Source organism: Yersinia enterocolitica (genome assembly GCA_002082245.2).
In the GTDB taxonomy this organism is placed as follows: Bacteria; Pseudomonadota; Gammaproteobacteria; order Enterobacterales; family Enterobacteriaceae; genus Yersinia; species Yersinia enterocolitica_E.
Genome location: NBTC02000002.1, coordinates 3,114,257 through 3,171,927, shown reverse-complemented (window position 1 = coordinate 3,171,927; position 57,671 = coordinate 3,114,257). Strand labels below are relative to the sequence as shown.

Here is a 57,671-nt window from a genome sequence, read left to right as displayed (position 1 = left end):
ACGGAATTTCATATTTGTGATGCAAATATAATTTACAAAAAACAGCAGCCAAATTTATGTAATTCAGTTAAGAGAGATTAATATTTAAGCGGAATTTGTATGGGTTACGAGCATTTATCAGTGACAGATATTCGATATAAGTTAATGCCAATCGATAGTTAACAAATGCCTAAATAGGCTTAATTTAGAGATTATCAGGCTATTTTCCATTTCATTTCCTACACTGATAAAGGGAGTCCTACACGTTCGGATACTGTGTCGAACGAACAACGTATCGAGCATAGTCAGAAAGCGGACGATAGGGGGTGTTTTTTGAGGCCCTGGGGGTGTTTGTATCGGCTAGAGTAAGCGATGGCACAGAGGTTCAGGTGATTGACCCAATGTGTGAGATATCGCTGGGAGGATAATTATGATCAGTACCGTCGCGCTTTTTTGGGCTTTATGTGTGGTATGTGTGATTAATATGGCACGTTATTATTCATCTCTGCGTGCTTTGTTAGTGGTATTACGTGGCTGCGACCCGTTGCTGTATCAATATGTTGATGGTGGTGGCTTTTTTACCTCCCACGGTCAGCCGAGCAAACAAATTAGATTAGTGGGTTACATCTTCGCCCAACGTTATCTTGATCACCACGATCCTGAGTTTATTCGCCGCTGTGAGAGGCTACGTGGGCAATTTATACTGACCAGTGCATTATGTGGATTGGTAGTGGTCAGTCTGGTGGGTTTAATGTTGTGGTATTAGTATGAATTATTGGCAGAGAAGCCTTTAAAAAGGCGACCTGATAAGGCCGCCTTTTTTATTTACCGTAACCGTTCAATATGTTTACTGCCCGGTCTTATCACAGTGCTAGGTTGAGGCGCACTATGATAGTAATACGTTTCGCTGGGTTTAAATGAATCTTAGAGCCACCCAGTACAACCCACCGGAAAGAAGAATAGATATTGGTAAGGTTAATACCCACGCCAACATAATGTTCTTCACCGTTTTACTCTGAACACCACCGCCATCAACCAACATGGTCCCGGCAACTGCGGAAGAGAGCACTTGCGTTGTCGATACTGGCATACCGGTATAACTCGCAATACCGATGGAAACCGCCGCAGTCATCTGGGCAGAAACCCCTTGCGCGTAAGTCATGCCTTTCTTACCGATTTTCTCACCGATGGTGACTGCCACACGTTTCCAGCCAATCATGGTACCCAAAGAGAGGGCCAGAGCGACGGCAACGATGATCCAGGTCGGTGCATATTCCACAGTTTCCAACAAATCTGTACGCAGATTATTGAGGAAACGGCGGTCTTCAGCACTGGTTTCAGGCAGTTTGGCAACAGTCCCTGCGGTTTCGGCAACACACATCAGCAAGCGACGCATATGGCTGCGTTGATCAACCGTCAGATCGTCATAGCTTTGCAGATTAGCCAGCAACGTTTGGGCATGATCAATGGCAATCATGGCGCGTGAGCTATCACAATGGAACTGTGCCGGTGTATTCGGCAATGTTTCTGGTGCAGGTACCAGCGGTTTCAGCGCGACAGCATGAGGTAACACCTCAACATGTTGCTGATAATATTGTTGCAGATGGGTCACTGCATCGCGGGTGCGGGCAATATCATAACCGGTTGCATTCATATTCACGACGAACCCAGCCGGAGCCACGCCGATTAATACCAGCATGATCAAGCCAATCCCTTTCTGACCATCGTTAGCGCCATGAGAGAAACTCACACCGATAGCCGATAGAATCAGCGCAGTACGGGTCCAGAAGGGCGGTTTACGTTTACCGTCTTTCTTTTCACGTTCAGCAGGTGTCAGGTGAATACGTTGCTGTTTCTTGGACCCGTTCCAGTAACGACGTAGCAGGAACACCATCAAACCGGCAATAACCAGACCCACAATTGGGGATAAGATTAATGACAGGAAGATTTGAATCATCTTAGGAACGTTCAGTGCATCTACAACAGATGTACTGGTCATTAATGCATTGGTTAAACCAATACCGATGATTGCACCAATTAGCGTATGAGAGCTGGAAGCCGGGATACCGAAATACCAAGTGCCCAAATTCCAGATAATCGCCGCCAGTAGCATAGAGAAGACCATAGCCAACCCATGCGCCGAACTGACGTTTAACAGCAGATCAGTAGGCAATAAGTGAACGATAGCATAAGCCACGCTCAAACCGCCCAGCATCACGCCGAGGAAGTTAAACACCCCTGCCATCACAACAGCAACCTGTGAACGCATGGCACGGGTATAGATTACGGTCGCGACCGCATTGGCTGTATCATGAAAACCATTGATGGCTTCGTAAAACAGCACGAACAACAAAGCAAGAACTAACATTAGGCCGGTATGGAAATCCAGGCCAGCGAAAAGATGTAGCATAAGCGTTACGCCAGTTTGTGGACATGAACGCGGCGCATTATCAGTGACAATGGGGGGTGGGGAAAAGGAAAATATGACCTTTTTTTGACATGACCGCAGACGAATTCGTCTTATTGAGCAACATATGCATGTTATATCAGCAGGTTACTTAGTTTTACTGTATGAGACATTTTCTTACTATAGCGATATTCCTGCGAGCGACTTACAATCTCCCGCCGCCAATTTGTCGGTTGAATGCGCTAAATAATATAATAATCAGCCAAAAGCGGGCAATTTTGCAGCGATGATGATTTTACTCAGTGAGGCCAAGTGTGGAACAGTTTGATGTGGTAGTGATAGGTGCAGGTGCTGCGGGGCTATTTTGTGCCGCTCAGGCTGGACAAGCCGGATGTCGGGTGTTGTTGGTCGATAACGGCAAAAAGGCGGGGCGCAAAATACTGATGTCTGGTGGTGGCCGCTGTAATTTTACCAATCTCTTTGCAGAGCCTGCCGCGTATCTGTCACAGAATCCTCACTTCTGTAAATCTGCCTTGGCGCGTTATACCCAATGGGATTTCATCGATCTGATGAATCGCTATGGCATTGCCTGGCATGAGAAAGCGCTAGGGCAGTTGTTCTGCGATGACTCTGCTCAGCAGGTGGTTGAACTATTACTGAAAGAGTGTGAGCTGGGGCAAGTCACGATTCGGTTGCGTAGCGATGTTTTGTCGGTTGAAAAAAGCGGCACCGGTTTCGTATTACAAATTAATAATTTGGAAGTGAGCACTAACTCACTTGTCGTCGCCTCTGGCGGACTCTCTATGCCCGGACTTGGTGCTTCACCGTTCGGCTATAAGTTGGCAGAACAGTTTGGCTTGAAAGTCCTCCCTACCCGTGCGGCATTAGTCCCGTTCACCTTGCACAAACCGCTGCTGGAGCACCTGCAAACATTATCTGGGGTTTCCGTGCCTGCGGTGGTCACCGCCGAAAATGGCGTTAGCTTCCGTGAGAGTATTTTGTTTACTCACCGTGGGCTTTCTGGCCCAGCAATTTTACAACTTTCAAGCTATTGGCAGGCTGGTGAGTATGTGAGCATTAACTTACTTCCTGATACTGATTTAGATGATTTTCTAAACAGTGAGCGAAAAAACCACCCTAATCAGACACTGAAAAATACTCTGGCTCAACGGTTACCTAAGCGGCTGGTGGAGTGCCTTCAGACCTTGGAGCAACTGCCAGACGTTACCCTGAAGCAATTAAACGCGCCGCAGCAGGCCGCGTTAGTCGCCAATCTTCAACAATGGCGAGTGCAGCCCAATGGCACCGAGGGCTACCGTACTGCTGAGGTCACTCTTGGTGGTGTTGACACCCAAGAGCTCTCCTCTAAGACAATGGAGGCCCATAAAGTGCCTGGAATGTACTTTATTGGTGAGGTTGTTGATGTCACTGGCTGGTTGGGTGGCTATAACTTCCAATGGGCCTGGAGCTCTGCCTGGGCCTGTGCGCAGGCATTGGCGGTGTGCAGCAAAAATAAAGTTTGTACACTAAAAATTAAGTTCGTACATTGCCATAAATAAAGTTTGTACATTGTTCTATACTTCACTCAGTAGCCAACGCTGGGAGTGAGCATCTTGAGCAAAAAAAGGCAGCTAGAAACGCAGGCTGATTTTCAGCGAGCTCTTAAAAATCGCTATGGCTTGGGTGAAGGGAACAGTTACAAACCTTGGCTTCGAGTTCAGGATGTATCCTCTTACGGTAACAGTGCCAAGATTCGAGGTATCAAGACGAATAGAGAACATCACACACTTTCCGAGCATGAAACCTGTTTTTTCTACATCGCCGAATTCTGTGATTCGGTCATTGATATTAGAGAACAATTCCCCCTCCTTCCGATAGGCCTCTCGCTAAAAATCGCTAAAACACTTGGTATTGAGCATCCTAAAATACCAAATACCTCAAGTTATAACGTTATGTCGACGGATTTTGTACTTACGATCCAACGTGATGGGCTCATATCTTATGATGCTGTATCTGTTAAGCCAATAAATAAATTATCCGATAAGCGCACTGCGGAAAAGCTCGAGATAGAACGATTATGGTGGCAGCTACAGGGAATCCCATTCCATTTGTTTGTTGCTACAGAGCAAAACCGTACACAATCTCAAAATATCGAATGGGCAACATGGCCATTGCGGCATGGCGTTCTATTAGCTGATTCCTTACTTGATGAAGCTGTATTATTAATGGCAAAAGGGAAATGGTTGACTGAAGAGCTTTGTCGCCAGTTCATACAAAAATTGGGGGCCGGTCGTGAAGAGGCTTTAATGATCTTGCGCATTTTAATTGGAACTAAGCGAATTGTTGTCGACTTAAATAAGATGGTTGTTGACTCAGGAATAATTGATATTAAAGATATAAAACTTTCATCATTGGAGATACGTTATGTTAGTTAGCCGGAATAGCGTTTGGGAAATAGAAGGCCTAGATGGTTTATTACCGGGTAGATATCGCGTATTGGAGTGTTATTCAGAACAAGACAGCATCATCGTTTTCCCTTTAATTAATACAAAAGAGTTACAAAAACCTATTTTAATTATCTTTTCATTTTTTCTAGAATCAATAAAGAATAATTACTGTGTTGAAAGCTATTTTCCTTTGCCTTTTTATCAATTAGTCTCCGATCAAGATATTCCTGATAGTTATCGTAAGAAACGTGACCAACGTTATGAGCTAGTGAGCGGATTATTATCTAGTCCTAATTTTCTTTGGGAGTTTAGTCTATTTGAGCGTTCTAAATTGGTGAGTACTTATGCAAAGAAAAAAGGTACTTATGTTCAGAATATTTATAGGATTCTGAATCAATACTGGCGATTTGGCCAAGATAGAAATGCTTTAATTCCTGCCTACAAAAATAGTGGTGGTGTTGGTCAAAGTAGAGTTGCTGGTGAAAAAAAAAGAGGATTCCCCGGTCGAATTTACCAAGGCTGCTTTAATGTACCTATTGGTATCAATACGACAGAATGGGATAAAAATATATTTATAAAAGGCATGAAAAAATTTGGTCTAAAAGGCCGCCATGTTCCATTGAAGCGTGTGTATGACCAGATTCTCGTAGAATTTTACCGCGAGGAAATTTGCAATGCGGAGGTAGAAAAACGACCTGCAAGACTTCCTTCGTATCCAATGTTTTGTTATTGGATAAAGAAGCTAATTCCTGAAAACCAAATCATTAGAAAACAAAATAATACAGGATACTTCGAGCGTAATAAGCGTAGTCTTATAGGGGCAGCAACGGACCATACTCTCGTACCCGGGAGTTGTTTTGAGCTAGATGCTACCGTTTTGGATGTACATATTGTTTCTGATTTTAACCGAAATCATGTGCTAGGTAGACCAACTCTTTATTGTGTTATTGATAAAGAAAGCAGAATGATAACGGGATTACATGTTTCAATGGAGTACGCATCATGGCGTGCTGGTCGCCAAGCATTGGTTAACACTTTCACATCGAAGAAAAATTATTGTGCAAGGTTTGGTATTGATATAAAAGAGGAGGATTGGCCTTGCCATCATATTCCTCAACGACTTCTTTGTGACAGGGGGGAATTTATTTGCAATAAGCCCGAAGAGCTTGCAGTTCCCTTGATCGGACATTTAAGTATTGCACCACCATATAGAGCAGATTTAAAAGGGATAGTTGAACGGCGGTTTCGTATATTAAATGAAGAATTAATTCATGAGCTGAAAGGTACGACTAGAGGACGACATTATATTAGGGGAGATAAGGATCCGAGGCAAGAGGCTATCTATACGCTTAATGAAGTGACTCAGTTATTAATTGATCAAGTTCTTGAACATAATTGCTCAATCCTGAGTCGATTAGCATCACAAACGCGACTACTTATGGAAGCTGATCTTCCCCCAACTCCGTTCAACTATTGGAATATTCATATTGATAAACATAGGCATGCATTGACAGTAGCCAATGAGGATGAAATACGTGCAAAGCTTCTTCCTATTGCGAAAGTCTCTATGACGCGATTAGGAATTCGGCTCAATGATGATATGTATTATGAGTGTGAAAGAGATGAATTTGATGGGTGGAAAGTTATCGCTAGATCATCCGGTCGATGGGGGCTTGAGGCACGCATTGATCAGGATAACTCTTCCTTTATCTATGTTCGACTTCAGCCAAACGAGGGATTTACGCGATGTGCACTTATGAGGTGCTCTAACAATCTAAAAGACCAACATATAGCTGATATATCTTATTTTAAAGATTGGAAGATGCTGGCGAATAAAAATTTCCTACCGACATCAGAATCATTGGAGCGATATGATAGAAGAAAGAAAATTGAGAAAAATGCATTAAATGAGATGTCGATTTTGCCAAAAATATCGCGCAAATCAGAGCGTATTCTTAACATGACGGAACGGCGAAACGAGGTCATTAAGACAGAAAGATCATTAGGAGGAGTTGAGCAAATACCATTTAAAAAAGGATTGATATTAGCTACTTCTGATAATAATAAAGAGAGTAATATTCTTGAAGCCGTGCCTGAAAATATAATATCGCTGATACAGCGGCAGCGAGATAAACGAAAATGAAATGCGAGCCGGCTGTTTATACAATAGCGCTCTTACCTGAACATAGGGGAAATCCACTTATTGAGGCTTTAGGTTTTAAGAAGACTGATGAAGAGCTATGGGATGGGATGGCTTATTACCCTACATGCTCATATGAAGAGCGAAAGCTCAATGCATTAGTTCGCGTAGATTACCTTTCCCGGTTAGATAACTTTCGACAAACACTTCCTGATTACATCAAATGTTTTAGGGCTATCGAAAGTGCTCTTAAGTCAGGATATTCGGCAAAAAACCCACTATCGCCCACCACAATGAATTATCTCCATTATCCCGTAGATGGGCGTCCAAATATCGAACCTAAAACCGGCTTCTTTAAGCCAAAGGGTTGTGGAGTAACATTGATCGGCGAAAGTGGTGTGGGGAAAACAACGTTACTGGAGCAGGTTCTTGGACAATTCCCTGATGTTATTATTCATTCTAATTACCAACATCAACCTTTATCTCTATTACAGGTTATTTGGCTAAAAGCAGATTGCCCATATGACTGTAGCGTACGTGAACTCTGTGAGAGTATCCTAACCATGCTGGATGAAAAACTCGGTCTAGAACCAACAATGCCGGGTCGAACCATCCCAATGTTATTCCGGCAGATTGAGGCTAAGATTAAATCTAGTTTTCTTGGCATATTGGTCATAGATGAAATGCAGAATATGACAGCACGAAAAACACGAGGTGAAGATAGATTGCTTAGGTTTATCCATAATTTAGTTAATAATTTAGGTGTGCCAGTATTATTTTGTGGTAATCCACCTTTTGATGATTTATTAAGCAAAACACTAAGAACTGCGAGGAGAGCTGAGAATGGAGGTTATTTTAAAATGCAGTTGCTTGATAATGATGAAATGTGGACGCTATTTGTAGAAGAATTATGGCAGTTACAATGGACAAACGTTGTAACACCCGTAACCAATCAATTGAGCAGTACTCTGTATGAGTTATCAGCGGGTAATATCGACTTAGCTGTAAGAATCTACAAAGAAGCACAGCGCTATATTATTGGTAGCAATGATGAAAGAATTACATCAGCATTACTTGAACATGCGGCCACAATAGCCAGTCAAGCATCTGCTCCCTCGATGTTTTTAATCCGAAGGGCTAAGCTTAGGTCTACTCAGCGCAAGAAAACTATCATAGAAAATCCGACAGAATCGATCTTATCGCCAGAATTAAGTAAAACATCAAAAACGGTACCTGGTGATATCAGTCGTCCGCAGCACCCCGAATTTTCTGAAGGTTTATTGGCGCTAATCGAAACGCAGGATCTTTCCCATAGGATTGTTGAACCAGACGTATTTCAAAGAGCTGCAGGTGAGGAAAATCCACTGAAATTACTTCAGCAAGCCGGGATATATTGTGAGGATCCGCTAGATACGTTTATGTAAAATTGGGGGAATATGAAATGTGTTTACCTGATTGTTTGCCCGATGAGTTACTGCTAAGCCGCTTGATTCGTCATGTAATGGTTTCTGGTGATAATATTCCTGCATTTACAAGAAAAACCTTTGGGTCTGAACGTTCGTCTATCCACCCTTTTCTCACTGCAGGGCTGGAGAACATGGCGAATGTGTTTGGCGAAAATCCTGAAACAATCCTCTGGGAACAAACATTAGCACCGTTATTTATGTTTTTTGAGCCCGAACATGCCAAGAAACTGTGGGAATTGATGTTAGCTAATGAAGGGGCAAAAGCATTGAGGGAAAGTCAGCTCCCTTCTTTTGGGAAGGGGTCAACATTGCATCTCAAATGGTGTTCGCTTTGTGCTAAGGAAGATTTATACCGACAAGGGGTATCTTATTGGCACCGCATACATCAGATCCCCGGAATAACGGCATGCTTTATGCACGAGGTATTATTGCAAGAGGTCACCCTTGAATGTCGTCAAAGAATTTTGTTAGATCTTTTACCGTCCCCCGATTCCCCCAGCCCTAAGGTTAGTTCCGTAGAATACAAGGTAGCCATATTCAGTGCTGAATTAGTGGAAAAGCTCACCTGTAAACATCTTGGCTATAATGTATCAAAAGCATACAGATCGAAACTGGTCAAATTGAACTTGATTACAGAAAATAACTCAGTACGTCGAAAAGAGCTGATGAGAGAATTTATTACTTATTGTGAACATTATCGTTGTGTAATAAATGCTCCGTTACCAAAAAATAGTGAGGATTATCGTTACTTAACACAGTTATTAACTCAAGGAGCTAGTTATCACCCTTTTAGGCATTTACTATTTTCAAGCTGGCTATTTGAATCATTCAGTGAATTTATTAGTGCTTCAAATAATGGCATCACTAATGCTATTCCACGTCACCTTTTCCGAAATGAATCAGATGAAGCTAAATGTATAGTTTTGCTTAAGGATGGTCTGCCACTAGAGGAAATATATCGACTGACAGGAAAAAGTCGTTGTTATTTAAAACGGCTAGCAAAGATGAATGATATTTTCATTTGTTTGAAACCACGCATTTTGACATATGGTATTCAGCAACGTATTTGTCAATTAGCTTTAGCTGGATTTCATCGTAAGCGTATCGCCTTAATGCTCGGAATTAGCATTGGATCTGTTGAACAGGTCATTTCAAGTACGCCGGGGCTGGTCAAATGGCGTAAAAAGTGCCATATGGACTCAATGCGGCGGCGTTCTCGCTATATACTTGTAACGTATTTAGATTCTCATCCTACAGCAATACGTAAAGAGATAAAGCAAGCTTGTAATGCAGCATATTTTTGGCTATATCACAATGACAATGAGTGGATGAATAACATATTACCATTAGCCGTTAAATCTATGGGGCGGATAAGAACGCAGTGACGACTTATTGATGGATCTAGAGGTGATAATATTGTATTTTATAAAAGATGAGTCTATACAAAGTTTTATATTTAGGGTTTTCATTCTCAATGGTGTTAGCGAATTTAATTCTATTATTTCCATTGATGGCTATTGGCTTGTTAAACCCAATGTTACTAAAGATTTTTCATCGCTATTTACTCGTTTTGATGATGGTCATTTATGGATGTTGATGCAAAACTCGGGTGTTGGTAGCCGAGCCTTAGGAGTCTGTGATAATCCAGCATATTTTATTGATGAGATGCGTAGCGTTTTTTATGGTATCCGAGAGAATAACAAACCAAATTGTCATATACCTATTGCTTATTGTAAACGCTGTATATCTGAATCAATAAAAGAAAATGGATTTGGATATTTAAAATATAATTGGCTATATGATAATATATGTGCTGCGCATGATACCCCACTAACTTATTTATCTGCTAGACGTCGCTCCCAAAGTTTAAAAGCCCTTTTAAAAGTGTATAGAGGTGAAAAAAACACGTTAGAGTCTTATTCTAGGCAATATCTTAAAAATAGGCATCTTATTTTTAATGGTAAAAATGAGATGGAAATAATTCTCTCCGGAATAAATGAAAAAATAAGTCGGCCATACTATATAATGCCTTGTCTAATGTATTTGTTCAATAAGATATTTTCTCATTGTAAGTATGAAGACGAAAGACATAAAAACTCCATAAGTTATGGATGTTACCATGAATTAATAAAAGATATTGATCATAATGCTTTCTTAAATAACTTAGATGTTGCAATTAAAATTTTCATGATCGGGCAAGAGAAGTTAACAAATTTTTTATATTTATATAGTGAATCAGTAAATTTTAAATTTGGTTTTAATCAATGTTATTCATTTTCAGAAGTACTTCGTAAAAAGAAAGGAGCAAATTGTTCAAAATGTATTGGATATAACAGCCATAGTACATGCCCTAAAATGTTACTGATACAACGGTTTGATTTATCTGATAAATAGCTATCAAGTTAGATATAGAAGTTCTTTTACAGATAACAGATGGTAATTATATTTTTCTAAGCATGTATTTATCTGATTTTTTATTTTCCGCCATCCATGCTAGCCAACCTTGCCTATGTGCAGCTGCATCATATAGAGCATGATGCCAAGGCCGTTTATTATTATGATATTTACATACTGCGTTGTGATAAACAGTGGAGTCTATTAAACCTCTTAAATCAAGCCACATAGGACTTAAATTATTAGGGTGTCCAATGATATTAATAACAAATTTAATATCAATGATACTATCAGCGGCAAGTATTACTGCGCGCGGTAAGTTTGCAAACCAAGCCATCAACTCATTTTTAAAACATTCCTTGGATAAGAAGTGCTCAGAAGAGAAGTTAGGCAGGACATAGTTTAATGAAAAATCAGAAAGATATTTTCTATCAACACCATGAATTTGTTTGTAAAAGTGCTTCTCCCAATTTTCTGTTATCATCCCCAAACTAAGCAGCTTAGGATCTTCTTCATTGGAATATTCTGTATCTATAAATACTCTCATTTTACCCCTATCCTTTATAATATAAATTTATTATGGATCATAATGTGGCTTAACTTTATGGGAGATATAACTCTGTTTTATCAGAATTATTTTTTATTACCAGTTTAGTTTCCATCCCATTAGCCGTGAAGTCATAAACAATAATCTCCGGATGATGAAGGTCATATGCCTGTCCAATAAATATAGATGCTGCATTAGATGCACAGACAAGAAGATGGATTCTTTCTGCATTATATTTTGATTTTAGTTGATGAAATATAGTTTGCAACTTAGCACTAAAACTCATTCCATCCTGTGGGTGTGGGATGGCACCATTTCCTAAAAATTCTGGCTTTGCATCTATATTTATAATATTTACCTTAAATTTCTCACTGAGCTGTATCGCTTTTTCTTCAATAGCTTTGGTTTTTGCAGTAAAGTTTATACAGATAATAAAGTCGCTGTTTGATTCTAGTGACTCCATACCAATTATGTTATAAAAATCTCTGACAGGCATATTTTTTGGCCACATCCAACAATTACCATCTCGATATCTTAGCATGGGTATATATTGGCCTTTATTACCTAAAATAGCACCTAACCCAATTAACGCTGGTGTTGGCCCAAATGCAAATAGTGCTGCTTTATACCCATGATGTTTTGTCTGCTGAATTATTTTTTCGGCCTCATCTTTTATTATTTGAGTAATCATCTGGCCAAAAAGTTGAGGATTTGAACGCAATAACCCCTCACAGTCAGAAAGATGGTTTAATTGTCCTTTCATGCAGAGTTTGAGGAATGAGAGACTTGAGGCTATTTCCCTTGATTCAGGTGATGCCACAACATTTGAGTTTACGGGCCATAAAATAGAATACACGGGAATTGGTTGGTAGCACAAGCCATCGAGAAGATGGGATACTTCTAACATGAAATTTTTACGTATAATCGATAGCTTTTCTGCAGTGTAATCACAAGCAGCTACTCTATCTATAAGTCTGTGATGTTTGTCGCAAAGAAGTAGTATATTTTCAGGCTCATCTGATAGTAACGATGAAAGTAGCGGAATACCTCGCTCGCCTTGTTCAGATGCGGCAACATTGTGTGCTAAATATGAAAAATTTCCGACTTGACCACTTAACATATCAATATTTAATTGCTCCCCACATCCCGGGAACATGCACCGACTGTGGCTATCACACATTACCTTCCGAATAGTTTCAGCACTAAATTTTTTACCTCTTCCTTTTACTAATCGTTCTGAATCGATACGATTGAAAAATTCTACAACTTGTGTTTTCGTTAGCTTGGAAGATTGTCCATAAGTGCATTGCCAAACATTCTGTATACATGCTAATGATTTTAAGTGTTCTTGAGTAATGCTATTTCCTTGCCAAACTCTAAGGATAATGTTTTTTCCATTTTCACTAAAAGATTCAATGATATTAATACTATCAATTATATTTAGGTTAAAACGCATAGATGATAAAACTTCATCTTTTTTCAATAAAAGAATTATAAGATTATTATTGTTTTGATCGGTTAGTAATCCGACATCATCCCATATTATATGTTTTTTTATTAAGCAAATAAATTCTGAGACTATAGACGCTTTATCAATAGGATCATTTATTGCTTGATTAAGAAAGTCCATATCATTATTTTTCATTTATCACAATCCTGTGTGTCTTTATTAAGATATGTTTTAACAAAAAATTTCCCCTGTAAATGAAAAAGAGCTATTTTCTGTGTACCTACGATGATAAAGAAAAGTTGACGATCTTTATTGCGTTCGATACAAGCTTTCCAGTCATAGTAATCAATATTTGAAGGATGAGGATCCGGTTGAGGATGGGTATGCCATGTCCCCAAATATATGAGCTTTCCCCCAGTTTGCTGAAACGCATCATCTACATTCTTCTGATGGCCTGAATCTTTTAATACAAAACTGAAGCGAGTTTGTATATCGTTTGGTTTTGGTTCCGTAACGTCTTCTATCCAATAAGTCTCACTACCATGATCTTTATTACCAATGAGTACTCCGAATGATTCATATGAGTTATCCTCTATTTGGCTATGGTGGCTCCAAATATCATTAACCTTATGTGAGATACACAATTCAAATTCGGGAGTGGTAAATATGAGTTCATTATTTTTCATTGCAGATATCGCACTCATTGTTGTAAAGCGGAGTGATCTCTAGTGAACGATTAAATACATTATAACGTTCAGTGAGGTTAAAGCCATTTTGGAGTGCTTCTGTGGCATCTCCTTTCCAGCTCACCTTTGATGAATGTTGCACTCGCTTCAATAAGTATTTGATCGCTAAATCAGCCGCGATGAGTGCCGTTTGTGTTGAGGTAATATAGGTATATGGCAGAAAAGTATCACCACAACCAGCATGGTTTCTTGTGATATCTTGATTTTTTTCAAGAAAATTTAGATTTGATGCTAATCCACGTGAAAGATCCATAGGATCAACATAGGCACAATGTAGGCACCCTTGAGTATACGAGATATCTAATATTGCATGACCCCCAACCCCATAGCCTTCAACCCAAGTATTAATTACAGCAGAGGTTATTTTGTTCTTTAGAAGAAAGTCATGAAATAATCTTTCATGTGTTGGGGCTCCAATTGCGATGACAATAATATCAAATTTTTCAAGGAAACGTTCATTGCGTAATTCTAGTAATGATTTGTTAAAGTTTTTAACACGTAACCAAGGATATTTATTTGTAAGATGCAAATTTAAGGAGATAGTTTTTAGGTGTGAAACATAATTTAAAGATAATATATGCCGATAAATATTATCCATTGAAAATTTGTCTGGGTCACTAAGAGTTATTTCACCAACACCTGAAGCTGCAAGCTTATCTGCTATTTCTCCGCCCACAGAACCACAACCAATTAGCAAAACTTTTTTGTTTTGTAATTCCTGATTAGCTCCACTACGAGGCATGAGTCGCTCTTTATTAAAAAGTGAAACGGCGACTGCTTTGAGTGTCCAAGAAGTGAGCTCTGGTTCTGACAATGGAAGTCGTTTTTTGCCCTGAGATGAATTTTTTCGCGCAAAGTGAATTCCAAACCATGTCTTTCCGGAAGGTGTTTGTGCGTTAAAAATGACCCAGAACTCTCTTTCTCGCCATTGTGTAATATTCTGGCTCAATAGTGTATAGGTTTCTGAGGACAATGATGCTAACAAGTTTAAATACCATGCCCCCAGTTCTTCCTTACTCCGAGGTGCTGGATCTACATTTGTCAGCGGTATTACATATCCTCGTCCACTTGAGCGCTCCCTACTGTTGAGCTGTCTGGCGATAGGAGAGAATACGTAATCCTCTGTCCAGTTGAAGGGAATACCAAAATAGTAAGTTGCCAGGCCCATATGAGCTTTAGGCTGAGGTTTTAGTATTTTTAGTTCTTCGACTTCTCCGCGTTCTGAGAGGCATAGGAAATGATCATCAGCACTCTCAACAATATTATACCAACCGGCCTGAAATTCTCGAATAAGTTCATATTTATTCCACTCAGGATCCTGAATAAGTTGAGTTAAGAGTTTAGTGTATCTGGTTAGAGATTCTTCGAAAGCAAGCTCTGGGCGATCATAATTCACAGATACCGAGTCTGGCACGTTGACACAAATAGTAGCCAGATCAAATTGTTCATGAACTGTAGTATGGGCTAATCTACCGTATTGAGAGGATGATTCTAGGATAAAATCGGGTAACTCAGTTAGTTCATTAATACATAAATGCAGCAATGAAAGATTATGTTCGGCAACTCTAATATTAATTCTTAGGGCATCAGCATTATTTGGGCCAAAAGAAACTGCGGATACTTCATATCCGCATGCAGTTAAGTGCTCAAGTATGTATGAATAGTTCATGCGCCTTGGGATGTTCCGACTGCTCCTGCTGAAGAAAATATAGTTTTCCCACTTGATGCTGAAGAATTAGATGACGAGCATGTCGGGAAATCCTCACCAAAAGTCTTAATAAGCTTTTCACACTGTTTCGATTCGTTATCTTCATCAATCACTTGCTGAAGAGTAGAATTAAGGGAATAAAACTTGTTTCTTAGTTGAGTGGCAGTGCTTGTACTGCTATTTTTGAAAATATCCCGATATGGATTCACCGGCAGTGTTACATGCACAGTATAGGTATCGATAGACTTGTACTTGAAGTATCCGCCGGTATTCAAGATTGACGAAATAGTGGCGCTAAGCGCTGTAATATCATCAGCAAAACCTTCATCATTAATCTTCGGTTTGAAATGTTGTTTGAGCATCACAGTTAAACCAATAGAAAAGACCTTCCGAGCAACATCTTCACTGAAATTTTCATTTCTCCAGCGTTTAACATACCGCACAAGGCGGCGGAACTGTGCAAGTTTTTCCGATTTGTAGTTGTCATAGATATCTGAGTTATTAACCCAATGTATCAATTCCTTCGGTGCTGAGCGTGACCACTCCTTGTTATCCTCACTTGAGTTCAGTTTCCCGACCGCAAGTTCATATTCACCGTTTTGATATTTCCGATAAATAGGAATATCGATATGTAAGTCTTCAGTTTTGTAATCAGCGGTGACACAGGGTTTTTTAATCTTAGCGTTTTTAAAACCACGTTTTTCAAGAATCTCTAGAACAACACGTTTGGGAATGATTGGATCATTGGGGGAGTCATCAGCATCAATAACTATGGCACGATCAATGTCAAAATCTTGCCCCTGCTGTTTAATTGTCGTCCACGTTTCTAGAGAACCTTGGATGAAATCTTCAATGACAGGATAGCCATTTTCTTTAAACACGTCTTTAATCTTGGCTGTTATGCTGTCATCTTTCGCGCGGGCATTCGCATAGGCTACATCTTTTCTACCTAACCGAATTTTATCGTCGAATGCTCTGAACTTACTCTGAATACTCATCCTGCTCTCCAAATTAACCATACGTATACAGAGGATATTTGGTGAAGGAAGTCTTTTTTCAAGGTAAGGATAAGAAATTTTTTCAATTTACTTCTGATTGTGAATTTTTATTTCTAGATACTCATCCTCCTCTATCTCTCTCATGCAATGAACAGGCGGTGAAGTGCCCACTTTATTATGAATGCAGTAATGGCGCGCACATCATGATGTCGGCTAAAGGTTCAATAAGCTAACAATATGATATAAATGTAATATATGATGAATTTCCGGCGTATAAAATTACCCGGTTTATCGGCTGCCCATGTAGGAGAGGATGATGGAACCGGAACTGTGCCATGAGATGGTCAGAATTCAGGCTGTTGCTGAGGCTATAATCAGGATTGCAAAAGATTTTGGTTCAAAACTCCCTGTCGATGAAATAGAGCTGGATCGTATGTATTATGAAGATAGTGAGGAAGTGTCCAGTCAGTGGCGACTGCCTGTTCATCGTGACTGGATTGAACTTGACTGGTGGCAGTTACGTAGAAGTCAGGCTAACCGTATTGATGTCACTATCCGGTGTCGCAGATTCTTATGTGGGCTGATGTTGGCGAGGCGATCGAGAAATCGTTTCTGCATCACGCTTCGTTACCTTGAAGGTAATCCTGCCAAGCACCCTCTTTCCGGGTATGTGCTTCCCATCGCACTGATTGTCGCGGAAAGTTTTGCGGATGCCTACAAGATCCGGCAGGTTTGTGTGAGTAGGCCAGAGAAAAGCCTAATTCCTGTTTATGTTTCCCATGGATATGAACTCAGTGCTACAGATAAAGAGCGACAGAAACGGAATTCTCAACCTCGGGCTAAACTCATATCTAAGACACTTAGCCAATAGCGTAGTGAGTGTTTTTTAATCAGGTATGTTAGAATATACAGAGATGAATATGAGGAGGCTTAGATGAGCACTAGAAAACCGACAGCTGCTAAACGCCCTGCACGGTCTTCCTCTGTCCGGAGCCGAGCCAAGGAGATTATCAGCAATGATACAATCAAATCTGAATATAACGATGTTCTGTATTTCGCGATTCAGTTTAATAAACGTCAGTACCGGACTAACGGTCAGCCTCTTTCAGACGTAGTGATAAAGACAGTCGAAACTGCATTAAAAAATTTTATTCTGGCTGGACAGGCGCGGAACATTCCTCCTCGCGTTCTTAAACGGATGGTCGCTCTATCAGGCCGCAAAGACCGTAGTTATCGTGACTGGAAACCTGATGCAGCTCTTGAACAGAGGCACAGCTTAATGGCTGGCGCCACCCGGAAAGTTAGGGCAGGCTAAGCCAACTGGTTCGTCTTCTGGTGGATTTTTCTGTACAAGTAACCATAGGCCAAATTATGCGCAAATGAAATCATGAACTTGACAAATGAAACGGCGCCTAATGTACATTTATAGTCTTTGTTATTCAAACCCCTTATAATATTTTTTCGGGAATATTATAAGGGGTTTGGTACAGAATGTTGACCTTTATTCAATCTAGAAATACCTCATCATTCACATTATATGCATGTCAGAATAGATCTGATGCTATATCTAGAGCTGAAGTAATATATATAGTGATAGCACCTCTAAGATGAAATAAATGTACTAGTTGAAAAGTTTTTCTCATCCCTTTGGCTATACTGATATATTTTTAATACATAGATTTTAATACAAAATAAAGAATCTAATGTACAAAATTAGAACCTATTGACAATAGAAGGAACTATTCATGCTTATTAACTTTATTTTGCCATATTTTTTGGCTTGCTATGCTGCGGCTTATAGTGTGCAGCAGGCACTTGAGGGATTAGGCTTTGCAAGCTCAAATTTTATAGTCTATGACAGTGTTGGCAATGCAATTAGCAGTTATTGGTCAGTATCTGAGGCTGTTTTACCTGTTACCTTATTCTTAATTTTCATACTTACTTGTATTTTTATATGTATGCTGGTCTGTGGTTGGTTATTGGGTAAACGTTACGGACTTTTTCTTATTTTCACCATTATTATATTTCCTGGTTTACTTTCTCTATTTGGTATATTCCCCAATTTTAACTGGCTTCCTAATTCATTTGTTATCTCAGGAACTGGTTATCTAGGTGGGGAAGTAGGATTGATCATTTTATTACTTATGGGTTTCTTAGTTGGATGGTGTTTTATAATTTTGTTAAACGATATTTTTGATCTAAGAGAAAATTTTCGCCAGTATTACGATATTATGCTTTTATTGACAGCCCTTGTCTCAGGGGTGTTCTGGGTTGCTGACTCAGCAAACAATGCAATTATTTCTCAACAAAATGAAGTAAATCAAAATGCGCGTAACGCAAGTGGCTATCTTTTAGCACAGGTTAATAAATATTATGAATGGTGTCGTGCGAATACTCTTGTTACTGAGTCTTGTCAATGGTCTTCTCGTGTTCAAGAAAAATTGAATGAACTAGCAAGTATGTCGTCAACTCAATTCAGTATTGATGGGCCAGATGATACATCTTCATTATATTTAACTAGTAATAGTAAAAATGGAGAAAATGAAAAATTATTAGTACGCAAACAAATAGCATCTTATAATGCTGAAATGTGTCCTGAAAAAAATATTAATAGTCGAATTGCTATTATGCATTTGCCAACAGAACTATGCCAAGAAACACCGGTTAACTATTGTTTTTCGTTTCCTAATATGGAGTCAATTACTTATCTCAGTACTAGAACTGCACTATCAAGTGAATGTGTTATTCCAACTTTGGTAACATATACAAAAATGCAAAAAAAAATGAGCGAGCAACTTTCAGATGCAGCTTTTCATAAACACTATCGTTGGATATGGTTTATTTTTTTAGCTTTTATTATTGGTGGTAAGGTGGCTAATATAATTGTCAAAATTATGAATATCGATACTAGAAGTAAAGAAGAAAAAAATAGATTAAAGAAATTTTTATTTAATTTTATTACTGCTTTGAAAAGTGTTATTTGCTACACATTAATAAAAGGACGAACTGTTTTGTTGCTTTCATATGAAAAATATTTAAAGTTATTAGATTAGTGAATAATATTTGATGTGCACGCATTTTTTAATATGTAAAGAATAAAGAGCTTATGGTGTATAAAAGGAATAATGTGACCTGTGTCACTGAAATAGCAGTTGTTAAATGGATTTATTATTAGATAGTCGACTAGTTTGTGAGATATCTTGAAAATTACTGATAGATATCATTTTTAAATGTTTTCACTGTATTATTAGACTGTACAGAAATTATTCATTTGATAGGATCCGATTAATGAGCATTCTCTCCATCCAAGGTGTTAGAAGTTACGCTACTGATCATTCCACTAATTTTGATTTGAGTAAATATGTTACATTAATATATGGGCAAAATGGTTCCGGAAAATCAACAGTATCTGGTTATTTCTATCAACCAGATCATAGAAAATATCGCGACTGTAGTGTCAATCCACCACTAGATATGAAGTACTTAGTATTTAATCAAGAATACATTGAAGAAACCTTCCATTTAAGCAATACCCAGCCAGGTATATTTACTCTTAGTAGTGAGAATGCCGACATACAAGCAGCCATTGATCTAAATGAAAAAAATGTCAGTGATAGAACTATTCAGCGTGAGCAAAATGAAGCAAAACTTGTTGATAAAATAGCTATGATATCGACAATTAAAAATGAGTGCGCTAAACAGATTTTTGATCGCTCAGCGGAGATTAGAAAAAGCAATCTTAGCTCACTCATGGTTGGTGCCAAACAACGAGATAGCTTGTATGAGAAGGTAATCAACCATCAAAAAAGCGTAGAGACCACTACTTCAGAGCTCATAAAAGAACTTGATAAATTAAATATGAGCAAGGGTAATTCACTCCAGACGTTTTCGATAGGAGAGCTACCGAAGATAGATTATAAGGAGTTAGTTTTACTTAGTACCCCGCTTATTCCTATCGGTGACAGTCAACTTTCAAGTGCGATTCAGCAATTGGGTAATATTGATTGGGTAAGCCAAGGGAAAACTTACCTTACAGGAGATATATGTCCCTTCTGTCAGAGTCAGGTAGATGGTGCGCATTTGAGATCCGAAATTGAGGCATTATTTGACGCCTCTTACTCTTCAAGTATTAGTTTATTAAATGAACTTTCACAGCGCTATGGTTTATGGAAGAATGAACTCAATCAAATCCGTATTTTTTTGAATGACTGTGAACTTGTGGATGAACATAGTAGTAGTCATATGCAATTGGTTGGGTTGGAGCAAATTTATGAAAGAAATGAGCGAAAAATAGCAAATAAATTAGTGTCACCTTCTTCAGATGAAACTCCGGAAGATGTTACACAACATATTAATTTGTTATTAGATACTATTTCATCAATTAATGAAGAAATAGTAGAGAATAATAGAAAAGCGGAAAATTTCGTACAAGAACAACAGAATTTTACGATTAAGTTGTTTAGCCATATAAAGAAAATATCCGAAAATGAAATAAATAGCCAAAACAAGCAACTTCACGAGCTCCAGATGGAAATAGAGAGGTTGAACATAGAAATAACTCAATTAGATATCGAAATTTCTGCATTTCAAAAAGATAGCACTGAAAAAGCAAGATCAGTATCCAATATTGACACCACTATATTAAATATTAATAATATGTTGGTTACATTGGGAATTACTAGTTTCACTATTACTCGATGTGAATCGGGGGGAGAAATGTATCGTCTTTCCCGTGGAAGACAAGAAAATCAAGATGATGACAATATTTTTCGTAGCCTTAGTGAGGGGGAGAAAACACTAATTGCATTTCTATATTTCCTTGAGAAATGTCGAGGAAAAGATCGAAGAGATGATATAGATACTCGAGATAAACTTATAGTTATTGATGATCCAATTTCTAGTCTGTCAAATAACTATATTTTTGAAATCGCTTCACTTATCCAACATAATATTATTAAAACAAAATTAGCTAAAAAGATAATAATATTAACTCATAATTTATTCTTCTTTCAAGAAATGATCCTTTCCTCCGGTGTTCGTGCAAGCGAAGATTCCCCACGGAATTGGGGGCTTTTACGAATATCCAAGAATGAATCTAGTGTCGTTAATTCGATAAGTCGCCATGATATCCTCAATGACTATCAAGCATTGTGGTATTCATTAAGAGAGGCCAAAGAAAGTAAAAATAATACAATAATTGTTCCTAACACGATGCGCCAGATTTTGGAATATTATTTCAGCTTCTCCTGTAAAAATGAAACCCTCTACAGGGCACTAGATGACTTAGCAAAAAAACACGGTGTCCATGGATTCAACAGTTTTTATCGTTACATCAATAGAAACTCTCATGCAGATGGTCGGAACATAAATCATCTAGAAGGTATTTCTATCGATCACTATATGCAGCTTTTTGAGGATATATTCCGTCGTACTGACGATTATGGCCATTTCGAAGCAATGATGGGAATCAAAACACAAGAAGAAGTAAAAGGTTAATTTTATACTTATAATATGGATAGTGATTCCTACTGTCCATATTATTACTCATCTCTTGTGTGTTACCACCGGCGGGCATAGTCAATTAACGATTCGGCTGTGAGCGCATGTGCATGCACACGTCTTCCCAACGACCAAAACGAAAACGTTGATACTGGCGAACCAGCACGGTTTTCTGTTTCATGACGTCTCTCCTTTACAGTACCGACAAACTGCGGCAAGTCCCTGCACACTGTGTACAAGCGAGACGACAGGTTTGGGATAGAGAACGCCCGGGGTGGTAACTAGGATATTATATTCGCTTATATATTTTAGGGCAACTTAGTTTCATGCTTATGCAATAAGCTAATTTAACCAAGTAAGAAGATTGTAACTATGTGAGAAATGATGCTTAACACGAAATCAACTATGGAGAGTTTACATGCAAAAGTTAGTGTACAAACTTTATTTTTATTAGTGTACAAACTTTATTTTTGCTACACAGGCGGTTGTTCTGGAATAATAAAGTTTGTACACCAAGCTATAGTTAGTCCATCAAGTGGGCTTGTTGCAAATAATGAGCGTCGGTGATTTTACTGATAGATGAGCGGGATAATTAAGCTAAAACCGCCTCAATATGAAAGAGCCGATTCATAAAGGCGGATCTTTCCCGCACTCGATACTCAGGTTCGTCACGGCGTAGCCAAATATCAAATTGACCTTTATTCAGTCGTCGCAATGTTTCAACTCCCTGAAGCGTTGACCCGGCAAGGTTTGGCCGTTTGAAGCCCCCGCCCGCTTTGACTAATTTTTTGATGGGGGCATATTCAATAAACCAACGGTAAATGGTAGAGCGGTGAACGGAAACCCCACGCTCTGCCAGCATATCGCTGACATTGGCATAACTCATCGGGGTTGAGCCGTACCACCGTAAGCACCACAGAATGATCTCGGGTGCAAAATGTTTTCATTTGAAATCGCTAGGGGGCCATGTGGGTTCACTGAAGAAGGGATGAATAGCCTCAGCTTTCATGGTCACTCCATTTTTTGCAACAAGCCCGTCTGAGCGTGGTGAATTATATCACTTACGTGCGACGCAAAAAATCAGCAATGAAACCCTGCAAAAATTGTTGCATGATTTAGATTTGCTGGAAGCGTTATTGATTGAGAAGGAAAGTTAATTTTTCTTCGGTCGGTCATCTTAAGTGATCCGGCTCCTCTCATATTTGGCAGGCAGTTAATATGGCTCTGCTGCGTCTTAATACAACACAACCTTTTCTTGTTATACATGCAACCATCCGCCAGTGTTGGGGCACCTCCTTGTTAATAAAACATCAAATCATTGGTTCTTATTAATATTATTAAACCTGAATAAGATGGGTTCACTAATTGTTCGGGGCTGTCTGATGCATCATAGGTAATGAAACTGCCGATCAGTGTCGAATCTAGCAATATAGATACGGTAGTTTATCGTTACTCACCTGATTCCGTGGGGGGGGGGGTAGGAAACTAACACTAAAAAATTTTCGTCACTCTACAATATCAAACGAGATTTAGGCAATATTGATTAAATCGCGAGGTTATGTGACGGTTTTTTTACTCGGCTGAGTATAATAAATTGCGTAATTTTTTTTGGACGAAATCACTAAAAACATCCTCGAGTCATGGGTTCACGCGGGCATACGCACTACCACAAACGTTCAGGATTATTGCGTGGATTAATATCCTGTTTCAGTTACTGTTTCCTTTGAGTTTGGCATTTTCACCTGCGGTTGTCGCGTCTTCTTCGTATACTTCGCAAGTCAATACGGTTACAGAGTCTTATATTTTGCAGACCGGTAAAAACATTAATACTGTCGCCAAGTTAGGGGATGAAATTGATGTTTCCGGTAAGCTGCCTTCGTTATCCATTAGTGATGAAAGTTATTCACATGCTGATATTCACATAAATAATAAGCTGGCCGGTTATGCCCAGACCGGTGCTGTCGCATTATCTAATGGCAATGCAGTAAAATCTGGTGAGCGCATGCTCAACTCAGCTGCCAACAATGAATTAAACAACTCCACGCAGCAGTTGCTGAGCCAGTTTGGTACCGCCCGGGTACAAATGAATGTTAATGAAGATTTTAAGCTGGATGGCAGTATGGTCGATGTACTGGTTCCACTTTATGATAATCAGAAATCCCTACTTTTTACCCAATTGGGTGCCCGAAATAAAGACGATCGTAACACCGTTAACGTTGGTGCTGGAGTGCGTACTTTCCAGAATAGCTGGATGTATGGGGCTAATGCGTTTTTTGATAATGATGTTACAGGCAAAAACCGGCGGGTTGGGGTAGGCGCAGAGGCTTGGACCGACTACCTGAAGTTCTCGGGTAACAGTTACTTCGGTACCACCGATTGGCATCATTCACGGGATTTTGCTGACTATAAAGAACGGCCTGCCAACGGCTATGATGTGCGGGCAGAAACTTATTTACCCTCTCATCCCCAACTTGGCGGCAAGGTCATGTATGAAAAATACCGTGGTGATGATGTGGCCTTGTTTGGCAAAGATAACCGCCAGAAAAACCCCTATGCTATTACTGCGGGTGTAAATTACACCCCTATACCATTAGTGACTATTGGGGCTGAACATCGCGCCGGTAAAGGCAGTAAAAACGACAGCAACATTAACTTCCAGCTAAATTACCGACTGGGTGAATCTTGGCAATCTCATATCAGTCCATCAGCCGTGGCAGCAACGCGCACTTTGGCGGGTAGTCGTTATGATTTAGTCGAGCGTAACAACAATATTGTGCTGAATTATCAGGAACAGAAGGTGATACAGCTGATCCTTCCGGCTATGATAAGCGGTGAGGGGGGGACAAGCGTTCCATTGAGTGCAGAGGTATCCACCCGACATGGCCTTGAGCGTATTGAGTGGGACAGTTCTGCCTTGATAGCGGCAGGAGGTTCTCTCACACCGGTATCTGCGCACGCTGTTGTAGTAGGATTACCCTCGCATCGGCTAACGCGGAGTGGTAGTAATGCCCACACGTTAAGTGCAGTGGCTCATGACATCCAAGGTAATGTGTCATTACGTGCGACAGTGCAGATCACTGTTATGCCTAGTACTGTTGCAGCAGTGAACCTGACGGCGACTGCCGATAATGAGGTTGCCAATGGCATTGCCACCAATGCGGTGAAAGCGATAGTGATGGATGCGGGCAATAACCTTGTACCGGGCCAGGTGGTGACATTTACCGCCAGCAACGGGGCGAACGTGACGACGGTGATTGGTACTACTGGCGTGGACGGGGTTGCTACGGCGACACTGACCAATATGAAGAGTGGAATAAGCGCGGTCACCGCCACGGTGAACGGCAGTAGTCAGACGGTCGACACCACTTTTGTGGCGAACAGCAGCACAGCGGAAATCACTGCAGCCAACCTGACGGCGACTGCCAATAATGAGGTTGCCAATGGCATTGCCACCAATGCGGTGAAAGCGATAGTGACGGATGCGGGTAACAACCTTGTACCGGGCCAGGTGGTGACATTTACCGCCAGCAACGGGGCGAAAGTGACGACGGTAATTGGTACTACTGGCGTGGACGGGATTGCTACGGCAACACTGACTAATACTGACTCGGGGATTAGTGTGGTCACCGCCACGGTGAACGGCAGCAGCCAGACGGTGGACACTACCTTTGTGGCGGACGGCAGCACCGCAAAAATCACCGCAGCCAAGGTGACTGCCGATAGAAGGGTGGCCAACGGCACGGCCACCAATGCGGTGGTAGTGATAGTGACGGATGCCGGTAACAATCCTGTCGCAGGCCAGGTGGTGGCATTTACCGCCAGCAACGGGGCGAAAGTGACGGCAGTCATTGGTACTACTGGCGTGGACGGGGTTGCCACGGCGACACTGACCAATATGAAGAGTGGAATAAGCGCGGTCACCGCCACGGTGAACGGCAGTAGTCAGACGGTCGACACCACTTTTGTGGCGGACGGCAGCACAGCGGAAATCACCGCAGCTAACCTAACGGCGACTACTGATAACGAGGTCGCCAATGGCAGAGCCACCAATGCGGTGAAAGCGATAGTGACGGATGCGGGTAACAACCTTGTACCGGGCCAGGTGGTGACATTTACTGCCAGCAACGGGGCGAACGTGACGACGGTGATTGGTACTACTGGCGTGGACGGGGTTGCTACGGCGACACTGACTAATACTGCGCCGGGTGTCAGTGTGGTCACCGCCACGGTGAACGGCAGCAACCAGACGGTCAGCACCACCTTTGTGGAGGATTCGATGTTTACCGGAATAGCCGTTAACGGCCATGTGTTCACTGTAAACGATGAATTTCCAAAAACAGGTTTTACCGCGGCTACCTTCATACTAAATATGAACAGAAATGCGAGCGACTTCACCTGGAGTTCCAACCAGCCAGGGGCTGTAAACGTCAATGGTGGCGGTCAAGTGAAGCTCAACAGCAAACCTACGGGGCCAGTGACCATTACGGCGACACCCAAGGATGGAGGCAGTCCACTAAGCTACACATTTGCTGTGCAGAAATGGTTTATACATAACGGTAGCACAATGGCTGTTTGGTCAGATGCTGTGGAATTCTGTAGTCTACAGCTGGCGTCTCAGCCATCACGCACTGACTTGAGTTCTACCAACTACTCATTTGGTACCCGTTTGGTGGGTTCATTGTTCGATGAATGGGGGCGAATGGATAACTACACTGGTTCCGGTTTTATCGGCACCCTCTACTGGACGGGCGACACTCCTGACCCCAGCACTGGTTACCACTACCTTGGCGACTCGATCGCGGGCGTTACCAATAGCTACAGTGACGCCGATATTCCTAGGCATGTAATGTGTCGTCGATAGAGTTTTGAGTTTTTAAATTTGGTTTTGCTTTTCTGGTATTCCCCCGCGTTTAGTGGGGGAAAGGTCAGTGGCTTTGTGGCGCTAATACTCCGTCGGGTAACATGCTATTTTTTTGATGATGTTATCGGGCTTGTTGCAAAAAATGGAGTTGTCATGAAAACTGAGGTTATTCATTCCTTCTTCAGTGAACCCACCTGGCCCCTAGCGATTTCAAATGGAAACATTTTGCTCCCGAGATCATTCTATGGTGCTTACGGTGGTACGGTTCAACCCCGATGAGTTATGCCAATATCAGCGATATGCTGGCAGAGCGTGGGGTTTCCGTTCACCGCTCTACCATTTACCGTTGGTTTATTGAATATGCCCCCATCAAAAAATTAGTCAAAGCGGGCGGGGGCTTCAAACGGCCAAACCTTGCCGGGTCAACGCTTCAGGGAGTTGAAACATTGCGACGACTGAATAAAGGTCAATTTGATATTTGGCTACGCCGTGACGAGCCTGAACGTCGAGTGCGGGAAAGATCCGCCTTTATGAATCGGCTCTTTCATATTGAGGCGGTTTTAGCTTAATTATCCCGCTCATCTATCAGTAAAATCACCGACACTCATTATTTGCAACAAGCCCCCTAGGCCAGATAAACCTGTTTCCCTGTACGATAATGACTGGGGCCACTCCCCGGATAGATGCAGATAATTTGGGTTGAAAAACGCGATAACTGCAGATTTTTCCATTTATAAATGCAGGCTGTTACAGGTAGCGAAAGTGACAGCAGTGTTCATTCAAGCCTGCTTTTTTTGAAAATCCGAGAAAATAATAACTCAAAAGTTCCCAATCACTCGATTAGTGTACAAACTTTAATATACCGAGTCGGACTTATGTACAAACTTTATTTTTCCAACACAGCGGTTATGCAGAAACAATAAAGTCTGTTCAGTGACGCTAGAATTCGAATAGACTCGATTTTAATGACATTAAAGTTTGTTTTTTAGCTTTATATCAATAAATTGGATTTATTTTCCACCATGCTAATTTGACGTGGCTAGAACGCTGATTGCAGTATTGAAGACAATATTAATTGTTTGTAGTTAGGGTTTATGGTTAGGAAGTTGGTGTAATAAGGATCACTCCAAGTGATCCTTAACTGATTAGCATTACGCCTAATGGGGGTGTTTTTTATTGTTCCCCCCCCTATATTCCCGAACAAAACTCGGAAAGGTCTACCCCGACACAGATTAACGCCTAAATCCTCCCTCGGCCGAATTTTTTAAAAGACAATAAAACATTTAGAAAGTATCTTGATTAAGGTGCTCATTATTCTGCGTTATCTATCATTAATAACATCATGATAAGAATCGTTATTCACTTCTGGAGAGATTTATGAAGGCGCTTTTACTGAAACAGTTACCACGGTGTAAAGCATTACTGGCTCTGATGGTTGTTGGAGCCTGCGCTCTGCCTCTTGGCTTCCCGACGATCAGTATGGCTGCCGCACCCACGCAGCAACAGACGCAGGTTCCCGGTTACTATCGTATGGCATTAGGTGATTTTGAAGTCACAGCCATCTATGACGGTTATGTAAAGCTGGGTACCAATCTGCTGAAGGATATCAATGAGAAAGATATCCAGACGCTGCTGTCCAGTATGTTTATTGATAGCACCAACGGGGTACAGACTGCGGTAAATGCCTTCTTGATCAATACCGGAACCAACCTAGTCTTAGTTGATGCCGGCACCGCACAATGTTTCGGGCCGACACTGGGTGCTGTGGTCGATAATATTCGTGCTGCGGGTTATCAGCCTGAGCAAATTGATACTGTATTGCTGACCCATCTACATCCCGATCATGCCTGTGGTATTAACAATCAGGGTAAAGCCGCATTCCCTAATGCTACTGTGTATGTGTCAAAAGGGGATGCCGATTTCTGGCTGAATAAAGACGTCGCCAGTAAAGCTACGCCAGAACTGCGCCCAATGTTTGAAAAATCAATGGAATCGGTTGCCCCTTATGCGGCAAACAATAAATTAAAAATTTACACTGCTGGTGACACCTTATTACCAGGCGTCAAAGTGGTGCCAACGCCGGGCCATACCCCAGGGCATACTTCATATCTTTTCACCTCAAAAGGCGACAACTTGCTGGTGTGGGGCGATATTGTACACAGTCATTCCATCCAATTTGCGCGCCCGAATGTCTCTTTAGAATTTGATACGGATAGCAAACAGGCAGTGGCCACGCGCAAAGCTATCTTTGCCACCGCCGCTAAAGACAAACTGTGGGTGGCGGGCGCTCATCTTCCGTTCCCTGGTTTGGGCCATGTCCGGGCAAATAAAGTTGGCTACACTTGGGTGCCGATAGAATACAGCCCGATGATTGAGAAGAAATAAGGCAATAACACTAAACTGACCATAGTGAAATCTATGGTCAGTCTTATTTTATCTGATCTATCATGGAGTTAGTGCGGCATGACTATCAACGCAATGCCTGAAGAATATTATAGGCAGCTTGCACGCGAACAGGATTAGGGTAATTCTTGTTAGCTAACATCACTATGCCAATATTTTCCTCTGGGATGAAGACAATATAAGCCCCAAAGCCATTGGTAGCACCGGTCTTATGCACCCAGGATGCCCGTGTTGCCGGGTGTGCTGGCAGCAATTGCTCAACTTTACGCGGTTTCAACGCGATATCATTGCCACTGTCGGCGATAACCTCCTGTGGGTTGATAGGCCAGTTATACATTTCCCATCCCAACCCCTGGAACATCTCCCCCGCCTGGAAATAGCGAGACTGAGCCGCGATGATGGCTTTCTTTAACTTATCGTTTTCGGCAGGTAGGCTGTCTGGGTCCATATTGGCCTGCATATATCTCACCATATCTTTCGTGGTGGTTTTTACCCCATAAGCTTCCTCACCCAGCATGCCCAATGTAACGCGTACTGGCTGGCCATCCTTATATCCCCATGCATAGCTTGACTGCATCGATTCAGGGACAGTGATAAAAGTATGTGTCAGTTTTAAGGGCTGGAATACATACTTTTTCATGTAGTTTTCGAAGGTTAATTGGCTTCTTTTCACCGCCAACGCCCCGAATAAACCAATACTGGCATTGGAGTAATTGCGCATCACTCCAGGCGCCCATTGTGGCTGCCATTGCTGATAATATTGCCATAATGATTTTTGGTCTGTAACCGAATCGGGCAGTTGAAGAGGTAGCCCCCCCGCAGTGTAGGTTGCCAGATGCAGCATTTTCACATCTTGCCACTGACTACCCGTTAGCTCAGGAGCATATTCCGTCACTGGATCATTAAGGTTCATAATGCCGGTTTGCATGGCATATTCCCCAGCTATTCCGGTAAAGGTCTTACTTACTGAACCGAGTTCAAACAGCGTATTCTCAGTGACTGGGATATCTGCTTTTATATCCGCTACGCCATAGTTAAAAAACTGTGGCTTTCCGTCATAAAATACAGCGACGGCCATGCCGGGGATATTCTGCTGTTCGATCAACGGCTTAAGGGTGTTATTGACGATAGCCGCAACCTGTTGCTCCGTAAGTATGGTTTGTGCCGAGGTATAAAATGGCGAAGTTGCGATAGCGGTAAAGACCAAGGTATTGATTACAGACTTTTTCAACATTAGAAAATCTTCCTTAGATTGATAAACAACAAGCAGTGTGTCTCCTTCTGCGTCGCTGATTTTGCGATGATTGACTATGGATAACAATCGATTATATTTAGTGTTTGATAATAGAAAATCTAACAGATAATCCTATGGTACGCAGTTATATTCCCCTAAATTCACTTCGCGCCTTCGAAGCCGCAGCCAGACAGTTAAGTTTTACTAAGGCTGCTATCGAATTAAACGTTACCCATGCAGCAATAAGCCAGCAGGTCAAAGCGCTGGAACAACGCCTCAATTGCCGTCTGTTTATTCGTATTTCACGCGGATTAGTGTTAACAACCGAAGGTGAGAATCTCCTACCGATCCTTAATGATTCCTTTGATCGTATCGCTGACACGCTAGACCGTTTTTCCGCTGGGGTAATGCGTGAGAAAGTCAGAGTAGGTGTGGTTGGGACCTTTGCAACCGGCTATCTCCTGCCGCGCCTGAGGGATTTTCAACAACGTTATCCACATGTGGATGTTTCACTTTCAACGCATAACAACCGTGTTGATGTGGTGGCTGAAGGGCTGGATTATGCTATTCGCTATGGCAATGGTGCCTGGCATGATACTGAGTCGCAATTTTTATGCGATGCGCCACTTGCACCTTTGTGTGCTCCCTCGTTAGCGGGATGTTTACACCAGCCTGATGACCTGCAAAAATTTACGCTGCTTCGTTCCTATCGTCGCGATGAGTGGTCGGCATGGTTTAGTGCGGCTGGAGGATGTGTCCCTTCACCTTCTCAGCAAATAATGGTGTTCGATTCGTCGGTGAGCATGCTGGAAGCGGCGCAGGCAGAGATAGGCATTGCGCTGGCTCCACCGTCTATGTTTACGCATCTGTTACTCAGAGAACGTATCATTCAGCCCTTTAGCACCACGATTAGCCTGGGTGGGTATTGGTTAACTCGGCTACAATCGCGCACAGAAACTGCCGCGATGCGGGATTTTTCTCTGTGGTTATTATCTGAGATGAAATCTGAACTCAGCCTTGGCAGACCACTAATTTAGCAACCACTGATTCTATTCAGAAACCAGTATACCAACGCTACATTTTGGCAGCGAAGAATATAGGTTTCTGTTATTTCCTCCCTCTAGCACAAATTTCCCTCAGTATTTGTGCCGAATTCAGCATGAAGAGTAAATAGACTATAACGTGGCTGGTATATAGAGAATTGCTACAGATAAAATACATGCATGACTGATAAAATTCCCACCTTAATGATGAGTAATAAAGGCGGGGATTTTACTTTGTTGTTTAAATAATTATTTATAGGTTACTTGAGTAATCGCGAAAGTTTTTCTTTAATGCAGCAAAAACATAAATTCAAAAATATTTTCCTTTGAGTGCATCCAAAATGATCACCTGAACGTCTCTATCAGAGTAATCAAACACACAACAAGGATATCAACGATGAAACTCCGCTTGCTACCTGCAATGATCGGCTTACTGGCATTCTCGGCTCTGGCTTCTGATGTCGCAGTAAAAGAGACTACATTAGGACAAGTTTATACCGACAGTAAAGGTATGACCCTGTATACCTTCGATAATGACAAGCAAGACTTGTCCAATTGCTACAAGGATTGTGCCAAGGCTTGGCCACCGTTGTTGGTAAAAGATAATGCCACTCAACTCCCTGGGCTGGATAAAATTAAACGTGCGGATGGTAGTCTGCAATGGGCACTGAACCATCGCCCACTTTATCTCTGGCATAAAGATCTACAGCCTGGGGATATTACCGGAGCGGGCTTTAAGAATATATGGTCACTTGCCCGTGCAGATAGGGCGCCGGTCAAGGTTTACACCACCGATTCCGGCAAGATTTTAGCCAATAAAGACAATATGTCGCTCTATACCTTCTCTAAAGACAGCAAAGGGATATCGGTATGCTATGAAGATTGCGCCGCAAATTGGCCGCCATTAGCAGCCCAAAAAGATGACAAAGCCAGTGCGCCGTTCAGCGTTGTTGCACGTAAAGATGGTACCTATCAGTGGGCCTATCAGGACCAGCCTTTATATTCTTGGATTAAAGATAAACAACCCGGTGATATCACGGGTGATCAGATAAAAGATGTCTGGCATCTGGTTCATCTTTAAATAACGCGTTTGAGGTTATTGTGGTCACAGCAAATGAAGAACTACAGAAACTTTTCTCTCGGGTCAAGCTGAGAGACAGGCAGGCTTTTGAAACCTTATATAGCCAAACTAATCGCAAGTTATACGGCTTGATCATGAAAATTGTGGCTGATCGAGATATTGCCGCCGAGCTATTACAAGAGGGGTATCTCAAAGTCTGGTTTGCTGCTGACCGCAGCCCAACGACTTATCCCTGGGCCTGGATGTGTCAATTAATGCGTAATCTGGCTATTGACCATGTCCGACAGCATGGCCGTCATCATCCTATTTTTGAAGAGGCAGACATGTTATCGGAAGTGGGGAAAGAAGATGAAACCGATACCGCAGCTCACCTTGCCATTTTAAATCGCTGTATTTTTTCGCTGACACAAGAAAAAAGGCAAGCGATAAGGTTGGCTTATATCCATGGTTACTCCCATGAGGAAATTGTTGAACGATTGGCGCGTCCGTTGGGCACGGTCAAATCGTGGATACGGCGCGGTCTAAAGGAGTTAAAACAATGCATGGACACTTAACTCCGGGTCGATATCGCAATTTAGTCATCCGGGAACATCTGGTGAGTCAGTATTTACTTGGCACATTATCCCCCAAAACCAGAAAACGTCTTGAATCTCTGATGGCGGAAGATGAAAGCTGGTATGAGCTGGTTATGCAGTGGCATTCACGTTTAAGTGGACTGGAACCAATGACATCAGATAAGCCCCCTTCATGGGTATGGAAAAATATTCAGACCACATTGGGACAACCAGTAAAACCGGGGTTGTGGGCATGGTTGGGGCCAAGAAAGTGGCCAACATTGTCGCTTGCTTGCGTGGCACTGTTATTGCTGTTTTCCAGCACTATGTTGTTTATGGCCAAGCCGCAAGTCGCCATGCCCAGCTATATCGCAGTTATGTCGTCCGCAGAAAAGGCCGACCACTTTGTCCTGATGGCTTACAAAGGTGACAAACCAGGGGAATCAAGTATTCGCTTGAAATGGAATGCCCGTCATCAGTCAACCGATGCAGGAATGGAAACAGCCATGTTATGGGCACGAAATAAAGATACCGGTCAGACGGTGTTATTAGGGCGATTTACTGATTTAACTGTCCCTAAATTACTCACGCCAACGGAATGGAATACTGTCAAAAACAGCAGTGAGCTTTTCATTACGGCAAATAATAATCCTGCAAGCAAGGTTCTGTTCAAAGGTACCTGTATTGAACTGTCTGCTTCAACGGTATAACGATGAGAATAGTTGATGAAAATTAGAAAGTTAATCATTGGCACACTGAGTATCATGGCATCGGCGCTGTCCTACGCCAGCGGCCAATTTCTCGATACTAATATCATCCATCAACCCAACGATGGCGTGGTTCGCGTCTATGGGCCGGGCGGACCTCACACCGCGTTGATAAAAGCCGCAGAGAGTTTTCAGCAACAGACCGGACAACGTGTGGAAATAATCTACGGGCCAGAGGAGAAATGGTCAAAAGATGCCCAGCAACGTGCTGATATTATTTTCAGTGCTTCAGAGCAATCGATGACGGCGTATCTGGAGAATTATCCTTTTGTGGCCAGCAAGGATGTTGTGCCGATGTTTATTCATCCGGCAGTGATTGCAGTAGCAAAAGGTAATCCTAAAAATATTAAGAGTTTTGAGGATCTGATCAAACAACCGGTCAAAATTGTGGTGACCGAAGGTAAAGGAACCTACAACACCTCAGGTACCGGTTTGTGGGAAGATATTGCCGGGCGTTTGGGCCGGCTGGAAGATATCAAACAAATACGGTCACATATCGTGGCCTATGAGCAGGGGAGTGGTGCTGCATTTAAGGCCTTCCAACGGTTAAAAGCAGATGCCTGGATCACCTGGAGTGACTGGCCGATTGCTAACGCGGATAAAGTCGATATGGTGACTATTGAGCCGGAAAGACGAATTTACCGCGACTTCAATATGGCAATTTCACCGAAAGCAGATATAGGTGCGGCGCAATTCATGGCTTATTTGACTACAACGGAAGGCGCTAAGTTTTTCACCAATGAAGGATGGCTGCGATAGAATTAATTGCTTTATCTGCACAATCCTTAAAAGGCATCTGTCATTATCAAGAACCAGTCCTCGGGCTGGTTTTTCTATTTTTGCGCTGGGGGTTGCGTGCCAGCCAGACTCGGCATGGCGTGGCGCATAATATCTAAAAATGCCCGTAATCTTGCTGGGTAAAAACTGGCATGGGGATAAACCAGATAGATGGGCAAAGGTAATCCGTGCCAATCGGGAGTTAGATGTACTAACCGCCCTTGTGCAAGATCTTCGCTTACCACCCACGTTGAGGCGATTCCTACCCCGACCCCCGCGAGTGCGGCATTACGTAAGGCATACAGACTGTCGGTACTCAATTGTGGCTGGATAGAAAATCGATGTATGTCACCACTCGTCTGATGATTTAGGACGACTTCATTACGGTAAAAGGAGCTTAATGCCAGCCAGCGTAAATCCTGCAATTGGTCAGGATGTAGCGGTAGCGGCTTATCATTGAGCAATTCAGGCGCGGCGACGACAATACGCGGCACCTCGGCCAGCAGAATCGCAATCACCGAAGGATCGGTGACGGCTCCAACTTGAATGGCGCAATCAATACCTTCCACGATGAAATCCGGGCGGCGATCATTTAGCATCCATTCCACAGACATTTTCGGATAACGGCCTAAATAGTCTTTAAGCGGTTTGATTAATTGATCTTGCCCGAACGCGTGCGGCACTAAAACTCGCAGTACTCCTCTGGGCTCGTCCGTGGCCCCGCGCAGGTCATCCTCCATCCTATGCCAGTTTTCAACCAGTGCTTTAGCATGGGAATAGCAGCGTTCGCCATCGTCGGTGAGCTTCATAACATGCGTAGTGCGCTGCAATAATTTCAGACCAAGCAGGTGTTCCAGTGTCTGTAACCGCCGGCTAATCGTCGGCTGGCTTGTACCCAGGCGTACTGCTGCTGCCGATAAACTACCAGCCTCAACGATGCGGATAAATGTCTGCATTAACTCTATACGATCAATGCCAGTCAAACCGAGTTCTATCATACGTTAAGCGTATAACAGTTTTACTCTTTAGGCGACTACCAACACATGTCTACTCAGGCAAGAATACTGACTCAATATCATTATAGGTAGCCGCCATGTCAGCCATTCAAACCATACCAAGTACTTTAGATAGTCCTGAGAAAACCCTTTCCGGCCGGACAGTTCTTATGTTGGCAACCGGCGCTGGGCTTAGCGTTGCCTCAATTTATTATAGTCAGCCATTATTGGGGGTTATGGGTACCGACCTGCATGCCAGTGTAGGTACGGTTGGTATGGTGCCGACACTGACACAGATTGGTTATGCTTTAGGTATCTTGTTGCTCGCCCCGCTAGGTGATCGCCACGATCGTCGGATTGTTATTTTATTGAAAGGTCTTTTGCTTACCGCAGCGTTGCTGTGCAGTGGTTTTATCTCTGGTATCAATGGGTTGTTAGTCACCAGCTTTGTGGTCGGGATTGCCGCAACCATGGCACAGGACATTGTTCCTGCATCAGCGACGTTGGCTTCAGCAGCACAACGGGGCAAGACCGTCGGAACTGTAATGACGGGCTTATTGCTGGGGATTCTACTGTCGCGGGTGCTGAGTGGTTTTGTCGCCGAATATTTTAGTTGGCGGGTGCTGTATATCGGTGCGGCGCTGTCAGTTATTTTTATAACGCTGGTGATATGGCGCGGTTTACCTCGGGTTCCCGCCGCTTCAACACTGAGTTATCCAGCACTACTTATGTCGATGATTCACTTGTGGCTTCAGTTTAAAACCTTGCGCCGTGCGGCGCTATCACAAGGGTTGTTATCGGTCGGATTCAGTGCTTTTTGGTCAACACTAGCAGTGATGTTACAAGATACTTATCATCTTGGTAGTGCTGTTGCCGGTGCGTTTGGCCTTGCCGGTGCCGCAGGTGCTTTGGCGGCCCCTCTTGCTGGAGCATTGGCGGATCGCCGTGGACCACATAGGGTTACTTTGATTGGTGCAAGTGTGGCAACCCTCTCATTTGCAGCGTTATTTCTTCTGCCGCTATTGCCACTTCAATACCAGATTGGGCTTATGGTCATCAGCGCGATTGGTTTTGATTTCGGCGTTCAGGCGACACTGATAGCACACCAAACCATTATTTACAGCCTGGAACCTGCAGCTCGTAGCCGGCTCAATGCCTTGTTATTTACCGGTGTGTTTGTTGGGATGGCGGTTGGTTCAGCTTTAGGCAGCCTGATGCTGGAAAAAATGGGATGGACTGCTGTAGTTAGTCTGATTACCCTCGCGGGTGCAGCTAGCCTGGTCGTACGCTGGAGCAATCGTAGCGCCAGGTAGCCGTGATTCTGCTCATAATGAGCAGAGAGGATAGTAATTTTGCCAATATAGTTAGCATGTCGGGATGTCTAAGAAAACAGGCACCCCGAGCCGATGTCTTGAGTTCCGTTTTAAAGTGTTAAGCCCAATAGTCAGTTATCAGCCCCAATATCAGTAGGGCTGATTAGCTTTGTAAATAAGCCATGCTCTGGCGAATTTCTCTTTCTATATCAGCTTCAGACCAAATATTTAGTTGTGACGAAAACGGTTCAAAAGCATAAATTCCCTGATAACCCATACGTTCAAGATTTGCGACTTGTTGCTTACTGTTCAACTTATCTTGCTCGCTGAGCATAATGCGGTCTTCATCAGTCAGTGTGGATTTCAACCTGTTCTCTTCGACGCCGGAAAGGTGTACTAAGCCAATTATATTAACGTCAATATGTGCATCAAACTCGGCCTGAACGATATCACTCAGGTAGTAATGGAAAGTATCCAACACCATTTGGTAGGGGGCAGCCGATGTGCGGATCAGTGATTGTGTTACCAGATGAGAACGCAATGAACTGATTCCAAAGCCTAAAGGCTCAACTAATCCAGTGACTTGATATTTCTTAAACAGGGGGGCAAGTAGCCGCAGTGCATCCAGGGTGTCATACTCTTTTTGCTCGGCTGAACGTTTGTCACTGGCACTACAATTCGGGCACAGAATGACTCCGTGACAGTTGATATCCCGTGCCAACTTGAGCATGTTTTCCGATTCTTGTAGTAGCTCGCCTCGCTGCTCTGGCAGATTGAAATATTGCAATGCATTGATAGTAACAATCTCAATTTGATGTTCATCAGCCAGTGCATTGAGTTGGGCCGTGCTTAGCTCGTCAGTCACTTTTCCACCGGGCATATCATCGCGTAGCTCAACCTTATTTAAGCCACATTTCTTAACCAGACGGAAAAAATTCTCAATACTGAGATTCGGGGCGATTTTGCGATTAATACAGAAACGATCTTGCGCGATGGACATGGTGCTCTGCTCCTGCTGTGATAAATGCTATACATAGCTCAAAATAAGAACATTTATTTCATTTTAATTAAATAACGAAAAATTAATTTTTAGATGTAGTTCAAAAATTAAGCTAAAAAAGCGATTCAGCTTTCATTAAGAACCAATGAAATCGAGCTATTGCCGTTGTTTTTTTAACCTTAACAATTTATTTATCGCAAAAGAACGAGATTTTTTAGCCTTTTTGGCACGTTGCGTGGGCTATCTGGCTTTTTTGATGGTGGTGTTAAAGCCTTGCAGGAACTTGCGATACATCGCACAAAACAAAATTTCTAAAAGAAGTCATTTGAAACTTTTTTTTCAATGGAATAGAGTCTGCATGTCGGCTGGTTTTTCGCCTCTCTGGTGGCAGGTCGCCTTGCTGGCTATTTTGGTCCCACCACAAGATAGCCTTTACTGATTGAGCGTATGGTCCGTTAGGAATGAGTGTCAGGTTAAAGCCACTTTGAGCGAACCTTGCGGTAGCAGCTATTGAGAAGAGGGTTAGACATGAAAATCGTGAGTAACTTTATTGGCGGGAAGAATTCCCTGAGTTCCAGCAATCAGACTGCCGAGATTCATAATCCAGCCACCGGTAAAGTCGAAAGCCAGGTTACGCAAAGTACTGCCGAGGAAGTTAATCAGGCTATCGGCGTGGCTCATCAAGCATTTGCCGATTGGTCACGGACTACCCCACTGCGTCGCGCCCGTATTATGTTTAACTTTAAAGCACTGATTGAGCAACATCGTGATGAGTTGGCTGAGTTGATTGTCCGTGAGCACGGCAAGGTTTATTCCGATGCGTTGGGTGAGATCACCCGTGGGCTGGAAGTCGTCGAGTTTGCCTGTGGCATTCCACATCTCTTGAAAGGTGAATATTCCGCAGATGTTGGTACGGGGGTGGATTGTTTTTCCATGATGCAGCCGTTAGGTGTGGTCGCAGGTATAACACCGTTTAACTTTCCTGCTATGGTCCCGATGTGGATGTTCCCCGTTGCCTTAACTTGCGGCAATACCTTTATCCTGAAGCCACCGGCATTAGACCCGTCAGCCTCTGTTCGTCTGGCGGAATTGTTGACTGAAGCTGGGTTACCGGATGGTGTATTCAATGTTATTCACTGTTCAAATGAGAGTGCAGCCCAACTCTGCACTGACCCACGAATTCAGGCCGTCAGTTTTGTTGGATCTTCTACCGTAGCTGAACATATTTATACTACTGCCAGTGCACACGGTAAGCGCGTACAAGCATTTGGTGCTGCTAAAAATCAGGCAATTATCATGCCTGATGCTGATTTGGATGCCACAGTAAATGCATTGATGGGTGGTGCATTTGGTTCGGCGGGTGAACGTTGTATGGCTTTGCCGATTGCGGTTGTCGTGGGTGATGACACCGCGGACAAATTAATTGAGAAGTTAAAACCACTCATCACTCACTTGCGAGTCGGCCCTGGCTTGCAGCAAAGTGGTGAAGAAAATGAGATGGGGCCGCTAATCTCAGCCACCCATCAGAAAAAAGTGCTCGGTTATATCGATCAAGGTGTGAAAGAGGGCGCAACGTTAGTCACCGATGGCCGCAATTATAAAGTTGCAGGTTATGAGCAGGGATATTATGTAGGCGGCACTCTGTTTGACCATGTCACGCCACAGATGAAAATCTATCGGGAAGAGATTTTTGGGCCGGTACTGGGTATTGTCAGAGTCCCTGATTACCAAACAGCCATTGATACAGTTAATAGCCATGAGTTTGGCAACGGCAGCGCTATTTTTACCAGTAGCGGCCATTATGCGCGGCTATTTGTGCATGAAGTTCAGGCCGGAATGGTTGGCGTCAATGTTCCAGTACCTGTCCCAATGGCATTCCATAGCTTTGGTGGCTGGAAGCGCTCGGTATTCGGTGCGTTAAATGTTCACGGTACCGATGGCGTGCGTTTTTACACCCGGATGAAAACAACCACTGCCCGTTGGCCTACCGGCCAGCAAACGGTTTCAGAGTACAGTATGCCAACACTTGGCTAATGCTATCAGTGGGTGTGCCTTGGGTTAATTTCAGTGTTAACAGGAGAGCTATTATGTCTTCACTGCTTGCCAAATGTCAGTTACCGGATGCGGATGGACGTATTCAACACATTTCACCGCAAAATGCGGGTTGGCGTTTTGTTGGATTTGATGTCTATCGTCTTACTGCGGGTAAAGCATTAGTTCTGGACAGTGGTGACAATGAACTCTGTCTGGTATTGGTTGCTGGTGTTGCTTCAGTTTCAACTCTGCACGCTGAATACCCACATATTGGTAAACGTATGAGTCCGTTCGAACGAACACCGCCTTATTCTGTTTATGTCCCACATCATGATCATGTGAAAGTGGTGGCAGAAACTGACTTGGAATTGGCGGTATGCCGTGCCCCTGCACAGGGGCATTTGCCTTCCCGCCTGATTACGCCGGCTGATGTCGGGGTCGAACGGCGCGGTAAGGGGCGCAACCAGCGGTTAGTGCATAATATTCTGCCTGACAGTGAGCCTGCGGACAGTTTGTTGGTGGTAGAGGTCTACACAGACGAAGGGAACACCAGCTCATATCCAAGTCATAAACACGATCAGGAAAATTCTACCGACGAAACTTATCTTGAAGAAACCTATTATCACCGGTTGAACCCTGAACAGGGTTTCTGTATGCAGCGTGTTTATACTGACGACCGTTCACTGGATGAGTGTATGCCTGTTTATAACCGTGATGTGGTGAAAGTCCCCAAAGGTTATCACCCGGTGGCAACGTTAGCAGGCTACGACAACTATTATTTGAATGTGATGGCAGGGCCGGTACGGTTATGGAAATTTACCTGGGAGAAAGACCACGCATGGATCAACAGCGATAACTATCCGGTTAATAACAGCTAACTTACTCTGGCTAAAGCATATAATAATGGGGTAGGAGGAATCCTACCCATTCTAGGTGTGAGCAGAAATGACGAAAAACGAACAGAGTCTCCTATTGGAGTGTTTACTCTTTCGCGTTATTCAGTGCCAGTGAAACTGCCAATGTTTGTGCCAGACACATAGAGGCTACTTGCGAACGGAAACCGTCAACTTGAGCTTCTCGCACGACAAAACACACATCGCTAAAAGCCGCTAATGGGCTGACCTGGCTATCTGTAATCGCAATCTGCTGTGCACCACTCTTCGCCCCTAATTCCACCAGTTCTAACGCCTCTTGCGCATAAGGTGAATAACTAATGGCGATCACTACGTCTTTGGGTTTCACCATGCTCAGTTGTTCAGAGAACATTCCCCCTAGCCCATCGATCAGAAAAGCACGACGTTCCAGATGGCGTAACGCATAGGTGAGATAAGAAGCAACACTAAAAGAGCGACGTAGACCAATCACATAGATATTTTCAGCATTTTTCAACAAGTTAACTGCTCTCTCCAACTGTTCTGCGCTGGTTTGTACGGCCAGTTGTTGCAGCGCTTGTGCATTTACCATGGTAAATACATTCAGTATTTCTGCCGGACTTTCTGGTGCCGTGCTGCCATCTGTCGATATTTGGCGGAATAACCGTGCTCGCTCAGTATAGTTAACGGTTTCTTCCATCAAATGCTGGCGGAATACCTGTTTCATTTCGTTGAAGCCACTGAAATTAAAGGCATTAGCAAATCGGATCAATGTTGAAGGTGGTACGTCGGCTTGAGCCGCAATAGAAGCAACCGTATCAAATGCAATGCTATTACTGTTATCCAATATATAACGGGCAACTTGTTTTAAGCGTTTGCTTAACGTCTCATAGCGATGACGAATTTGGTCTTGTAACAATGAAAGTTGAGTAGGGTTATTCATCCATTCGGCCCACGGCAGAGGAAATTTCAGGGGTTATTCCCTTCGTACTTAAAGCTGCAAGGTTGTTAGCTAAGGTTATTCACCCGAATGACTGACATGTGTCAGCTCGTCGAGATGTGTTCGCTTTGGCTGGCTGCAACCCCAAGTTCTTTGAGTCTATCTGACAGTATTCTAACAGGTGGTTGGAAAATTTCATTTATTGATGTCAGTATTTGCTTTTATTTCATCGCAACTTAAATAAATTCACCAAACTATATTAATAGAAATGAATGAAATCTAAAGATATTCCTTTATTAACTTTGATGGAAATCAGGATTTTTTTGGCTTTATGGGGAATAAACAGCGTAGATAGCGGCATAATAGTGGCGCTGAGGCAGTATCACTTCAGCGCCGATAGAGTCGTTTTTAATTCAAATCGCAGGGCGATAGTCACGCCAATAACCGATCAGGGTTTGGTAATTTTGTTTCACTTGTGTCATTAACTCGGCATCATTCAATTCACCTTGTAACCAGTGGCGCGATGCCAGGCCAAAAATGGTCCGGCCGACAGCAAAACCTTTAACCCACGGGGCGTGTGCAGCAGCGGCAAACCCTGCTTTTAATACGGCCTCTGTCGAGTCTAGCCCAAGAATTAATACACCTCGGCAATAGGGATCTTCAGTTTCAATCAGTTTGCCAACCAGTTGCCAGTTTTCTGCCGTTAGCGGCGGCAGCTTCCACCAATCTGGCTGAATGCCTAGTTGATAGAAATGAGCCATAGTTTCAATATAATAGCGCTCATCCTTATCCTTATTATCTTCAGGTAAAATCACTTCCAGTAGCAATTCATGTCCTGATTTACAGCATCCACGATATACATCCACAATCAGCTCATCCTGCTGTTGGCGCAGTTCTGCACGGTCTTGGGGATGATAAAAAACCAGACACTTAACAACATGTTCCAGTGGCCAATCTATTAGCTGGGAACCAATATTACCGTGTTCAAGCCGTAATGGCCTGGAACTGGGTAATTCTATGGGGCGGCCTATCCACCATCCCTGGCCGGTAATGATATTGAGCGCCTCCTGACCATATGTCGTATCAGCCAGAATGCCACTTTTATGCTCCAATCCAGACTCCAAAGCGGCTTGTTGCGCTGCTTGTAGCAACAATGTCTTAAGTTTTGGGATGCGCTCTTCACCAACACCGGCTTCACGGGCCATATCAGCCAATTGTTTGCGGTGGTCAAAGGCAAAAACACAAAGTTCAGGCCACTGTTGCTTACGGGTAGTCACCCGATGTAAATGATTAAGGCGGCTATCCTTGTCAGGGCGTGACACGGAATATTCGCGGCTAAGATAATCATCCAGTTCAATTTTTGTCGGCATCGCTGGAGCACAACCATGACGTGAAACAACTAGCGCCCCACAGGCATTGGCGTAGCGGCAGGCTTGCTCCCAGCCTTCATCATTCAGATAACCGCGCAGCAGGCCAGACATGAAGGCATCGCCAGCCCCTAATACGTTGAGAACCTCGACGCGCACACCAGAATGCAGTTTGATTGACTCCCAACGGGTGGGAATATCCCCTTCAAAAACAGAGCAACCTTGTGCTCCGCGCTTGCAAACCAGTGTCGCTGGCGTGGTTTTACGCACATTTTGCAGGGCTGTCAGCGTATCTGTGCTCCCCCCCGCAATGTGAAATTCTTCTTCTGTACCAACGATTAAATTGAAATGATGCAGTACTTCCTGCAATTCCTGCGTTACTTTTTGCGACTCTATGAAACGCGTTTCACCGTCTCCAAGTGAGGTCAGGCCCCATAATACCGGACGATAATCAATATCGAGCGCTGTGCGCAACCCATACTTATGGGCATATTCCAATGCTTTTAGCACTGCTGCTCGGGTATTCGGATGCGAAAGATGTGTACCCGTGATTGCCAGCGCGCGTGATGAAGCAATATATGTCTCGTCAATATCATCTGGCGTCAGGGCCATATCAGCGCAGTTTTCACGGTAAAAGATCAGTGGAAAAGTCTCTTGATCTTTAATACCCAGAATAACCAGACCTGTCAGCCGTTGTTTATCAGTAATAAGAAAACGGGTATCAGACCCAACACGCTGTAATTCCTCGCGTAGGAAACGGCCCATATGTTCATCGCCAACACGTGCCAGCATGCCTGACTTCAAGCCCTGAATTGCCGTGCCATAAGCAACATTACCTGATGACCCGCCTAAATATTTGGCAAATGTACTGGTATCTTCCAGCCGGGCACCAATCTGCTGCCCATAAAAATCGACGGCAATACGACCGATACATATGACATCCAGTACTTTGTGTTGTGTACCCATCCCCATTTCCTTCTGTATTAAACCAAGCCCCGACAGTGACCGATGAAATAAACCTGTAATGACATTTCTAAAACCAGTATGAGGAATAAAAATTTCAAGTTCAAGATTAAATGAAATTTATTCCCCGGTTGTGTGACGAAGATAAAAGCCTCATATCAGGTCTGAAAATGGGACTTACACCAAAAGCTTAGGCCGGTTATTGGCAGTGTTTTCGAGGTGCAATAAAGAAGAGTTAAAATCAAAATAGTATATTAATATCAATTAATTATGCGTTTTTATTGACGATTGGAAATGAACGGTCGATTGCATGGTAAGAGGGGGGCGCGTTATTTCAGTGTTTCTGAGAATATTTGATCTTCATCGCAGAATGAAATGTTTCTTCTGTAATTTTATTTTATGAAAAAAATATTTGTTTATAATCCCTGCTATGTTTCACCTTACTGTCGTCAGCCAGGCGAAAGCTAACAAGTCTGCTGCTTCTCTCCGGCATATGTATCTTCAGGGGCTGAACGTCACTTGGTCACCATGATGTAGCGCAACAGAGCAAAGGATGGGTAAATGAATAAGATTCGGCTAACCACTGCACAGGCATTAGTCCGGTTTTTGGACAACCAATACCTGCAAGTTGATGGTCAGGAAATCAAATTTATCAAAGGGATTTTTGCTATTTTTGGCCACGGTAATGTGCTGGGAATGGGGCAGGCGTTGGAACAAAACTGTGGCGATTTAGTGGTTCATCAGGGGCGGAATGAGCAAGGGATGGCCCATGCCGCTACCGGTTTTGCCAAACAAAAACTGCGCCAGCAAATTTATGCCTGCACCTCATCCGTCGGGCCGGGCAGCGCTAATATGATTACCGCCGCTGCAACGGCAACGGCCAATCGTATTCCCCTACTATTGCTCCCAGGCGACGTATTTGCATCCCGCCAACCGGACCCAGTGTTACAACAAATAGAACAATCTCATGACCTTAGCATCAGCACTAATGATGCATTCAAACCGGTTAGTAAATACTGGGATCGCATTACGCGGCCAGAGCAACTGATGAGCGCCTGTATTAATGCGATGCGGGTTCTGACTGATCCGGCAGAAACGGGGGCTGTGACACTGAGCTTGCCACAAGATGTGCAGGCTGAAGCCTATGACTATCCTGACTATTTCTTCCACAAGCGAGTTCATCGCCTTGACAGACGCCCTGCCAGTGCCGCTATGCTGGCTGATGCCATTGCGTTACTGACCGCCAAACGTAAGCCCATTTTGGTATGTGGGGGAGGGGTGAAATACTCACAAGCCGGCCAGGCATTGCAACGATTTGCTGAATGTTTTGGTTTGCCGTGGGTAGAAACGCAAGCCGGTAAAGGCACTATCAGCTCAGAACATGAATTAAATCTTGGTGGTATTGGTGAAACCGGCTGCCTGGCTGCTAACACATTAGCAAAACAGGCGGATCTGGTGATCGGCGTTGGCACTCGCTATAGCGATTTCACCACGTCCTCTAAATGGTTATTCCAGAATCCAGACGTTTCATTCCTGAATATTAATGTCAGTGCCTTTGATGCCGGCAAATTGGATGGTTTGCAATTGTTGGCTGATGCGCGTGAGGCATTATCAGCATTGCATCAACAGCTTGGCACTACCGGTTATCAAGCCGGATGGGGGGATGAAATTGCTCGCATGCGCGCGGAACAATTAGCTGAAACGCGGCGGGTTTATCAAGTGCAATACCGCGCCGACGATTTCGTTCCTGAAATTAATGACCATTTGGACCGTGAACAGGTTTTTGCTGAATTTATCAATAAAACCGGCTCTTTCTTGACGCAAAGCCAAGTGCTGGGAGTACTGAATAACACATTACCTCCTGATGCCATCATTGTTGCGGCTGCGGGTAGTTTGCCCGGCGATTTACAGCGGGTGTGGCGTACCAAAGGGAGTAACGACTATCACGTCGAATACGGTTATTCGTGCATGGGTTATGAGGTGGGTGCCGCACTGGGTGTGAAGTTAGCTGAACCAGACAGGGAGGTCTACTCATTGGTTGGGGACGGCGCATTTATGATGCTGCATTCCGAACTGGTTACCTCTATTCAAGAGCGTAAAAAAATTAACGTTGTGCTGTTCGATAACATGACGAATGGCTGCATCAACAACCTGCAAATGGAACATGGCATGGACAGCTATGCCACAGAATTCCGCTTTCGTAATGAGGACACAGGCCAATTAGATGGCGGTCTTGTTCCGGTTGATTTTGCCATGCTGGCTGCCGCCTATGGCTGTAAAACATATCGTGTTTCTACCGAGCAACAGCTGATCGATGCATTAACCGATGCCCATTCGCAGGCAATTTCTACCTTGATTGACATAAAAGTGCTGCCAAAGACCATGGTACATAAATACCTGAGTTGGTGGCGGGTAGGGGTTGCTCAGGTTTCTGAAAGTGAACGAACCGATGCAGTGGTTCGTGAGCTGGAAAAAAATATCGCCAAAGCCCGTGATTACTAAGGCTAATTAAGCAGGCAATCAATGCGTTATACCCAATAGCTTTCAACACACAAAATGGCGGTACAGGGATGTGCCGAGTCATGAGGGCTGCCAACGCACCTGCAACTTGCAAGTTGAGCTGGATGTGAAGTCGTAAAACGAGCAGGTATCACCTGCAAACCGAAACTTCATGAGGAAAATAATATGTCGTTAAATATTGGTGTCATCGGAACAGGTGCTATCGGCCAGGATCATATTCGTCGTTGCAGTAAAGTTTTACAGGGCGCTCGTGTGGTTGCTGTAACGGATATCAATCAGCAGCATGCCACTAAAGTTATTCGTGATCTGGGTATTGAGGCGAATATCTATGCCGATGGGCATGAAGTGATTAATGCAAAAGAGGTGGATGCGGTATTAGTCACATCTTGGGGGCCGAGTCACGAAGAGTTTGTTCTGGCAGCCATCGCTGCGGGTAAATATGTATTTTGTGAAAAGCCGTTGGCGGTGACAGCTGAAGGGTGTAAGCGAATTGTAGAGGCTGAAGCCGCCAAGGGTAAACGCTTGGTTCAGGTTGGGTTTATGCGCCCTTATGATCAGGGTTATCGCGCACTGAAAGATGTGATTACTCGTGGGGAAATCGGTGAACCCTTGATGCTGCATTGTGCTCACCGTAACCCGAGAGTCGGCGAAAATTACACCACCAATATGGCTATTACTGACACATTGATCCATGAGATTGATGTACTGCGCTGGCTGCTGGATGATGATTATGTCTCCGTTCAGGTTGTTTTCCCACGTAAAGCCAAACACGCTAAAGCGCATCTGAAAGACCCGCAGGTGGTGTTATTTGAAACGGCGAAAGGAACGCGTATAGATGTTGAAATCTTTGTGAACTGTCAATATGGCTATGATATTCAATGTGAAGTGGTAGGTGATACCGGTATTGCAAAATTACCAGAACCCTCATCCGTGCTGATGCGCAGCCAGGCACGGCTATCGCATGAAATACTGACCGATTGGAAAGACCGCTTTATTGATGCTTATGATGTTGAGTTACAAGCATTTATCAATGACGTTTTAGCTGAAAAACTCACCGGTCCTTCTGCCTGGGATGGTTTTGCTGCCGCCGTTACTGCGGATGCCTGTATTGCGGCACAGAATAGCGGTGAAATTGTTCCTGTGAGTTTGCCGCCACGACCTGATTTTTATAATAAATAACATCAAACTCTGCTGCCTGTGCGCTAGCTAGCCTGCTGCCGCATAGTCAGGTTTTTTGTTGCAAATGGAGTTTATCTCAAGCTTGCATGTATCTTGCGTGAAACGGGGGAGCGATGAAGATTGCATTTGATGTTGATGTCATTAAAGGCCTTGGTATCAGCAATATGGTTCGTCAAGTGGCAGAATGGGGATATGACTATATTGAACAATCACCGCATCCGCAGTTAAACCCATTTTATAAACACCCAAAAGCGGGCCGCGAAGTTGTTGCTGAATATAAGAAAGTACTAAAAGAAACCGGGGTGCAAATATCTTCCTTTATTGTGGTTTATCGTTGGGCTGGGCCACTCGAGGCAAGGCGGCAGGCTGCGGTGACCAACTGGAAGAGAATGATTGAAATTGCAGTTGAAATGGGTGTCTCTGTGATTAATACCGAACTTTCTGGCGATCCAAATGAGCCAGAAGTTTGCGAAGAGATGTGGTATCGCTCAATGGAAGAGTTATTGCCGATTATTGAGCGGGAAGGGATTCGGGTAGAGATTCAATCTCATCCGTGGGATTTTTGTGAAGAAAATAATGAAACCGCAGATTTAGTGAAATCACTCCGCAGCGATAATGTGAAGTATCTGTATAGCGTGCCCCATACCTTTTTCTACGATAAGGGCAAAGGAGACGTTGCCAGCATGCTGAAATATGCGGGTGTTGACCTTTCTCATGTATTGATTGCAGACACCATGAATCACACCAAGCATTGCCGTTATATTGTGAATCCACCAGGTGTTGATGCGGTTATTCATCAACATGTTGGTATTGGTGAAGGGGAAGTCGATTTCTCTGCCTTATTTCAAACTCTGCGCGATATGGATTTCGCTAATCGCACCTTTAAAGTCGGTGGTGAGTCAATTATTGCGACTTCTCTTTTTGGTTATCCAGAAAAAATGGTGCATCAGGCGGTGGCTACTCGCGAACGTATTGAGCGCGAATTGTTGGGGAAATAAAGTCGCCCGGCGGCCTCAGTTGCAAGTTCTCTTTAAGATTTTAAATAAAAACTTAGCCCAACGTTATTGACGTTGCAGTGAACAACGCCGCAGCTTCAAGCGCCAAAGGTATATTTTCCTGCATTAAAGACGGGCAATTAATCACATTTTAATTGTATTCATCTCTATAAATTGGATGTATCGCAGAGGTTTATTATGAATAAAGAACGTGTGAAGTTAGCAATCGCGCCAATTGGCTGGACCAATGATGATATGCCTGACTTAGGCAAAGAAAATACCTTCCAACAATGTATCAGTGAAATGGCTCTTGCCGGATTTACTGGTTGCGAGGTTGGTAGTAAATACCCGCGAGATCCTAACGTACTTAAACCTATGCTTGAGCTGCGCGGTATGCAGATTTGTAATGCATGGTTTAGCACTTTCTTTGCCGATGACCAGCGGACCAAGACCATTGATGAATTTATTAATCATATGAATTTCCTCCATATAATGGGCGCAAAAGTGATTGGTTGCTCAGAACAAAGTAAGAGCATTCAAGGGACGACGAAGGCAGTATTTGAAGAAAAACCACACTTCACTGATGTGCAATGGCAGCGAGTTGCTGATGGTTATAACGAATTAGCCAAGATTGCGGCAACCAAAGGTATGCAAGTCTGTTTGCACCACCATATGGGGACGGGGATCCAAACTACCGAAGAAATAGATCGTTATATGAGTATGGTTAACGACGATGTATATCTGCTCTTTGATACAGGTCATGCCTATGTTTCTGAGGGGAGCCAGGCGGCGATGCTGGCTATTTTGGAGAAATACCTGCCGCGTATTAATCATGTTCATTTAAAAGATGTGCGGGATGAAATAGTGGCTGATGTGAAAGCGAATAAACTCAGTTTCCTCGATGGGGTGAAAAAAGGCATGTTCACTGTACCGGGCGATGGGGTAATTGATTTCCGTCCGGTATTTAAATTGCTGGATGAAAAAGGCTATCAGGGCTGGATGGTAGTAGAGGCAGAGCAGGATCCGGCTATCGCTAATCCATTTGAGTATGCAGTAAAAGCCCGCCACTATATTAAAGAAACCGCGAGCATTTAGTCATATTCAGTTATGGCAGGGGATAGGTTGATACACTATCCCCTGAGGATTAGGCGGATATCTTGATTCGCCCCATATGATACGCATCGATATATTGGCCCTCGCGAAAAGCAAAGCGTGGGCTGGTACCTTCAATTTCAAAGCCAAACTTGCGGTAAAGCGCGATAGCCGCCAGATTATCGACAAACACTGTTAGCTCAATACGTTGTATATTCAACCAGTTATCACATAAATCAATCATGGCAGTCATTAATACACTGCCGATGCCTTGTCCACAGTAATTTGCATCAACAGCAATACCAAAAGTGGCGACATGCTTACGCCGTGCCCGTTGGTTGGCTTCGACAGTCAATTGCCCAACGATCTCCTCGTCAATACATGCCACCAAGCTATGCATCCCGGCGGGAAAATCTTTAATTCTTTTGGCCCACATCTCTTCAGAAGGTAGGGGAAGCTGTAACGTGTCGCGATAAACCTGTGGATGAGAAAATAACTGCCGCAAAGCGGGATAGTCGGTGAACTCCACATGGCGTATCTGCACATTTTCCATAAACATACCCTTACTCTTACTGTTTGAATTACCTAATAAAATAGCGTTTTATTTACCTGAGTCAATAATATTGCAAGTGGTTAGAAAAAACACTTTACAAGTGAGAGTGATAATGATTATCATTGTCGTGCTTTCAGATGAGGCCATCAGTGTTTAGGTGTTCACATTACGAAGGCACGACATTGCTCACATTGCTTCCAGTGTTTACTTAGCCAGCCGGGTGCTGGCTTTTTTTTTGCCTATTTCGCACTGTTTGTTCGCTGCATCATTGGTTCGTAGGCAGTCATATCTCAAGTTCTCTCAACGTTTTCTTTCGCTAATTACTTCAAATTCAAATCATTTGTCTTTCAACTTATTAATCAGTCGAATTTTTTGAACAGAGGAGTGAGTTTTTTACGCTTTCATATTCTCCCGCGACATCTAGACTAAAGAAAACGTTGAGGAGAACTGAACATGATCTATTTACGCAAAGCAGAAGAACGTGGCTATGCTAATCACGGTTGGTTGGACAGTTGGCATACCTTCTCATTCGCTGATTATTACGATCCAGAATTTATGGGGTTTTCAGCACTGCGAGTGATTAACGAAGATGTGATCGATGCAGGTCAGGGGTTTGGTACCCATCCGCATAAAGATATGGAAATTCTGACTTATGTGCTGTCTGGTACTGTCGAGCACAAAGACAGTATGGGTAATAAAGAGCAGATCCATGCCGGTGAATTCCAGATTATGAGCGCAGGTACCGGTATTCGTCATTCAGAATATAATGGCCGTGACGACCAACCGCTGCATTTGTACCAGATTTGGATTATCCCCAATAAGACAGGTTTGGAGCCGCGTTATGAACAGCAGATGTTTGATATCCCGCAAGGGCGGCAGTTGGTGTTATCACCGGATGCCCGCGATGGCTCGCTGAAAGTATTCCAGGACATGACACTCTGGCGCTGGGCACTGAAACGCGAGGAGCAGTCCATTTATCAGATTCAAGCAGAGCGCCGCATCTGGATACAGGTAGTCCGAGGTAAGGTCTCTATCAATGGGCATCATGCTGCGGCCAGCGATGCATTCGCTATCTGGGATGAAGCTGCACTTTCTATTCATGCTGATGAAGACAGTGAAATTTTGTTGTTTGATTTACCGCCAGTTTAAGTTTGACCATCTCATACCCTAATAATTCGAGTTGCAGGAAGGCGGCAATTGAGTGAATCCCGATGAGCTTACTCAGGTAAGTGATTCGGGTGAAAGAAAGCAGCCAACGCATAGGCAGCTTGAAGTATGACGGGTATATGTAAAAAAGGGTATGTGCATCGCGCCATACCCTTTTCTTTGCTAGAATAGCATCCCATTTACCCAGCCTCAGTTCATTGATAATGAAGAAAAAAAGGCCAGTGCTCCAAGACGTCGCCGATATGGTTGGGGTGACAAAAATGACCGTCAGCCGGTATTTGCGTAATCCAGAACAAGTTTCTGCGCTTTTGCAGAAAAAAATCGCGCTGGCATTAGACGAACTGGGCTATATCCCCAACCGCGCCCCCGATATCCTGTCCAACGCGACCAGTCATGCCATCGGTGTATTGTTGCCGTCATTGACCAACCAGGTTTTTGCCGAGGTTTTGCGCGGCATTGAGAGTGTGACGGATGCGCATGGCTATCAGACTATGCTAGCGCACTATGGCTATCAGAAAGAGCGTGAGGAGCAACGGTTAACCTCGTTACTCTCTTATAATATTGACGGCCTAATCCTCTCCGAACGTCACCATACCGCCCGTACATTGAAAATGATTGAGGTCGCGGGGATTCCAGTCATTGAGCTGATGGATTGTATTTCACCGTGTATTGATTTGGCTGTGGGCTTTAATAACTTTGAAGCGGCAAGGCAGATGACGCAGCAAGTTATCGCCAAAGGCCATCGCCATGTTGTCTATTTTGGTGCACGTCAGGATGAGCGTACCGTCATTAAGCAGCAAGGCTATGAGCAGGGGATGCGTGAATCCGGTTTGGTGCCGATGAGCGTGATGACCAGCCGTTCATCGTCATATTCGGCAGGTGCTGAGTTGTTGCGTGAAGCGCAAGCCAGTTATCCACTGATTGACAGTATTTTTTGTACCAATGATGACCTGGCAATTGGTGCTGTATTTGAGTGTCAGCGTCAGGGGTTATCTATCCCTTATGATATGGCAATAGCGGGTTTCCATGGTCACGATATTGGCCAGTCGATGGTACCCAAGCTGGCCAGTGTGCTTACCCCGCGTGAAAGAATGGGGCAAATTGGTGCCGAGCGTTTGCTGGCAAAACTGCGCGGAGAGGCGGTAGCGCCGAGGATGGTTGATGTCGGTTTCACCATCCTCCCCGGCGGCAGTATTTAAATCACAATGGTTTAGCTAAATAACTATTGCTGCCAGATGCTATATCACCATGGCTAATAACAGGCAACCGACCAGGCCGCAGACCGAAATAATGGTTTCCAGCACTGACCATGACTTAAAGGTTTCTACAATGGTCAAGTTGAAGTACTCCTTGAACAACCAAAAGCCTGGGTCGTTGACGTGAGAGAAAATCACGCTACCGGAACCAACGGCAATAACCATTAATTCAGGGCTGGCACCCGTGGTGGCAATGAGCGGCGCTACAATACCGCCAGCCGTAATGGCCGCTACTGTCGCAGAACCTAGCGCAATACGCAGTACGGCTGCGATTGACCATGCCATCAGAATTGGTGATAAGCCGCTGCTATTCATCATATTGGCAATATAATGATCAACGCCACTGTCAACTAAAACCTGTTTGAAAGCACCGCCACCGCCGATAACCAACAACATCATCGCAATGATTTTAATGGAGTCAGTTACCGTATCCATCACCGCTTCCATTGAACGGCCACGGTTTAAGCCAAAGGTGAAAATTGCTATCAATACAGCGATTAAGGTGGCTATCACCGGATCACCGAAGAACTCTGCATAAGAGAGCACTGGGTGGCCTTTTGGCAAAATCATCTCTGCCACTGCCCGCAATGCCATCAAAATCACCGGAACCAGCGCTGTACAGACACTGACGCCAAAGCTTGGCATCTCTTCATCGGTGAAGGTTTTCGGGTTATACAATCCTTCTGGTACCGGTTTATCAATTCCTTTTAGGAAGCGCGCAAACACCGGGCCGGCCAGAATAACGGTCGGAATTGCCAGTAAAGTCCCGTACAGCAGCGTTTTACCCATATCCGCGTGGAAAATGGTCGCAATAGCCGTTGGGCCGGGGTGAGGAGGTAGAAAACCGTGGGTTACCGACAAGGCTGCGGCCATCGGCACACCGACATACAACAGTGGGATACGGGCTGACGCCGCGATACTAAACACCAGTGGCAGCAACAGTACAAAGCCCACTTCATAAAACAGCGCAAAACCGACAGTAAAACCAGTCAGCACGACCGCCCACTGAATGTGTTTTTTGCCAAATTTATCAATCAGCGTGGTCGCAATTCGTTGAGCGCCCCCACAATCAGCCAGTAATTTACCGAGCATGGCACCAAAGCCCATAATCAGCGCCAGACTGCCTAACGTTCCGCCAACCCCAGCTTTGATTGAGCCGACGACTTTATCGACTGGCATCCCTTGCATGATACCTACCGCCAGCGCGACCAGTATCAACGAGATAAATCCGTTCAGTTTGAAACGGATCATCAGTAACAGCAGCATGGCAACGCCAACCGCGACAATGACTAATGGCATAGTATTTCTCCAATAACTTTGGGTATTTCGTTTTTTGTTATGATTTGCGGTCAGCTTCTTTTTATCGTCAGTAGGGTCGGAAGATGGCCTTTGTGATAAAAATCACATCTTCATTTGTTACCGGTATCATGATACCGGTAACATGGTAAAATACGGAACCATAGAGAGCAGTAAAATTCCCATTCTGAGATAGAGATCAACATTATGGCAGGACATAGCATTATCGTGATGGGTGTATCGGGTAGCGGCAAAACCACGGTAGGAGAGGCTGTAGCCCGCCAAATCCATGCCAAATTTATTGATGGTGACGATCTGCATCCTCGTGCCAATATTCAGAAAATGGGCAGTGGGCATCCACTGAATGATGAAGATCGTATGCCGTGGCTGGAGCGTTTGAGTGATGCTGCCTACAGCCTGAATCATAAAAATGAAACCGGTATTATTGTCTGCTCAGCGCTGAAGCGCCGTTATCGTGATCGTCTGCGGGAAGGTAATCCGGGGATGGTGTTTATATATCTAAAAGGCAGTTTCGACGTCATCATGGAGCGATTAAAAGCCCGCTCCGGCCATTTTATGCCAACTGATCTGCTGAAAAGCCAGTTTGACGCGTTGGAAGAGCCAGGTTCAGATGAGCCAGATGTTCTCTGCGTCGATATTGATGCGGATATTGATAACGTGGTGCAGCGTTGTGTATTAGCACTGAAAAGTCGTAACTAAAGTGAGTTTATACCCAAGAGGGCGCGCCCCTCTTGGATTGCGCAACTGAGGCCAACCCTATTTGGTCAAATATGCCCGCACACCATCTAAAAACATCTGCGTAGATAGCATCACCAAAATTAACCCCATCAACCGTTCCAGCGCACTGACGCCTTTATTACCCAGCAGGCGCAGGAACAGATTCGACATCAGCAAAATCGCCGCAGACAACCCCCACGCAATCATCAACGCCAACACTAAATGGCTAATTTGATTAGGATATTGATGCGACAGTAGCATCAGCGTTGCCAGAATCGACGGACCCGCGACTAAGGGAATAGCCAGTGGTACTAAGAATGGCTCTTCCCCAGCCGATAACCCGGTAACGTTACTTTCTGGGGTGGGGAAAATCATCTTAATTGCGATTAAAAACAGAATAATACCACCCGATATCGACACCGTTTCAGTTCGCAGATTTAGGAACGCCAGAATCTTCTCGCCAGCGAATAGGAAAATCAGCATTAATATCAGCGCAATGAGCAATTCGCGAATCAATACGACTCGCCGCCGCTTAGGTTCCAGATGCTTGAGTACCGACATAAAAATCGGCAGATTTCCCAGTGGGTCCATAATCAAAAACAGCAGCACTGTTGCCGCAATCATCTCAGTCATTATTACCTCTAGGGACTGGCGTTTCCCGCCAATCAAAGCCACATATTAGGAAGATTGCTTTGAATCATTCTGGTATCGAATAAATTCACTTGCCACTTTGTCCATATTTTGTAAGGTGGTATCAGGTCTATCTTAGTCAGTCTGCCGTACCCTTACAGCGCGCAGTTATACAAGACAGGCATCCATTAATCGGTGTCACCTTCCAAGGCAGGACAGTAAACATGAAAAATGTTGGTTTTATCGGCTGGCGCGGTATGGTCGGCTCAGTACTCATGCAACGCATGATTGAAGAACGCGACTTTGACGGTATTCGCCCGGTCTTTTTCTCCACCTCGCAACATGGCCAGGCCGCGCCGACATTTACCGGCCAGCAAGGTACGTTGCAAGATGCTTATGATATTGATGCGCTGAGTGCATTGGATATTATCATCACCTGCCAAGGAGGAGATTATACCAACGAAGTTTATCCAAAGCTGCGAGAAATCGGCTGGAAAGGCTATTGGATCGACGCCGCTTCTTCTCTTCGTATGCAAGATGACGCAATTATTATTCTGGATCCGGTTAACCATAGTGTCATTCAACAGGGTTTAGATAAAGGTATCAAGACCTTTGCGGGGGGTAACTGTACCGTTAGCCTGATGCTGATGTCTTTGGGTGGTTTGTTTGCTAATAATTTGGTTGAGTGGGCATCAGTTGCCACTTATCAGGCAGCATCCGGTGGTGGCGCGCGCCATATGCGTGAGTTGCTGACTCAGATGGGTATGCTACATGCTGGCGTGGCTAAAGAGTTGCAAGACCCGGCCTCTGCCATTTTGGATATTGAACGTAAGGTCACTGCTGCAACCCGTAGTGGTACCTTGCCGACTGATAACTTTGGTGTACCGCTGGCAGGTAGCCTGATCCCGTGGATCGACAAACAACTGGATAATGGTCAGAGCCGCGAAGAGTGGAAAGGCCAGGCTGAAACTAACAAAATTCTGAACACCAGCAGCGTCATTCCAGTAGATGGTCTGTGCGTGCGCATCGGTGCGCTGCGTTGCCATAGCCAAGCCTTTACGCTGAAACTGAAAAAAGACGTGCCATTGCCAGAAATTGAGCAAATGTTGGCAACGCACAATGACTGGGTTCGTGTTATCCCGAACGACCGCGAGCTGAGCATGCGTGAACTGACTCCGGCTGCGGTAACCGGTACATTGAATACCCCGGTTGGCCGCCTGCGTAAATTGAATATGGGGCCGGAGTATCTCTCCGCCTTTACTGTAGGTGACCAGTTGCTATGGGGCGCGGCAGAGCCATTGCGCCGTATGCTGCGCATCTTGATGTGATTGGTTATTAAGAGTAATAACCATAAAGCCCTGATCTTATGGTCAGGGTTTTTTTATATGATTAACACGGCTTTTTTGTATCCCTCGATGTGTCAGCAACTACGTTGCACGCCACCCGATACGGGCTTCGCACTACAGCAATTGGCTGATATTCAGCTCTTCCATTAAACGATAGTTATCTGAATAATCCACTGGGATGGCAATGACTGCCGGGCCTAATACATCCATAGCTTGATGCAATTTATGGGATAATTCGTCAGCAGATTCTACGGCAAAACCTTTCGCACCAAAGGATTCGGCGTACATTTTGAAATCAATCGGGCCAAAGCTAACTCCCGATGGCCGATGGTATTTTTTCTGCTGCTGTATTTCCACCATGTTGTAACCGTTATCGACCCAAATAATATGCAGTAAATTGCTTTTCAGGCGCACCGCAGTTTCTAGCTCCATACTCGATTGCATAAAACCGCCGTCACCTGATACGGATACGACCTTTTGATGTGGGTTCACCAGTGCGGCGGCAATGGCCCATGGCAGTGCAACACCCATAGTCTGTTGACCGTTTGACATCAAAATTTGACGGGTGCGGAAGCTGTAAAGATAGCGGGCAATCCAGATGTGAAAGCTCCCCATATCGACACATAGGGTCACGTCACTATTAACAATATCCTGCATTGCCCGGACTAAACGCAGCGGATGAATAGCGAAACCACTCATATGGTCAGCCCGGAGGGCCAAGTCTCGTCGTTGGCGGCAGCGCTCTTCCAATACCGCCTGTGTTGCCAATGTTAATATTAACGGGCCATGTATCCGGGGGGCTAATGCATCTATGGTAGCGGCAATATCGCCCAATAACTCTTTTTCCGGTTGATAGGCTGCATCTATTTCGGCGGGTAAAATATCCAGATGTATCAGTGTTGCCTGGCCGTTGT

The 57,671-nt window shown here is 43.7% G+C and carries 46 protein-coding genes and 1 pseudogene (1 of these 47 cut by a window edge); 31 read left to right on the top strand and 16 right to left on the bottom strand.

Annotated elements, in window-relative coordinates; translation table 11 throughout:
• Positions 1–409 precede the first annotated feature (409 nt).
• Positions 410–745 carry a universal stress protein UspB gene (locus tag A6J66_016050; protein ID PNM25556.1) on the top strand — a complete coding sequence of 112 codons (336 nt, stop codon included), beginning with the start codon at positions 410–412 and terminating at the stop codon, positions 743–745.
• 147 nt (positions 746–892) lie between these two features.
• Here the strand turns inward: A6J66_016050 and A6J66_016045 are convergent, their stop codons facing one another.
• Positions 893–2,389 (bottom strand): inorganic phosphate transporter, encoded by a 1,497-nt coding sequence (locus A6J66_016045; protein ID PNM25555.1) that lies wholly within the window; start codon positions 2,387–2,389, stop codon positions 893–895.
• 311 nt (positions 2,390–2,700) lie between these two features.
• On the opposite strand from A6J66_016045, the gene A6J66_016040 reads away from it, so the two are divergent.
• Genes A6J66_016040 through A6J66_016015 form a run of 6 tightly spaced genes read left to right on the top strand, consistent with a single transcriptional unit; the run spans position 2,701 to position 10,833 of the window.
• Positions 2,701–3,945, top strand: a complete 1,245-nt coding sequence (locus A6J66_016040) for an NAD(P)/FAD-dependent oxidoreductase (GenBank protein PNM25554.1) — start codon at positions 2,701–2,703, stop codon at positions 3,943–3,945.
• 54 nt (positions 3,946–3,999) lie between these two features.
• Positions 4,000–4,821: a heteromeric transposase endonuclease subunit TnsA gene (locus A6J66_016035; protein ID PNM25553.1), complete on the top strand. Its 822-nt coding sequence runs from the start codon at positions 4,000–4,002 to the stop codon at positions 4,819–4,821.
• Entirely contained in the window at positions 4,811–6,976 is a 2,166-nt protein-coding gene (locus tag A6J66_016030) for a transposase (GenBank protein PNM25552.1), read from the top strand. Before A6J66_016035 ends, A6J66_016030 begins: the two co-directional genes overlap by 11 nt.
• A complete protein-coding gene (locus tag A6J66_016025) occupies positions 6,973–8,397 on the top strand; it encodes an ATP-binding protein (GenBank protein PNM25551.1) in 1,425 nt (474 codons plus the stop codon). The genes A6J66_016030 and A6J66_016025 overlap by 4 nt, the downstream gene beginning before the upstream one ends.
• A gap of 17 nt (positions 8,398–8,414) precedes the next feature.
• Entirely contained in the window at positions 8,415–9,824 is a 1,410-nt protein-coding gene (locus A6J66_016020) for a hypothetical protein (protein ID PNM25550.1), read from the top strand.
• Between the two features lie 10 nt (positions 9,825–9,834).
• Complete coding sequence (locus A6J66_016015; protein ID PNM25549.1) at positions 9,835–10,833, top strand: hypothetical protein; 999 nt, start codon at positions 9,835–9,837, stop codon at positions 10,831–10,833.
• A 46-nt stretch (positions 10,834–10,879) separates the two neighbouring features.
• Here the strand turns inward: A6J66_016015 and A6J66_016010 are convergent, their stop codons facing one another.
• From A6J66_016010 to A6J66_015990, 5 genes are read right to left on the bottom strand one after another with little or no spacing between them, the layout of a single operon-like run.
• A complete protein-coding gene (locus A6J66_016010) occupies positions 10,880–11,380 on the bottom strand; it encodes a hypothetical protein (protein ID PNM25548.1) in 501 nt (166 codons plus the stop codon).
• A 55-nt stretch (positions 11,381–11,435) separates the two neighbouring features.
• Positions 11,436–13,025 (bottom strand): HNH endonuclease, encoded by a 1,590-nt coding sequence (locus tag A6J66_016005; GenBank protein PNM25547.1) that lies wholly within the window; start codon positions 13,023–13,025, stop codon positions 11,436–11,438.
• The gene (locus A6J66_016000) at positions 13,022–13,516 is read right to left on the bottom strand and encodes a hypothetical protein (GenBank protein PNM25546.1); all 495 of its coding nucleotides are present in this window, start codon (positions 13,514–13,516) and stop codon (positions 13,022–13,024) included. The genes A6J66_016005 and A6J66_016000 overlap by 4 nt, the downstream gene beginning before the upstream one ends.
• Positions 13,506–15,245, bottom strand: a complete 1,740-nt coding sequence (locus tag A6J66_015995) for a thiamine biosynthesis protein ThiF (GenBank protein PNM25545.1) — start codon at positions 15,243–15,245, stop codon at positions 13,506–13,508. The genes A6J66_016000 and A6J66_015995 overlap by 11 nt, the downstream gene beginning before the upstream one ends.
• The gene (locus A6J66_015990; protein ID PNM25544.1) at positions 15,242–16,282 is read right to left on the bottom strand and encodes a nucleotidyltransferase; all 1,041 of its coding nucleotides are present in this window, start codon (positions 16,280–16,282) and stop codon (positions 15,242–15,244) included. The genes A6J66_015995 and A6J66_015990 overlap by 4 nt, the downstream gene beginning before the upstream one ends.
• Before the next feature lie 316 nt (positions 16,283–16,598).
• Between A6J66_015990 and A6J66_015985 the strand changes: the two genes are divergently transcribed.
• The 4 genes from A6J66_015985 (at position 16,599) to A6J66_015970 (ending at position 21,778) form a co-directional block, all read left to right on the top strand.
• Positions 16,599–17,153 (top strand): hypothetical protein, encoded by a 555-nt coding sequence (locus A6J66_015985; protein PNM25543.1) that lies wholly within the window; start codon positions 16,599–16,601, stop codon positions 17,151–17,153.
• A gap of 63 nt (positions 17,154–17,216) precedes the next feature.
• A complete protein-coding gene (locus A6J66_015980) occupies positions 17,217–17,597 on the top strand; it encodes a hypothetical protein (GenBank protein ID PNM25542.1) in 381 nt (126 codons plus the stop codon).
• A gap of 430 nt (positions 17,598–18,027) precedes the next feature.
• Positions 18,028–19,335 carry a hypothetical protein gene (locus A6J66_015975; GenBank protein ID PNM25541.1) on the top strand — a complete coding sequence of 436 codons (1,308 nt, stop codon included), beginning with the start codon at positions 18,028–18,030 and terminating at the stop codon, positions 19,333–19,335.
• A gap of 235 nt (positions 19,336–19,570) precedes the next feature.
• Positions 19,571–21,778 carry a hypothetical protein gene (locus tag A6J66_015970; protein PNM25540.1) on the top strand — a complete coding sequence of 736 codons (2,208 nt, stop codon included), beginning with the start codon at positions 19,571–19,573 and terminating at the stop codon, positions 21,776–21,778.
• 595 nt (positions 21,779–22,373) lie between these two features.
• On the opposite strand, the pseudogene A6J66_015965 reads toward A6J66_015970, so the two are convergent.
• A pseudogene (locus A6J66_015965) lies at positions 22,374–22,790 on the bottom strand (hypothetical protein).
• Positions 22,791–23,375: 585 nt separating this feature from the next.
• Here A6J66_015965 and A6J66_015960 point away from each other — a divergent pair.
• From A6J66_015960 to A6J66_015950, 3 genes are all read left to right on the top strand, one after another.
• Positions 23,376–26,642, top strand: a complete 3,267-nt coding sequence (locus A6J66_015960) for a hypothetical protein (GenBank protein ID PNM25539.1) — start codon at positions 23,376–23,378, stop codon at positions 26,640–26,642.
• Positions 26,643–26,836: 194 nt separating this feature from the next.
• Entirely contained in the window at positions 26,837–27,211 is a 375-nt protein-coding gene (locus A6J66_015955; protein ID PNM25538.1) for a hypothetical protein, read from the top strand.
• Between the two features lie 808 nt (positions 27,212–28,019).
• Positions 28,020–29,027 carry an MBL fold metallo-hydrolase gene (locus A6J66_015950; protein PNM25537.1) on the top strand — a complete coding sequence of 336 codons (1,008 nt, stop codon included), beginning with the start codon at positions 28,020–28,022 and terminating at the stop codon, positions 29,025–29,027.
• An 85-nt stretch (positions 29,028–29,112) separates the two neighbouring features.
• Here A6J66_015950 and A6J66_015945 read toward each other — a convergent pair whose 3' ends face one another.
• Positions 29,113–30,279, bottom strand: coding sequence for a class C beta-lactamase (locus A6J66_015945; GenBank protein ID PNM25536.1), 1,167 nt, complete (start codon positions 30,277–30,279; stop codon positions 29,113–29,115).
• A gap of 134 nt (positions 30,280–30,413) precedes the next feature.
• Between A6J66_015945 and A6J66_015940 the strand changes: the two genes are divergently transcribed.
• From A6J66_015940 to A6J66_015920, 5 genes are all read left to right on the top strand, one after another.
• A complete protein-coding gene (locus A6J66_015940; protein ID PNM25535.1) occupies positions 30,414–31,316 on the top strand; it encodes a LysR family transcriptional regulator in 903 nt (300 codons plus the stop codon).
• Positions 31,317–31,719: 403 nt separating this feature from the next.
• On the top strand, positions 31,720–32,403 hold the full coding sequence (locus A6J66_015935; protein ID PNM25534.1) for a hypothetical protein: 684 nt from the start codon (positions 31,720–31,722) through the stop codon (positions 32,401–32,403).
• A gap of 20 nt (positions 32,404–32,423) precedes the next feature.
• Positions 32,424–32,957: an RNA polymerase sigma factor gene (locus tag A6J66_015930; protein PNM25533.1), complete on the top strand. Its 534-nt coding sequence runs from the start codon at positions 32,424–32,426 to the stop codon at positions 32,955–32,957.
• On the top strand, positions 32,942–33,667 hold the full coding sequence (locus tag A6J66_015925) for a hypothetical protein (GenBank protein ID PNM25532.1): 726 nt from the start codon (positions 32,942–32,944) through the stop codon (positions 33,665–33,667). The genes A6J66_015930 and A6J66_015925 overlap by 16 nt, the downstream gene beginning before the upstream one ends.
• A gap of 15 nt (positions 33,668–33,682) precedes the next feature.
• Entirely contained in the window at positions 33,683–34,483 is an 801-nt protein-coding gene (locus tag A6J66_015920) for an accessory colonization factor (GenBank protein PNM25531.1), read from the top strand.
• A 74-nt stretch (positions 34,484–34,557) separates the two neighbouring features.
• On the opposite strand, the gene A6J66_015915 is transcribed toward A6J66_015920, so the two are convergent.
• On the bottom strand, positions 34,558–35,499 hold the full coding sequence (locus tag A6J66_015915; protein PNM25530.1) for a LysR family transcriptional regulator: 942 nt from the start codon (positions 35,497–35,499) through the stop codon (positions 34,558–34,560).
• Positions 35,500–35,594: 95 nt separating this feature from the next.
• On the opposite strand from A6J66_015915, the gene A6J66_015910 reads away from it, so the two are divergent.
• Positions 35,595–36,809, top strand: coding sequence for an MFS transporter (locus A6J66_015910; GenBank protein PNM25529.1), 1,215 nt, complete (start codon positions 35,595–35,597; stop codon positions 36,807–36,809).
• Between the two features lie 163 nt (positions 36,810–36,972).
• On the opposite strand, the gene A6J66_015905 is transcribed toward A6J66_015910, so the two are convergent.
• A complete protein-coding gene (locus A6J66_015905) occupies positions 36,973–37,809 on the bottom strand; it encodes an inosose isomerase (protein ID PNM25528.1) in 837 nt (278 codons plus the stop codon).
• A 528-nt stretch (positions 37,810–38,337) separates the two neighbouring features.
• Between A6J66_015905 and mmsA the strand changes: the two genes are divergently transcribed.
• Both mmsA and iolB read left to right on the top strand, forming a co-directional pair.
• Positions 38,338–39,843, top strand: a complete 1,506-nt coding sequence (gene mmsA / locus A6J66_015900; protein PNM25527.1) for a methylmalonate-semialdehyde dehydrogenase (CoA acylating) — start codon at positions 38,338–38,340, stop codon at positions 39,841–39,843.
• A gap of 53 nt (positions 39,844–39,896) precedes the next feature.
• Positions 39,897–40,721: a 5-deoxy-glucuronate isomerase gene (gene iolB / locus A6J66_015895; protein PNM25526.1), complete on the top strand. Its 825-nt coding sequence runs from the start codon at positions 39,897–39,899 to the stop codon at positions 40,719–40,721.
• A 103-nt stretch (positions 40,722–40,824) separates the two neighbouring features.
• On the opposite strand, the gene A6J66_015890 is transcribed toward iolB, so the two are convergent.
• Complete coding sequence (locus A6J66_015890; GenBank protein ID PNM25525.1) at positions 40,825–41,658, bottom strand: MurR/RpiR family transcriptional regulator; 834 nt, start codon at positions 41,656–41,658, stop codon at positions 40,825–40,827.
• Between the two features lie 410 nt (positions 41,659–42,068).
• A complete protein-coding gene (gene iolC / locus A6J66_015885) occupies positions 42,069–43,988 on the bottom strand; it encodes a 5-dehydro-2-deoxygluconokinase (GenBank protein ID PNM25524.1) in 1,920 nt (639 codons plus the stop codon).
• Positions 43,989–44,546: 558 nt separating this feature from the next.
• Here iolC and iolD point away from each other — a divergent pair.
• The 4 genes from iolD to iolE all read left to right on the top strand — a co-directional run bounded on the left by iolD (position 44,547) and on the right by iolE (position 49,774).
• A complete protein-coding gene (gene iolD, locus A6J66_015880; protein ID PNM25523.1) occupies positions 44,547–46,487 on the top strand; it encodes a 3D-(3,5/4)-trihydroxycyclohexane-1,2-dione acylhydrolase (decyclizing) in 1,941 nt (646 codons plus the stop codon).
• A 183-nt stretch (positions 46,488–46,670) separates the two neighbouring features.
• Positions 46,671–47,684 (top strand): gfo/Idh/MocA family oxidoreductase, encoded by a 1,014-nt coding sequence (locus A6J66_015875; protein PNM25522.1) that lies wholly within the window; start codon positions 46,671–46,673, stop codon positions 47,682–47,684.
• Positions 47,685–47,797: 113 nt separating this feature from the next.
• Entirely contained in the window at positions 47,798–48,682 is an 885-nt protein-coding gene (locus A6J66_015870) for a sugar phosphate isomerase/epimerase (protein PNM25521.1), read from the top strand.
• A gap of 195 nt (positions 48,683–48,877) precedes the next feature.
• Positions 48,878–49,774 (top strand): myo-inosose-2 dehydratase, encoded by an 897-nt coding sequence (gene iolE, locus A6J66_015865; protein ID PNM25520.1) that lies wholly within the window; start codon positions 48,878–48,880, stop codon positions 49,772–49,774.
• 49 nt (positions 49,775–49,823) lie between these two features.
• Here iolE and A6J66_015860 read toward each other — a convergent pair whose 3' ends face one another.
• Complete coding sequence (locus A6J66_015860) at positions 49,824–50,324, bottom strand: GNAT family N-acetyltransferase (protein PNM25519.1); 501 nt, start codon at positions 50,322–50,324, stop codon at positions 49,824–49,826.
• Here A6J66_015860 and A6J66_015855 point away from each other — a divergent pair.
• The 3 genes from A6J66_015855 (at position 50,290) to A6J66_015845 (ending at position 52,690) form a co-directional block, all read left to right on the top strand.
• Entirely contained in the window at positions 50,290–50,481 is a 192-nt protein-coding gene (locus tag A6J66_015855; GenBank protein PNM25518.1) for a hypothetical protein, read from the top strand. The genes A6J66_015860 and A6J66_015855 overlap by 35 nt on opposite strands.
• Positions 50,482–50,777: 296 nt before the next feature.
• A complete protein-coding gene (locus A6J66_015850; GenBank protein PNM25517.1) occupies positions 50,778–51,473 on the top strand; it encodes a pirin family protein in 696 nt (231 codons plus the stop codon).
• A 221-nt stretch (positions 51,474–51,694) separates the two neighbouring features.
• Positions 51,695–52,690: a LacI family DNA-binding transcriptional regulator gene (locus tag A6J66_015845; GenBank protein PNM25516.1), complete on the top strand. Its 996-nt coding sequence runs from the start codon at positions 51,695–51,697 to the stop codon at positions 52,688–52,690.
• A 39-nt stretch (positions 52,691–52,729) separates the two neighbouring features.
• On the opposite strand, the gene A6J66_015840 is transcribed toward A6J66_015845, so the two are convergent.
• Positions 52,730–54,046 carry a gluconate transporter gene (locus A6J66_015840; GenBank protein PNM25515.1) on the bottom strand — a complete coding sequence of 439 codons (1,317 nt, stop codon included), beginning with the start codon at positions 54,044–54,046 and terminating at the stop codon, positions 52,730–52,732.
• 204 nt (positions 54,047–54,250) lie between these two features.
• On the opposite strand from A6J66_015840, the gene idnK reads away from it, so the two are divergent.
• Positions 54,251–54,763, top strand: a complete 513-nt coding sequence (gene idnK, locus A6J66_015835; GenBank protein PNM25514.1) for a gluconokinase — start codon at positions 54,251–54,253, stop codon at positions 54,761–54,763.
• Between the two features lie 57 nt (positions 54,764–54,820).
• Here the strand turns inward: idnK and A6J66_015830 are convergent, their stop codons facing one another.
• Positions 54,821–55,405, bottom strand: a complete 585-nt coding sequence (locus A6J66_015830) for an antibiotic transporter (GenBank protein ID PNM27041.1) — start codon at positions 55,403–55,405, stop codon at positions 54,821–54,823.
• A gap of 230 nt (positions 55,406–55,635) precedes the next feature.
• Between A6J66_015830 and asd the strand changes: the two genes are divergently transcribed.
• Entirely contained in the window at positions 55,636–56,739 is a 1,104-nt protein-coding gene (gene asd, locus A6J66_015825; protein PNM25513.1) for an aspartate-semialdehyde dehydrogenase, read from the top strand.
• A 132-nt stretch (positions 56,740–56,871) separates the two neighbouring features.
• Here the strand turns inward: asd and A6J66_015820 are convergent, their stop codons facing one another.
• Positions 56,872–57,671 carry the 3' portion of an acetolactate synthase AlsS gene (locus A6J66_015820; protein ID PNM25512.1) on the bottom strand. 880 nt of this gene lie beyond the right edge of the window, so 800 of the gene's 1,680 nt are visible here — the last part of the coding sequence; the start codon falls outside the window, past its right edge; its stop codon occupies positions 56,872–56,874.

Bases quoted from the DNA above. Each gene is read 5' to 3' on its own strand.
- A6J66_015940 (PNM25535.1), top strand. From the start codon at position 30,414: ATGGTACGCAGTTATATTCCCCTAAATTCACTTCGCGCCTTCGAAGCC.
- A6J66_015980 (PNM25542.1), top strand. From the start codon at position 17,217: ATGAGCACTAGAAAACCGACAGCTGCTAAACGCCCTGCACGGTCTTCC.
- A6J66_015920 (PNM25531.1), top strand. From the start codon at position 33,683: ATGAAAATTAGAAAGTTAATCATTGGCACACTGAGTATCATGGCATCG.
- A6J66_016050 (PNM25556.1), top strand. From the start codon at position 410: ATGATCAGTACCGTCGCGCTTTTTTGGGCTTTATGTGTGGTATGTGTG.
- A6J66_016020 (PNM25550.1), top strand. From the start codon at position 8,415: ATGTGTTTACCTGATTGTTTGCCCGATGAGTTACTGCTAAGCCGCTTG.
- A6J66_015970 (PNM25540.1), top strand. From the start codon at position 19,571: ATGAGCATTCTCTCCATCCAAGGTGTTAGAAGTTACGCTACTGATCAT.
- A6J66_015830 (PNM27041.1), bottom strand. From the start codon at position 55,405: ATGATTGCGGCAACAGTGCTGCTGTTTTTGATTATGGACCCACTGGGA.
- A6J66_015875 (PNM25522.1), top strand. From the start codon at position 46,671: ATGTCGTTAAATATTGGTGTCATCGGAACAGGTGCTATCGGCCAGGAT.
- iolC (PNM25524.1), bottom strand. From the start codon at position 43,988: ATGGGTACACAACACAAAGTACTGGATGTCATATGTATCGGTCGTATT.
- A6J66_015905 (PNM25528.1), bottom strand. From the start codon at position 37,809: ATGTCCATCGCGCAAGATCGTTTCTGTATTAATCGCAAAATCGCCCCG.
- A6J66_015945 (PNM25536.1), bottom strand. From the start codon at position 30,279: ATGTTGAAAAAGTCTGTAATCAATACCTTGGTCTTTACCGCTATCGCA.
- A6J66_016010 (PNM25548.1), bottom strand. From the start codon at position 11,380: ATGAGAGTATTTATAGATACAGAATATTCCAATGAAGAAGATCCTAAG.
- mmsA (PNM25527.1), top strand. From the start codon at position 38,338: ATGAAAATCGTGAGTAACTTTATTGGCGGGAAGAATTCCCTGAGTTCC.
- A6J66_015975 (PNM25541.1), top strand. From the start codon at position 18,028: ATGCTTATTAACTTTATTTTGCCATATTTTTTGGCTTGCTATGCTGCG.
- A6J66_015910 (PNM25529.1), top strand. From the start codon at position 35,595: ATGTCAGCCATTCAAACCATACCAAGTACTTTAGATAGTCCTGAGAAA.
- A6J66_016015 (PNM25549.1), top strand. From the start codon at position 9,835: ATGGATCTAGAGGTGATAATATTGTATTTTATAAAAGATGAGTCTATA.
- A6J66_016025 (PNM25551.1), top strand. From the start codon at position 6,973: ATGAAATGCGAGCCGGCTGTTTATACAATAGCGCTCTTACCTGAACAT.
- A6J66_015925 (PNM25532.1), top strand. From the start codon at position 32,942: ATGCATGGACACTTAACTCCGGGTCGATATCGCAATTTAGTCATCCGG.
- A6J66_015845 (PNM25516.1), top strand. From the start codon at position 51,695: ATGAAGAAAAAAAGGCCAGTGCTCCAAGACGTCGCCGATATGGTTGGG.
- A6J66_015850 (PNM25517.1), top strand. From the start codon at position 50,778: ATGATCTATTTACGCAAAGCAGAAGAACGTGGCTATGCTAATCACGGT.
- asd (PNM25513.1), top strand. From the start codon at position 55,636: ATGAAAAATGTTGGTTTTATCGGCTGGCGCGGTATGGTCGGCTCAGTA.
- A6J66_016030 (PNM25552.1), top strand. From the start codon at position 4,811: ATGTTAGTTAGCCGGAATAGCGTTTGGGAAATAGAAGGCCTAGATGGT.
- A6J66_016045 (PNM25555.1), bottom strand. From the start codon at position 2,389: ATGCTACATCTTTTCGCTGGCCTGGATTTCCATACCGGCCTAATGTTA.
- idnK (PNM25514.1), top strand. From the start codon at position 54,251: ATGGCAGGACATAGCATTATCGTGATGGGTGTATCGGGTAGCGGCAAA.
- iolD (PNM25523.1), top strand. From the start codon at position 44,547: ATGAATAAGATTCGGCTAACCACTGCACAGGCATTAGTCCGGTTTTTG.
- A6J66_015950 (PNM25537.1), top strand. From the start codon at position 28,020: ATGAAGGCGCTTTTACTGAAACAGTTACCACGGTGTAAAGCATTACTG.
- A6J66_015870 (PNM25521.1), top strand. From the start codon at position 47,798: ATGAAGATTGCATTTGATGTTGATGTCATTAAAGGCCTTGGTATCAGC.
- iolB (PNM25526.1), top strand. From the start codon at position 39,897: ATGTCTTCACTGCTTGCCAAATGTCAGTTACCGGATGCGGATGGACGT.
- A6J66_015840 (PNM25515.1), bottom strand. From the start codon at position 54,046: ATGCCATTAGTCATTGTCGCGGTTGGCGTTGCCATGCTGCTGTTACTG.
- A6J66_015915 (PNM25530.1), bottom strand. From the start codon at position 35,499: ATGATAGAACTCGGTTTGACTGGCATTGATCGTATAGAGTTAATGCAG.
- A6J66_016005 (PNM25547.1), bottom strand. From the start codon at position 13,025: ATGAAAAATAATGATATGGACTTTCTTAATCAAGCAATAAATGATCCT.
- A6J66_015990 (PNM25544.1), bottom strand. From the start codon at position 16,282: ATGAGTATTCAGAGTAAGTTCAGAGCATTCGACGATAAAATTCGGTTA.
- A6J66_015890 (PNM25525.1), bottom strand. From the start codon at position 41,658: ATGAATAACCCTACTCAACTTTCATTGTTACAAGACCAAATTCGTCAT.
- A6J66_016000 (PNM25546.1), bottom strand. From the start codon at position 13,516: ATGAAAAATAATGAACTCATATTTACCACTCCCGAATTTGAATTGTGT.
- A6J66_015995 (PNM25545.1), bottom strand. From the start codon at position 15,245: ATGAACTATTCATACATACTTGAGCACTTAACTGCATGCGGATATGAA.
- A6J66_015935 (PNM25534.1), top strand. From the start codon at position 31,720: ATGAAACTCCGCTTGCTACCTGCAATGATCGGCTTACTGGCATTCTCG.
- iolE (PNM25520.1), top strand. From the start codon at position 48,878: ATGAATAAAGAACGTGTGAAGTTAGCAATCGCGCCAATTGGCTGGACC.
- A6J66_015860 (PNM25519.1), bottom strand. From the start codon at position 50,324: ATGGAAAATGTGCAGATACGCCATGTGGAGTTCACCGACTATCCCGCT.
- A6J66_015985 (PNM25543.1), top strand. From the start codon at position 16,599: ATGGAACCGGAACTGTGCCATGAGATGGTCAGAATTCAGGCTGTTGCT.